The 54,369-nt window shown below is 71.0% G+C and carries 58 protein-coding genes (2 of these 58 only partly in view); 29 read left to right on the top strand and 29 right to left on the bottom strand.

Annotated features, from left to right (window positions below):
- The 4 genes in view from AB0K10_RS09965 to AB0K10_RS09950 are tightly spaced (each overlapping or abutting the next) and all read left to right on the top strand, a layout consistent with a single transcriptional unit that may run on beyond the window.
- Positions 1-799 carry the 3' portion of a Gfo/Idh/MocA family oxidoreductase gene (locus AB0K10_RS09965; protein ID WP_363681814.1) on the top strand. Its footprint begins 353 nt before the window's first position, so 799 of the gene's 1,152 nt are visible here — the last part of the coding sequence; its start codon lies off the left edge, out of view; the stop codon is at positions 797-799.
- Positions 796-1,950: a dihydrodipicolinate synthase family protein gene (locus AB0K10_RS09960; protein WP_363681812.1), complete on the top strand. Its 1,155-nt coding sequence runs from the start codon at positions 796-798 to the stop codon at positions 1,948-1,950. Before AB0K10_RS09965 ends, AB0K10_RS09960 begins: the two co-directional genes overlap by 4 nt.
- Positions 1,947-2,795 (top strand): sugar phosphate isomerase/epimerase family protein, encoded by an 849-nt coding sequence (locus AB0K10_RS09955; protein WP_363681810.1) that lies wholly within the window; start codon positions 1,947-1,949, stop codon positions 2,793-2,795. Before AB0K10_RS09960 ends, AB0K10_RS09955 begins: the two co-directional genes overlap by 4 nt.
- Positions 2,788-3,066 carry a hypothetical protein gene (locus AB0K10_RS09950; RefSeq protein WP_363681808.1) on the top strand — a complete coding sequence of 93 codons (279 nt, stop codon included), beginning with the start codon at positions 2,788-2,790 and terminating at the stop codon, positions 3,064-3,066. Before AB0K10_RS09955 ends, AB0K10_RS09950 begins: the two co-directional genes overlap by 8 nt.
- 2 nt (positions 3,067-3,068) lie before the next feature.
- Here AB0K10_RS09950 and AB0K10_RS09945 read toward each other — a convergent pair whose 3' ends face one another.
- Positions 3,069-3,812, bottom strand: coding sequence for a metallophosphoesterase (locus AB0K10_RS09945; protein WP_363681806.1), 744 nt, complete (start codon positions 3,810-3,812; stop codon positions 3,069-3,071).
- Between the two features lie 378 nt (positions 3,813-4,190).
- Here AB0K10_RS09945 and AB0K10_RS09940 point away from each other — a divergent pair, with 378 nt between their 5' ends.
- The 4 genes from AB0K10_RS09940 to AB0K10_RS09925 all read left to right on the top strand — a co-directional run bounded on the left by AB0K10_RS09940 (position 4,191) and on the right by AB0K10_RS09925 (position 10,615).
- The gene (locus AB0K10_RS09940) at positions 4,191-5,141 is read left to right on the top strand and encodes a hypothetical protein (protein ID WP_363681804.1); all 951 of its coding nucleotides are present in this window, start codon (positions 4,191-4,193) and stop codon (positions 5,139-5,141) included.
- Positions 5,142-5,159: 18 nt separating this feature from the next.
- Positions 5,160-6,362 carry an amidohydrolase family protein gene (locus AB0K10_RS09935; protein ID WP_363681802.1) on the top strand — a complete coding sequence of 401 codons (1,203 nt, stop codon included), beginning with the start codon at positions 5,160-5,162 and terminating at the stop codon, positions 6,360-6,362.
- Positions 6,363-6,406: 44 nt separating this feature from the next.
- Positions 6,407-7,351 (top strand): acyltransferase domain-containing protein, encoded by a 945-nt coding sequence (locus tag AB0K10_RS09930; RefSeq protein ID WP_363681800.1) that lies wholly within the window; start codon positions 6,407-6,409, stop codon positions 7,349-7,351.
- A gap of 261 nt (positions 7,352-7,612) precedes the next feature.
- Complete coding sequence (locus AB0K10_RS09925; protein WP_363681798.1) at positions 7,613-10,615, top strand: S8 family serine peptidase; 3,003 nt, start codon at positions 7,613-7,615, stop codon at positions 10,613-10,615.
- Between the two features lie 49 nt (positions 10,616-10,664).
- Here AB0K10_RS09925 and AB0K10_RS09920 read toward each other — a convergent pair whose 3' ends face one another.
- The gene (locus AB0K10_RS09920) at positions 10,665-11,432 is read right to left on the bottom strand and encodes a hypothetical protein (RefSeq protein WP_363681796.1); all 768 of its coding nucleotides are present in this window, start codon (positions 11,430-11,432) and stop codon (positions 10,665-10,667) included.
- Between the two features lie 81 nt (positions 11,433-11,513).
- Positions 11,514-11,660 (bottom strand): hypothetical protein, encoded by a 147-nt coding sequence (locus tag AB0K10_RS09915; protein ID WP_363681794.1) that lies wholly within the window; start codon positions 11,658-11,660, stop codon positions 11,514-11,516.
- Positions 11,661-11,763: 103 nt separating this feature from the next.
- Here AB0K10_RS09915 and AB0K10_RS09910 point away from each other — a divergent pair, with 103 nt between their 5' ends.
- Both AB0K10_RS09910 and AB0K10_RS09905 read left to right on the top strand, forming a co-directional pair.
- The gene (locus AB0K10_RS09910) at positions 11,764-12,291 is read left to right on the top strand and encodes a hypothetical protein (protein ID WP_363681793.1); all 528 of its coding nucleotides are present in this window, start codon (positions 11,764-11,766) and stop codon (positions 12,289-12,291) included.
- Between the two features lie 84 nt (positions 12,292-12,375).
- The gene (locus AB0K10_RS09905) at positions 12,376-13,581 is read left to right on the top strand and encodes a pyridoxal phosphate-dependent aminotransferase (protein WP_363681791.1); all 1,206 of its coding nucleotides are present in this window, start codon (positions 12,376-12,378) and stop codon (positions 13,579-13,581) included.
- Between the two features lie 22 nt (positions 13,582-13,603).
- Here the strand turns inward: AB0K10_RS09905 and AB0K10_RS09900 are convergent, their stop codons facing one another.
- Genes AB0K10_RS09900 through AB0K10_RS09875 form a run of 6 tightly spaced genes read right to left on the bottom strand, consistent with a single transcriptional unit; the run spans position 13,604 to position 17,033 of the window.
- Complete coding sequence (locus AB0K10_RS09900; RefSeq protein ID WP_363681790.1) at positions 13,604-14,110, bottom strand: GNAT family N-acetyltransferase; 507 nt, start codon at positions 14,108-14,110, stop codon at positions 13,604-13,606.
- A gap of 60 nt (positions 14,111-14,170) precedes the next feature.
- Positions 14,171-14,515, bottom strand: coding sequence for a cupin domain-containing protein (locus AB0K10_RS09895; RefSeq protein WP_363681789.1), 345 nt, complete (start codon positions 14,513-14,515; stop codon positions 14,171-14,173).
- Entirely contained in the window at positions 14,509-14,970 is a 462-nt protein-coding gene (gene coaD / locus AB0K10_RS09890) for a pantetheine-phosphate adenylyltransferase (RefSeq protein ID WP_363681787.1), read from the bottom strand. Before coaD ends, AB0K10_RS09895 begins: the two co-directional genes overlap by 7 nt.
- The gene (locus AB0K10_RS09885; RefSeq protein ID WP_363681785.1) at positions 14,942-15,478 is read right to left on the bottom strand and encodes a DUF6817 domain-containing protein; all 537 of its coding nucleotides are present in this window, start codon (positions 15,476-15,478) and stop codon (positions 14,942-14,944) included. Before AB0K10_RS09885 ends, coaD begins: the two co-directional genes overlap by 29 nt.
- A 32-nt stretch (positions 15,479-15,510) precedes the next feature.
- A complete protein-coding gene (locus AB0K10_RS09880) occupies positions 15,511-16,236 on the bottom strand; it encodes a protein phosphatase 2C domain-containing protein (protein ID WP_363681783.1) in 726 nt (241 codons plus the stop codon).
- Positions 16,233-17,033, bottom strand: a complete 801-nt coding sequence (locus tag AB0K10_RS09875; protein ID WP_363682202.1) for a GntR family transcriptional regulator — start codon at positions 17,031-17,033, stop codon at positions 16,233-16,235. The genes AB0K10_RS09880 and AB0K10_RS09875 overlap by 4 nt, the downstream gene beginning before the upstream one ends.
- A 202-nt stretch (positions 17,034-17,235) precedes the next feature.
- Here AB0K10_RS09875 and AB0K10_RS09870 point away from each other — a divergent pair, with 202 nt between their 5' ends.
- Positions 17,236-17,481, top strand: a complete 246-nt coding sequence (locus AB0K10_RS09870; RefSeq protein ID WP_363681781.1) for a hypothetical protein — start codon at positions 17,236-17,238, stop codon at positions 17,479-17,481.
- A 57-nt stretch (positions 17,482-17,538) separates the two neighbouring features.
- Here the strand turns inward: AB0K10_RS09870 and AB0K10_RS09865 are convergent, their stop codons facing one another.
- Positions 17,539-18,312, bottom strand: coding sequence for an SDR family NAD(P)-dependent oxidoreductase (locus AB0K10_RS09865; protein ID WP_363681779.1), 774 nt, complete (start codon positions 18,310-18,312; stop codon positions 17,539-17,541).
- Positions 18,313-18,610: 298 nt separating this feature from the next.
- Between AB0K10_RS09865 and AB0K10_RS09860 the strand changes: the two genes are divergently transcribed.
- Genes AB0K10_RS09860 through AB0K10_RS09845 form a run of 4 tightly spaced genes read left to right on the top strand, consistent with a single transcriptional unit; the run spans position 18,611 to position 21,671 of the window.
- Entirely contained in the window at positions 18,611-19,036 is a 426-nt protein-coding gene (locus AB0K10_RS09860; protein WP_363681777.1) for a nuclear transport factor 2 family protein, read from the top strand.
- 33 nt (positions 19,037-19,069) lie between these two features.
- Positions 19,070-19,897 (top strand): hypothetical protein, encoded by an 828-nt coding sequence (locus tag AB0K10_RS09855; protein ID WP_363681775.1) that lies wholly within the window; start codon positions 19,070-19,072, stop codon positions 19,895-19,897.
- Between the two features lie 59 nt (positions 19,898-19,956).
- A complete protein-coding gene (locus AB0K10_RS09850) occupies positions 19,957-21,207 on the top strand; it encodes a hypothetical protein (protein WP_363681773.1) in 1,251 nt (416 codons plus the stop codon).
- Positions 21,204-21,671, top strand: a complete 468-nt coding sequence (locus AB0K10_RS09845) for a nuclear transport factor 2 family protein (RefSeq protein ID WP_363681771.1) — start codon at positions 21,204-21,206, stop codon at positions 21,669-21,671. Before AB0K10_RS09850 ends, AB0K10_RS09845 begins: the two co-directional genes overlap by 4 nt.
- A 144-nt stretch (positions 21,672-21,815) precedes the next feature.
- On the opposite strand, the gene AB0K10_RS09840 is transcribed toward AB0K10_RS09845, so the two are convergent.
- Positions 21,816-22,457, bottom strand: a complete 642-nt coding sequence (locus AB0K10_RS09840; protein ID WP_363681769.1) for a hypothetical protein — start codon at positions 22,455-22,457, stop codon at positions 21,816-21,818.
- 129 nt (positions 22,458-22,586) lie between these two features.
- Between AB0K10_RS09840 and AB0K10_RS09835 the strand changes: the two genes are divergently transcribed.
- Positions 22,587-22,934, top strand: a complete 348-nt coding sequence (locus AB0K10_RS09835; protein WP_363681767.1) for a hypothetical protein — start codon at positions 22,587-22,589, stop codon at positions 22,932-22,934.
- Between the two features lie 22 nt (positions 22,935-22,956).
- Here AB0K10_RS09835 and AB0K10_RS09830 read toward each other — a convergent pair whose 3' ends face one another.
- Together AB0K10_RS09830 and AB0K10_RS09825 are read right to left on the bottom strand one after the other, a co-directional pair.
- Positions 22,957-23,841 (bottom strand): maleylpyruvate isomerase N-terminal domain-containing protein, encoded by an 885-nt coding sequence (locus tag AB0K10_RS09830; protein ID WP_363681765.1) that lies wholly within the window; start codon positions 23,839-23,841, stop codon positions 22,957-22,959.
- 85 nt (positions 23,842-23,926) lie between these two features.
- The gene (locus AB0K10_RS09825) at positions 23,927-24,265 is read right to left on the bottom strand and encodes a helix-turn-helix domain-containing protein (protein WP_363681763.1); all 339 of its coding nucleotides are present in this window, start codon (positions 24,263-24,265) and stop codon (positions 23,927-23,929) included.
- Between the two features lie 71 nt (positions 24,266-24,336).
- Between AB0K10_RS09825 and AB0K10_RS09820 the strand changes: the two genes are divergently transcribed.
- Positions 24,337-25,113 carry a group II truncated hemoglobin gene (locus AB0K10_RS09820; protein ID WP_363681761.1) on the top strand — a complete coding sequence of 259 codons (777 nt, stop codon included), beginning with the start codon at positions 24,337-24,339 and terminating at the stop codon, positions 25,111-25,113.
- A gap of 161 nt (positions 25,114-25,274) precedes the next feature.
- Here AB0K10_RS09820 and AB0K10_RS09815 read toward each other — a convergent pair whose 3' ends face one another.
- From AB0K10_RS09815 to AB0K10_RS09800, 4 genes are all read right to left on the bottom strand, one after another.
- Complete coding sequence (locus AB0K10_RS09815; RefSeq protein ID WP_363681759.1) at positions 25,275-26,510, bottom strand: cellulose binding domain-containing protein; 1,236 nt, start codon at positions 26,508-26,510, stop codon at positions 25,275-25,277.
- A gap of 202 nt (positions 26,511-26,712) precedes the next feature.
- A complete protein-coding gene (locus AB0K10_RS09810; protein WP_363681757.1) occupies positions 26,713-27,954 on the bottom strand; it encodes a sigma-70 family RNA polymerase sigma factor in 1,242 nt (413 codons plus the stop codon).
- Positions 27,954-28,328 (bottom strand): YciI family protein, encoded by a 375-nt coding sequence (locus tag AB0K10_RS09805; RefSeq protein WP_363681755.1) that lies wholly within the window; start codon positions 28,326-28,328, stop codon positions 27,954-27,956. The genes AB0K10_RS09810 and AB0K10_RS09805 overlap by 1 nt, the downstream gene beginning before the upstream one ends.
- Before the next feature lie 189 nt (positions 28,329-28,517).
- Complete coding sequence (locus AB0K10_RS09800) at positions 28,518-29,450, bottom strand: LysR family transcriptional regulator (protein WP_363681753.1); 933 nt, start codon at positions 29,448-29,450, stop codon at positions 28,518-28,520.
- 123 nt (positions 29,451-29,573) lie between these two features.
- On the opposite strand from AB0K10_RS09800, the gene AB0K10_RS09795 reads away from it, so the two are divergent.
- From AB0K10_RS09795 to AB0K10_RS09780, 4 genes are all read left to right on the top strand, one after another.
- Positions 29,574-30,821 (top strand): MFS transporter, encoded by a 1,248-nt coding sequence (locus AB0K10_RS09795; RefSeq protein ID WP_363681751.1) that lies wholly within the window; start codon positions 29,574-29,576, stop codon positions 30,819-30,821.
- A gap of 137 nt (positions 30,822-30,958) precedes the next feature.
- On the top strand, positions 30,959-31,990 hold the full coding sequence (locus tag AB0K10_RS09790; protein ID WP_363681749.1) for a pectinesterase family protein: 1,032 nt from the start codon (positions 30,959-30,961) through the stop codon (positions 31,988-31,990).
- Positions 31,987-33,543, top strand: a complete 1,557-nt coding sequence (locus tag AB0K10_RS09785) for a cellulose binding domain-containing protein (RefSeq protein WP_363681747.1) — start codon at positions 31,987-31,989, stop codon at positions 33,541-33,543. Before AB0K10_RS09790 ends, AB0K10_RS09785 begins: the two co-directional genes overlap by 4 nt.
- A gap of 35 nt (positions 33,544-33,578) precedes the next feature.
- Positions 33,579-34,826 (top strand): cellulose binding domain-containing protein, encoded by a 1,248-nt coding sequence (locus AB0K10_RS09780; RefSeq protein ID WP_363681745.1) that lies wholly within the window; start codon positions 33,579-33,581, stop codon positions 34,824-34,826.
- An 88-nt stretch (positions 34,827-34,914) separates the two neighbouring features.
- On the opposite strand, the gene AB0K10_RS09775 is transcribed toward AB0K10_RS09780, so the two are convergent.
- Positions 34,915-35,868 (bottom strand): hypothetical protein, encoded by a 954-nt coding sequence (locus AB0K10_RS09775; protein WP_363681743.1) that lies wholly within the window; start codon positions 35,866-35,868, stop codon positions 34,915-34,917.
- 136 nt (positions 35,869-36,004) lie between these two features.
- Between AB0K10_RS09775 and AB0K10_RS09770 the strand changes: the two genes are divergently transcribed.
- Positions 36,005-36,469, top strand: coding sequence for a hypothetical protein (locus AB0K10_RS09770; RefSeq protein ID WP_363681741.1), 465 nt, complete (start codon positions 36,005-36,007; stop codon positions 36,467-36,469).
- On the opposite strand, the gene AB0K10_RS09765 is transcribed toward AB0K10_RS09770, so the two are convergent.
- Both AB0K10_RS09765 and AB0K10_RS09760 read right to left on the bottom strand, forming a co-directional pair.
- Positions 36,448-37,023, bottom strand: coding sequence for a GNAT family N-acetyltransferase (locus AB0K10_RS09765; protein WP_363681740.1), 576 nt, complete (start codon positions 37,021-37,023; stop codon positions 36,448-36,450). The two genes, AB0K10_RS09770 and AB0K10_RS09765, sit on opposite strands and share 22 nt — an antisense overlap.
- Before the next feature lie 71 nt (positions 37,024-37,094).
- Positions 37,095-38,651 carry an NAD(P)/FAD-dependent oxidoreductase gene (locus AB0K10_RS09760; RefSeq protein ID WP_363681738.1) on the bottom strand — a complete coding sequence of 519 codons (1,557 nt, stop codon included), beginning with the start codon at positions 38,649-38,651 and terminating at the stop codon, positions 37,095-37,097.
- Between the two features lie 169 nt (positions 38,652-38,820).
- Between AB0K10_RS09760 and AB0K10_RS09755 the strand changes: the two genes are divergently transcribed.
- From AB0K10_RS09755 to AB0K10_RS09740, 4 genes are all read left to right on the top strand, one after another.
- Positions 38,821-40,086 carry a hypothetical protein gene (locus AB0K10_RS09755; protein ID WP_363681736.1) on the top strand — a complete coding sequence of 422 codons (1,266 nt, stop codon included), beginning with the start codon at positions 38,821-38,823 and terminating at the stop codon, positions 40,084-40,086.
- A 33-nt stretch (positions 40,087-40,119) separates the two neighbouring features.
- Positions 40,120-40,560 (top strand): hypothetical protein, encoded by a 441-nt coding sequence (locus AB0K10_RS09750; RefSeq protein WP_363681734.1) that lies wholly within the window; start codon positions 40,120-40,122, stop codon positions 40,558-40,560.
- 78 nt (positions 40,561-40,638) lie between these two features.
- Positions 40,639-41,211, top strand: a complete 573-nt coding sequence (locus tag AB0K10_RS09745; protein WP_363681732.1) for a GNAT family protein — start codon at positions 40,639-40,641, stop codon at positions 41,209-41,211.
- Positions 41,212-41,240: 29 nt separating this feature from the next.
- On the top strand, positions 41,241-41,654 hold the full coding sequence (locus tag AB0K10_RS09740; RefSeq protein WP_358148490.1) for a type II toxin-antitoxin system Phd/YefM family antitoxin: 414 nt from the start codon (positions 41,241-41,243) through the stop codon (positions 41,652-41,654).
- Between the two features lie 104 nt (positions 41,655-41,758).
- Here the strand turns inward: AB0K10_RS09740 and AB0K10_RS09735 are convergent, their stop codons facing one another.
- The 6 genes from AB0K10_RS09735 to AB0K10_RS09710 all read right to left on the bottom strand — a co-directional run bounded on the left by AB0K10_RS09735 (position 41,759) and on the right by AB0K10_RS09710 (position 47,709).
- Entirely contained in the window at positions 41,759-42,826 is a 1,068-nt protein-coding gene (locus AB0K10_RS09735; RefSeq protein WP_363681729.1) for an ABC transporter ATP-binding protein, read from the bottom strand.
- Positions 42,823-43,638, bottom strand: a complete 816-nt coding sequence (locus AB0K10_RS09730; RefSeq protein WP_363681727.1) for an ABC transporter permease — start codon at positions 43,636-43,638, stop codon at positions 42,823-42,825. The genes AB0K10_RS09735 and AB0K10_RS09730 overlap by 4 nt, the downstream gene beginning before the upstream one ends.
- Positions 43,635-44,423, bottom strand: a complete 789-nt coding sequence (gene modA, locus AB0K10_RS09725) for a molybdate ABC transporter substrate-binding protein (RefSeq protein ID WP_363681725.1) — start codon at positions 44,421-44,423, stop codon at positions 43,635-43,637. Before modA ends, AB0K10_RS09730 begins: the two co-directional genes overlap by 4 nt.
- Entirely contained in the window at positions 44,420-44,845 is a 426-nt protein-coding gene (locus AB0K10_RS09720) for a helix-turn-helix domain-containing protein (protein ID WP_363681724.1), read from the bottom strand. Before AB0K10_RS09720 ends, modA begins: the two co-directional genes overlap by 4 nt.
- Before the next feature lie 91 nt (positions 44,846-44,936).
- On the bottom strand, positions 44,937-45,428 hold the full coding sequence (gene smpB / locus AB0K10_RS09715) for an SsrA-binding protein SmpB (protein ID WP_363681722.1): 492 nt from the start codon (positions 45,426-45,428) through the stop codon (positions 44,937-44,939).
- A gap of 25 nt (positions 45,429-45,453) precedes the next feature.
- Positions 45,454-47,709, bottom strand: coding sequence for a hypothetical protein (locus AB0K10_RS09710; RefSeq protein WP_363681720.1), 2,256 nt, complete (start codon positions 47,707-47,709; stop codon positions 45,454-45,456).
- A gap of 150 nt (positions 47,710-47,859) precedes the next feature.
- Between AB0K10_RS09710 and AB0K10_RS09705 the strand changes: the two genes are divergently transcribed.
- From AB0K10_RS09705 to AB0K10_RS09695, 3 genes are all read left to right on the top strand, one after another.
- Positions 47,860-49,518 (top strand): FAD-dependent oxidoreductase, encoded by a 1,659-nt coding sequence (locus AB0K10_RS09705; RefSeq protein WP_363681718.1) that lies wholly within the window; start codon positions 47,860-47,862, stop codon positions 49,516-49,518.
- Positions 49,515-50,954 (top strand): ATP-binding protein, encoded by a 1,440-nt coding sequence (locus AB0K10_RS09700; RefSeq protein WP_363681716.1) that lies wholly within the window; start codon positions 49,515-49,517, stop codon positions 50,952-50,954. Before AB0K10_RS09705 ends, AB0K10_RS09700 begins: the two co-directional genes overlap by 4 nt.
- A 106-nt stretch (positions 50,955-51,060) precedes the next feature.
- The gene (locus AB0K10_RS09695; RefSeq protein ID WP_363682200.1) at positions 51,061-53,007 is read left to right on the top strand and encodes an ABC transporter ATP-binding protein; all 1,947 of its coding nucleotides are present in this window, start codon (positions 51,061-51,063) and stop codon (positions 53,005-53,007) included.
- Between the two features lie 23 nt (positions 53,008-53,030).
- Here AB0K10_RS09695 and AB0K10_RS09690 read toward each other — a convergent pair whose 3' ends face one another.
- The 3 genes in view from AB0K10_RS09690 to AB0K10_RS09680 are tightly spaced (at most 39 nt apart) and all read right to left on the bottom strand, a layout consistent with a single transcriptional unit that may run on beyond the window.
- A complete protein-coding gene (locus tag AB0K10_RS09690) occupies positions 53,031-53,534 on the bottom strand; it encodes an NUDIX domain-containing protein (protein WP_363681714.1) in 504 nt (167 codons plus the stop codon).
- Between the two features lie 39 nt (positions 53,535-53,573).
- On the bottom strand, positions 53,574-54,215 hold the full coding sequence (locus AB0K10_RS09685; RefSeq protein WP_363681712.1) for an SRPBCC family protein: 642 nt from the start codon (positions 54,213-54,215) through the stop codon (positions 53,574-53,576).
- Positions 54,215-54,369, bottom strand: the 3' end of a protein-coding gene (locus AB0K10_RS09680; RefSeq protein WP_363681710.1) for a metalloregulator ArsR/SmtB family transcription factor. The gene runs 211 nt beyond the window's last position; 155 of the gene's 366 nt are visible here — the last part of the coding sequence; its start codon lies beyond the right edge, outside the window; it ends in the stop codon at positions 54,215-54,217. The genes AB0K10_RS09685 and AB0K10_RS09680 overlap by 1 nt, the downstream gene beginning before the upstream one ends.

The raw sequence follows: 54,369 nt of genomic DNA, 5'->3' as shown, positions 1-54,369 counted from the left end.
CACCGCCGGCGCGCTCGACCTGGCGCGGGCGGCCGACGCCGCCGGCGTCCGCACCGGTGTCGTACAGGACAAGCTGTTCCTGCCCGGCCTGCGCAAGCTCAAGCGCCTGATCGACGGCGGATTCTTCGGCCGGATCCTCTCGGTGCGCGGCGAGTTCGGTTACTGGGTCTTCGAGGGCGACTGGCAGCCCGCCCAGCGCCCGTCGTGGAACTACCGCGCCGAGGACGGCGGCGGCATCACCTCCGACATGTTCCCGCACTGGCACTACGTGCTGGAGGAGCTGTTCGGCCGGGTCAACGCGGTCTCCTGCGTGACCGCCACCCACCTGCCCGAGCGTGTCGACGAGGACGGCCGCCCCTACGCGGCGACCGCCGACGACGCCGCGTACGCCATCTTCGAACTCGACGGCGGGGTCATCGCGCAGATCAACTCGTCCTGGGGCGTGCGGGTGTACCGCGACGAGCTGGTGGAGTTCCAGGTCGACGGCACCGAGGGCAGTGCCGTCGCCGGGTTGCGCACCTGCCGGGTGCAGCACCGGGCGGTCACCCCGAAACCGGTGTGGAACCCGGACCTGCCGGCCACCGAGGACTTTCGTGCCCAGTGGACCGAGGTGCCCGACAACGAGGAGTTCGACAACGGGTTCAAGGTGCAGTGGGAGGCGTTCCTGCGGCACGTCGTGGCCGGCGAACCGTTCCAATGGGACTTCCTGGCCGGCGCGCGCGGTGTGCAGCTCGCGGAGCTGGGGCTGCGCGCGGCCCGCGAGGGCGTCCGGGTCCAGGTTCCGGAGCTGCGGGCATGAGCGCCGCCGAGGTGGTGCTGCCGGGTGGGCGACGACACCGGTTGGCCGGGGGGAGCGGGTTCGCCCGACCGGCCGCCCCGCCGACCGGTCGGATCGCGTACGCCGCCGCGCACGTGGTCGCCGACCCGGGCGCGGAGAACGTGCCGGGTGCCCCGGCGGCGGTGGACTGGGACACCACCCTCGCGTTCCGGCGGCACCTGTGGTCGTACGGGCTGGGGGTCGCCGAGGCGATGGACACCGCCCAGCGGGGGATGGGCCTGGACTATCCGGCGACCCGGGAGCTGATCCGGCGCAGCGCCGCCGAGGCCCGCGCGGTGGGCGGCCGGATCGTCGCCGGTGTCGGCACCGACCAGTTGCCGGCCGGCCCGGCCACCCTGGCGGCGGTCACCGCCGCGTACCGCCAGCAGCTCGACGACGTCCGCGCGGCCGGCGCCCGGCCGGTGCTGATGTGCAGCCGGCACCTGGCCGCCGCCGCCCGCGGCCCCGAGGACTACCTCCGGGTGTACGACGAACTGCTGACCGCCGCCGGGGAACCGGTGGTGCTGCACTGGCTCGGCCCGATGTTCGACCCGGCGCTTACCGGTTACTGGGGATCGCCGGACCTGGATCTGGCCGCCGACACGGTCGTCGAGCTGATCAAGGCACATCAGTCCACGGTGGACGGCATCAAGGTGTCGCTGCTCGACGCCGGCCGGGAGGTGGCGCTGCGCCGTCGACTTCCGGCGGGGGTACGCCTCTACACCGGCGACGACTTCCACTACCCGGAGCTGATCCGGGGTGACGAGGTGGGCCATTCGGACGCCCTGCTCGGGGTGTTCGCGGCCATCGCGCCGGCCGCCGCCGCCGCGTTGGCCGCCCTCGACCGCGGTGACCTGGCGACGTACGACGAGATCTTCGCGCCGACCGTGCCGCTGGCCCGACACCTGTTCGCGGCGCCGACCTGGCACTACAAGACGGGGATCGTGTTCCTGGCCTGGCTGGCCGGTCACCAGGACCACTTCACCATGGTCGGCGGCGCGCAGTCCGGGCGGTCTCCCGCGCACCTGGCGACCCTGCTCACCCTGGCCGACGCGGCCGGTCTGCTGCCCGACGCCGACCTGGCCGCAGCCCGCGCCCGGGCGTTCTTCACCGTCGCGGGCGTGGCGCAGTGAGCGTCGAACTCACGGACGCGACACCGGTGGGCGGCAGCGCGGATGAGCTCGCGCGCTTCTCGTTCAACCAGGCCACCGCCCAGCACTGGGCGCTGCCCGACGTGGTCGCCGGCTGTGTGGCGGCCGGTGTGCCGGGCATCGGGCTGTGGCGGGAGCCGGTGGCCGGGTACGGGCTGGCCCGCTCGGCGAAACTGGTCCGCGAGGCGGGGCTCGCCGTGACCTCCCTGTGCCGGGGCGGCTTCTTCTCCGCCGACGACTGGCTTGCGGAGAACCTGCGGGCCATCGAGGAGGCCGCCACGCTTGGCGCGCCCGAGCTGGTGCTGGTCTCCGGCGGTCTGCCGCCCGGCAGCCGGGACGTCGACGGCGCCCGTGCGCGTGTCGCCGACGCGATTGGCGAGCTGGCCCCGCACGCGGCGGCGGCCGGCGTCCGGCTGGCAATCGAGCCGCTGCACCCGATGTTCGCCGCCGACCGCTGCGTGATCGCCACCCTCGGCCAGGCGCTGGACATCGCCGAGCGGTTCGACCCGGCGGTGGTCGGTGTGGTCGTCGACGCGTACCACGTGTGGTGGGACGACGCGGTGTACGCGCACATCGCGCGGGCCGGCGCGCGGATCGCCGCGTTCCAGGTCTGCGACTGGGTGACCCCGCTGCCGCAGGGGGTGCTGCTCGGCCGGGCGCTGCCCGGTGACGGGTGCATCGAGCTGCGCCGGCTGCGCGAGGCGGTCGACGCCGCCGGTTACGGCGGCCCGATCGAGGTGGAGGTCTTCTCCGCCGAGCTGTGGGCGCGTCCCGGCGCGCAGGTGCTGGACGCGGCGATCGCCGGCTACCTGCGCCACGTTGTCTGACCTTCCCGAGCGGCGTTGGCCGGCCGCGGTCGGCGCCTGGCTGGGCATCGGCACCGCACCGGCCACGCTGGTGCTCGGCGCGGCGATGGCCGCCCGGCACGGCGGCGCGGTGCCGGTGGCCGGGCTGCTGGTCGGTGGGGCGATGATGGCGGCCCTGCTTTGGGGACAGGGCCGGATCGGGCTGCGCCGGCCACTCGGCGACGGCGGGACGTTGACCGCGGGGCGCGATCGATGGGGCAGTGGCGCAGTGTCAGGTGATCGCCGGCAATGACGTTACGCGGCGACGCTGCGGAAGTGGCTTGTCAATTGGCCGTCCTCAACAACGTGGAACACCAAGCCAGGCACGTCATCGCGGTCGAAGGTGTTCGACCAGGCGAGTTCGTCGGTCGTGGTCCACGGTAGGCGGGTAGTAGAGAAGATGCCGGGCGCTGCGATCAATGGCAGGCCAGCGAAAGTCCCCGCGGCGGCGGCGTGCGCATGTCCGCAGAGGACCGCTGACGCCATTGACGACGCCCTCACCACTGCGGCGAGCTCGTCGGGGTTGCGAAGCCGGATGCTGTCGAGGAGGGGGTGGTTCAACCGGATCGGATGGTGGTGGAGGCAGACAAAGACTGGCTCATCGGCTTCGGCGAGAACCCCTTTCAGCCAATCGAGGGTTTCGGGCGCGAGTAGGCCCTCGTGCTCTCCGGGAATGGTGGAGTCGCATAGGGCGAATTGCACACCACCGACTCGGTGCAGCTGATTGATTGGTGCAGTGCCATCGCCACCTAGCAATACCTTGCGATAGGCCGCTCGGTCGTCATGGTTGCCGGGTAGCAGCAGGACCGGGACGTCAGCCACGAGCTCGGCTTTGACCTGCTCATACTCCTTGACATCGCCGTGGTCGGTGAGATCGCCTGTGACCAGGATCACGTCAACGTTGCAGCCGCGCAGGTAAGCCATAGCCCGCCGAGAGCGGGCCAACGCGCGTTCGCTGCCGTCGAAATGGGTGTCACTTATATGCGCGATGATCGTCATGCAGCACATCATTGCCGCTGCAGCCCGTGAGCGCAAAGAGTGTTTCGGCTATTCCCGTGGCTGGTAGGCGAGGTTGCGTCCAGGGAAATGCCGCTTGGCCTGGTGGGAGCGATCTGAGATTGATCTGATCTGATCTGTTGATGTCGGTTGTGGAGGTTCGCCCCGTCACTGAAGCACACGTCGGCGTGCCTGGTAGCCAATTCCCTCTAGCGAGGGACGGGGCTCGCTTCCTGAGGGGAGGTGACAGGGTTCGACGGCGCGGATGGTGGGCGTTATGAGGACGACGCCGTGACCGCCACCTCGACCGGTCCGAGCCTGACGCCAGCCGTGGCCGCAGGAGGCGCCGGGAAACCCGTGAGCAGGTTCGGGATCGTCGCGGTGGCATGGCAGGCTACCTACGCGCTGGTGCACCTGTGGTGGGCCGTCGGCGGTGCGCCGCGTTTCCTGATGGGTAGAGAATCGTACTTCCCCGGCGGATGGGTGCCCGTCGTCATCGCGGCGGTCGCCCTGCTCGGCGGCGGGGCCGTCGCAGCGGGCGCCCGTCGAGGAGTGAGTGACACCTGCCACGTCCTGCTCGCCGGTATCAACGCCGTCGCGGGTGTCGCCCTCTGCGTGTACTCGTTTCTCTTCCCGGTCATCCTCGTATCGATGCTGTTCGAAGGCGGTGGCGCCGACATGGTGGTCAGCCTCCTGGCCACCGGCGGGGGTGCCGCTGGCGGTGTCTTCTGCCTGGTCATCGCCGCGAGCGAGCGGCGCTTGGCCGTGCGTCCCTGCGAGGCCTGCGGGCGGGTGCACGGCAGGTCGCCGGAGCGTCGGGACGAGAAGTCTCCCGGCTGGGCCTACGCCGGTGCGTACCTTGCCGTCGGCGGTTTCGCAGCACGGATGAGCGTCTGGTTGAACGACACGCTCGCGGGCCGGTGGCCGTCGGCCGCGACCAAGGCCAACGGTATGTCCTTGACCGGAATGGTGGTCTTCCTCGCGCTGATGTGCCTGGCCGGCACGCTGCTGCCGTTGGCGCTGGCGCACCGCTGGGGCCGGCTCTGGCCGGCGTGGCTGGGCCCGCTGCGCGGGCGGGCGGTACCCCGGTGGCTGGTACTCGGCGTCGGGCTGTTCGTCGGAGCGAGCCTGACTGCGTACTTCGGCATCGCCGGCACGACCGCCTGGATTCGCGGTGACTTCGGTGGTCCGTTCGTGCCGTTGCTGCTGGAAATGGGGGGCTACACCCTCTGGGGCGTCGGGCTGCTGGTGGCTTCGGCGTCGTACTTCACGCTGACCAGAGCCCCTTGTTCGCGGGGCGCCGTCAGTGCAGAGCCGGTGGCAACTGTTTAGCTCGACGGGGGAGGACCGATGACGGGACATGCCATCCGGGCGGCACGGATGTTCGACGGCGAGCGGCTCGTGGACGGCGGCGTGCTGCTGCTGGTGGACGACTGTCGCATCACCGACGTGCGCGCGGGTTGGGCGCAGGCGCCCCAGGGGTGGCCGGTGCGCGAGCATCCGGACGGCACCCTGCTTCCGGGCTTGATCGACGCGCACGTGCACCTGTGCGCCGATGGGGGGCCGGACGCGCTCGGCCGGCTCGCCGAACGCCCGGAGACGGACCTCGACACGGTCGTCGAGGCGTCACTGCGCGCGCACCTGGCGGCAGGCGTCACGACCGTCCGTGACCTGGGTGATCGTCGTGGCGCCGTGCTCCGCTGGCGGGCCCGGGAGGTGCGCGACGACCTGCCAACCGTGGTCGGGTCGGGCGCGCCGATCACCAGCGTCGGCGGGCACTGCTGGTGGATGGGGGGCGAGGCGAGTGGCGTCGACGGGATCCGCGAGGCCGTGCGTCTCCAGGCGGCGGCCGGTGCCGACCTGCTGAAGGTCATGGCCAGCGGCGGAGTGTTCACCCCCGGCACCGACACCACCCGGCCGCAGTTCACCGACCAGGACCTGACCGCCGCCGTGACCCAGGCACACGATCTCGGCCTGCCGGTGACCGCGCACGCGCACGCGCTCAGCGCCGTCGAGCAGGCGCTGCGCGTCGGCGTCGACGGCATCGAGCACTGCACGTGCGTGACCGCGACCGGCGCCCACGTCCCGGAGGAACTCGCGGATCGACTGGCCGCGTCCGGGGTGGCGGTCTGCGCCACGCTCGGCACCGACCCCGCCGTGACCACGCCCCCGGAGCTTGTGGAGATGGCGGCGCGGGCCGGGCTCAGCGAGGCCGCGCTGCGTGCCGCCGCCGCCGCCCTGCACCGGGCCGGGGTCCGCCTGGTCGCCGGTTCGGACGCGGGCCTCGGCCCCGCGAAGCCGCACGGAGTCCTGCCCGAGACACTGGTCGAGTACGTCGCGAGTGGCATCCCCGCCACAGCAGCCCTCGCCGCCGCGACCTCGGTCGGCGCCGGGGTGTGTGGCCTGGGGCGGAGCAAGGGCCGCGTCCGGCCCGGGTTCGACGCCGACCTGCTGGTCGTGCGCGGCGACCCGACCAGCGACATGACGGTGTTGCGCCGACCGCTCGCCGTCTACCTCGCCGGCGTGCACCCTCCGGGGACGCCGACGATCTAGTCGCGGGCTTCGGGAAGGCACCAGCCGGCGGTAGGTTCATCCGTGTGGATCCGCACGACATCGCCGCCCGGCTCAAGGTGCCCGTCGAGGACGTCGAGCGTGTGCAACGGCTCGCGGGTGACCTGCCGTCGGCGCCGCTGCCCGCCAGGGCCGATGCCCCCGCGCTCCTCGACCGGCTCGCGGTCCGCCCGGACGACGCCGCCGAGATCATGGCCGGCTGGCCCGACGCGGGGTCGCCACTGTGGACGCCCGAGCTGCGGTGGCTCCTCGATCGTTCCATCGCGCTGGTCCGCGCCGATCTCGGTGGCTACGTCTGGCTGCCGCCCGGCCCGGAGCTGCCGCGCGATCGGGGGCCCGCCTGGCGGCACCTCTACGTGTACGCGTACCTCGCCCTGGTCGACGTCGTCCGCGGGTACCACCGCGACCACGGCGTCCCCGATGCCGTGTCCTGGCTGACCCTCGCTGACCTGGGTCGCAATCTCGCCATCGACAGGCGGATGCGCCGCGAGGGGTGGCCCGTCATGCAGAGCTGGTTGACCCTGCACGTGCGGGGCGCCGTCTACGAGCTGGGCCGGTTGCAGCACCACAGGGGCGACGGCGTCATCGGCCTGCACGTCCCCGACTCGGGGCCGCTGACCCCGGAGGCGGTCTCGGCGTCGCTGGACGAGGCACGGGCCTTTTTCCCGCGGCACTTTCCCGACGAGCCCTACTCGGCGTTCTCCTGCGGCTCGTGGCTGCTCGATCCGCAGCTGCGAGAGTACCTGCCCGAGGATTCCAACATCATCCGCTTCCAGCGACGGTTCGAGCTGGAGCCCTACGAGGAGGCGGAAGGGCCGGACGCCGACGTCGAGGTGCGGCGGTTCGTGTTCCGCACCCTGAGCACTCCGCTCGACCAGCTACCGCGCCACACCGTCCTGCAACGGGCGATCGTCGACCACCTGGCTGCCGGCCGTCACTGGCAGTGGCGCCAGGGCCGCTTCCCGATCTGACCACCCATCGGCGTGCCGGCCGCGACGGAAAAACTTGATCTAGGCACGGCCGACCCATCGTGATCTTATGTGCACCAGCGATCCGTAACACCGCGCAAACCCTCGATTAACCGTCGCGGGCTTAGGTGGGGGAGCGCTCCCATGAGCGGATCGCGAACGATGAGGCAGCTCCACAAGGGAGCGATGGAGAGGAGTCTCGTGTCTTCACGCACGAGCGGGAACAGGCTGCGAAGATTGGCGCTACCGACGCTGGTCCTCGCGATGATCACCGGCACAACCGGTGCTGCGGGATCGGCGTCGGCGGCACCGGGGGACCGGCCCGCCACCAGCGGTCCGGGTTATTTCTCCACCGGGTCCGACCGGCGCACCACCTTGACCGACGGGGCCGATCGTCGCCCCGGCGACAGCGAGACCGGCCCGAAGGCCGCCGTGGACGTGACCGGCTCGGGCGTCTACATCGTCGAGCTGGCCGAGGCCCCGCTGACCACGTACGTCGGCGGGACGTCGGGGCTGGCGCGGACGCGCCCGGCGCCCGGCGCCCGGCTGGACGCGACGTCGGCACCGGCAAAGGCGTACCGCCGGCACCTCGACACGCAGCGGGCCGCCGTCGCCTCCGCGGCCGGGGTCCAGGTCAAGGCGGCCTACACCGCCGCCTTCAACGGCTTCTCGGCGAAGCTGACCTCCCAGCAGGCGACCGCGTTGCGGGCGGACAAGCGCGTTCGCGCCGTCACCGCCGCACGCGCGCTCGGCAGCCGGTCGGCGTCGCCGCTCGCGACCACCTCGACGGCCGCCGCCGCCCCGACCGCCACCACCTCGGGTGACGCGGTCGCGTCCGCGGCCGGCCAGACCGCCAAGCCGGTCAAGCCCGGTCCCGCCACCGGCAAGGGCACGGTGATCGGGGTCCTGGACACCGGCATCTGGCCGGAGAGCGCGTCGTTCGCCAAGAAGATGCCCGCACCGGCGAACTGGCACGGCACCTGCCAGACCGGCGTGGCCTTCGTGGCCGAGCACTGCAACGGCAAGATCGTCGGTGCCCGCTACTTCGCCGACACCTGGCTCGCCGACGGCGGCTCGGTGCCCGAGGGCGAGTTCCTGTCCCCCCGCGACGCGAACGGGCACGGCACGCACACCGCCTCCACGGCAGCCGGTCTGCCGGTCTCGGACGTCACGATCGACGGTCGGCGCTTCGACCCGATCTCCGGGGTGGCGCCGGACGCCCAGATCGCCGTCTACAAGGTGCTCTGGGCCGGCATGGGCTACGACGCCGACATCATCGCCGGCATCGACGCGGCCGTCGCCGACGGCGTGCAGGTCCTGAACTTCTCGATCGGCTCGGACCTCGGCGACTGGGAGGCCAACACCCCCATCGGGATCGCGTTCCTCAACGCCACCCTGTCCGGGGTCTTCGTGGCGGCGTCGGCGGGGAACACCGGCATCGTGAGCGGTGCCATCAGTAACGCGGCGCCCTGGGTGACAACTGTCGGCGCGGCGGTGACGAACCTCGACGAGGCGACGCTCAAGCTGGGCGACGGCACGAAGCTGGTCGGCGGCTCGCTGGACGCGCTGCCCGGCGGCAACTCGCGGGCGATGGTCTTCGGTGACCAGGCCGGCTCACCGGAGCTGGGGGCGGCGTACTGCGAGCCGGGCAGCCTGGACGCGGCCAAGATCAAGGGCAAGGTGGTCGCCTGCGCCCTGTCCAACACGTTCGCCTCCGCGGCCGAGGTCAAGGACAAGGGCGGGGCGGCGATGGTGCTGTTCGATCCGGTCGGCAACTACCGGGTCAACTCGATCTACAACTTCCCGGTGGTCTACCTGCCGACGGAGAAGCAGGCCGGCATTCTCTTCAACTACCTCATGCGCCACCCCACCGACGCGAAGGTGTCCCTGCGCTCCGGCGGTGACGGCTCCAGCGTTCCGGGCGTCCCCAGCGTCGCGGACTTCTCCTCCACCGGCCCGGACAAGGTGACCTACGGCGTCTTCAAGCCGGACCTGGTCGCCCCGGGGTCGGACATCATCGCCGCGGTGTCACCGGCGGGCAACTTCGGGCGGCAGTACGACGCGTACTCGGGCACCTCGATGGCGTCGCCGTACGTGGCCGGCGCGGCGGCGGTCCTGCGTGCCACGCACCCGGACTGGACGCCGGGCACTGTCGCCTCGGCGTTGCGGACCACCGCTACCGACACCGTCGGCACCACCAACCCCCTGGACCAGGGCAGCGGCTTCATCAACCTGGCCCGGGCCGCCGATCCGGGACTGGTCATCGAACCGACCGCCGCGGAACTTGTCGCCTTCAGCGAGACGGCCCAGCCCGACGGCAAGGAACTCAACCTGCCGGCCGTCTCGCTGCGCGAGTACGACGGCACCCGCCCGGTGACACTCACCCGCACGCTCACCAACGTGGGCAAGGCGCGGGAGACCTACCGGTCGTCGGTGTCCGGCCTGCCCGGCATGAAGGTCACCGTCACGCCGGCGTCGGTGACGCTGGCGCCGGGGAAGTCCGCGACGGTCACCATCACGCTGCGTCGGGGCAGCGCTCCCTGGGACCGGTACGTGACCGGTTCGATCACCTGGAAGGCCAAGGCGCACAGCGTCCGGATCCCGGTCGCGGCCCGCCCGTGGGGGATCAGCCCCCGGCCGTACGGTGACGACGGCGAGGAGTTCGGCCGGATGACCAGCGGCTCCTTCGGCATGATCCAGCCGGGCTTCACCGGGCCGCTCTCGGGTCGCAGCACCGGTTACACGCCGGTGCAGCGAAAGACGTACTCGATGCCTGCCGGCGTCTACGGCGGCGTGTTCGACCCGAGCGCCTCCGGCGTGAAAAAGGTCGACTTCACCGTGCCGGCGAACACCGCGGGCATCGTGGTCGAGGCCAACACCGAGGACCCGAACACCAACCTCGACCTCTACCTGTACAAGGGCGACAAGCTGGTCTACAGCAGTGACAGGTACTGGACCAGCGCGGAGCAGGTGTACAAGTTCCTGCCCGAGCCGGGGCGCTACACCGCGTACGTGTTCGCGCAGGTGCCCGGTGGCCCGGTCGTCGACTTCGAACTGCGGCACGCCATCATCGCTCGCAACGCCAGGTATTCGCCCGCCACGCTGACGCTACCGAAGACGACGGAGCGCGGTGGGAGCGTCAACTTCACGTTGAAGCCGAACCAGCCGTTGGCCGAGGGCGACTTCTGGGCGTACACCGAGTGGAGCACCAACGGCACGGTCATTCCCGGCAACCTCGTCTCCACCCAGCAGAGCGCCTGGGAGTAGGTCCTGACAGGAGGGTGGGGCGGTGCCGTCGGGCACCGCCCCACCCTCGTCAGCGCTGCCAGGCGTCGATGGTCTTCACTCCGTCGCGTACCGTCCGGTCGAGGGTCTCGGGGTTGCCGCTGCTGCCCTCCCACCCCTGATCGTTGAACACGGTCACCACACCGTCGACACGTGCCACGGCGATCTGGGTGGACGTGGTGCCGCCGGTGCGCTCGCCGTTCAGGCTCGTCGCCGCCCAGGTGAGCGACACCAGCACCGCCTCGTCCCCGGCGCCGGACAACGGCTTGCTCGCGACCTTGACCGGGTTGCCGCCCTGGTCGTACGAGGGGCACGCCTCGACGGCACTGCGCAGACGTCGCATGTAGGCGGTAGCACCGTCACCCTCGAAGGTGAAGATCGTCTGATGGATCATGCCCTGCGGCGTGTAGTCGTCCGGTTCACCAGGCTTCTTGTAGGTGACGGTCATCGCCGCGCTCGCGGTGACCTGTCGGCCTCCGGTGCCGAACTCGTTGGCACACAGTTTCGGCAGGGCCTCCTCGACGGGCGTCGTCCGTCGGGGCAACTTCCGCAGCTCGGCCGGCAACTCGACGAAGGCCGACGTCGGGATGGTCGTCGGGGTGCTGGTGCTCGCGGACGGCTGGTTGGTCGGGCTCGCACCGGCCGACGCGGTCGTCGGCGACGCGGCCGACGACACCGGATCGACCTCGTCCCCGCCCGTGGTGCAGGCCGTGCTCGACGCGATGGTGCCGAGCAGCGGCAGGATCAGCGCGAGCGTCCGCGGTGCTCGGGCGGTCGCTGGCAGTGCGTATCGGCTCATGTTCGTCCCCCTCACCCTCCCCCGAGCAGTTCCCCGCGACACGCCAGCGGAAACGATCAATACTGCCGGGCGGACCGACGCCTACGCGGCGGCCGGGATGACGGCGTCGATGAGGTGCGGGCCGGGCTGGGCCAGCGCCTGGGAAAGTTGTTCGGCGAACTGCTCGGCGATGGTGGCGCGGCTGGCCGGCATGCCGAACGCGTCGTGCCGGGGAGCGCCGACGGTCACCTCACCGCCAGCGGGATCGTCCTCGGTGCTGCGATACTAAACTCGCATTCAGGACAAATGCTGCTAGCTTGCAGGAAGTAGCCCGGTAGGTGGGGGGAGCCCGATGGAACGCGGATGGGCCGAACGTGGCTACCACGCGCGCTGCCTGGACATCGGCATCGATCGCTCCTTCGAGGATTTCCGGCGGCAGTACGAGCAGGCCGTTCCGCCGTACGACGCCGAGGCGTTCAACGCTTTGGTCGCTCGGAACGCGCCCTGGGACGACGTGCTCGCCCTCATGGGTGAGCGGGCACCGCACGGCTTCCTCGTCTACTGGAGCAGCGGCGACCTGCACCCGATGATGAACCTCGCGGGCGACTCCCGGCACTGCGTCGAATACCTGATGGGCAACCACACCACGGCCAAGCGAATGTTCCGACACGACCCGGCGGCCATGTTGTACGCGCCGCTACGCACGATGATCAGCGACGGATCCGACGGCGGAGCGCGGTTCATCATCGAGCAGCCCAGTCGCGCGTTCAGCTCGTTGGGAGTGGACGCGATCCACGAGGTGGGCGTGGACCTCGAACGTGAGGTCGCCGCCCTCCTGGCGCACCTCCAGGTGCCCGTGCCGGCGGGCCTGTCCGACTAGGGCAAGTCTCCTCAGCGGTGAACATTTCCGGACGACGCCCTAGCATCGATCCTCGGAGACACGACATTTCGCGGAGGGGGTCCGATGCGCCAGGCGCAGCGGCTGAAGAGCGTCCGGTACGACATCCGCGGCCCGGTGTTGCGCCGGGCGCAGGAGCTGGAGGCTGCCGGGCACCGGATCCTCAAGCTGAACCTGGGCAACCCGGCGCCGTGGGGGCTGGCCACGCCGGAGCCGATCGTCGCCGACGTCGTGCAGAACATCGTGGCCGCTCAGGGGTACAGCGACGCGCGAGGCATCTACTCCGCCCGCGTCGCGGTGGCCCAGCACTACCAGACCCTTGGCGTACCCAGCGTGCAGCCGGACGACGTGCTGCTCGGCAACGGGGTTTCCGAACTGATCGTGATGGTGCTCCAGGCACTGCTGGACACGGGCGACGAGGTGCTGGTGCCAAGCCCGGACTACCCGCTCTGGACCGGCGCGGTGAACCTGTGCAGCGGTCGCGCGGTGCACTACCGCTGCGACGAGAGCGCGGGCTGGGCACCGGACCTGGAGCACATGGCGTCCAGGATCACCGACCGCACCCGCGCGCTCGTGGTGATCAACCCGAACAACCCGACCGGCGCGGTCTACTCCCGAGAGGTGCTGCTCGGCATGATCGAGCTTGCCCGCAAGCACGATCTGCTGATCTTCGCCGACGAGATCTACGACAAGATCGTGTACGACGGAGCGACGCACCACACCCTCGCCGCCCTCGCGCCGGACGTGCCGGTGGTCAGCATGGGCGGCCTGTCCAAGACGTACCGGGCTGCGGGCTTCCGCTCCGGCTGGCTCGCCACCAGCGGTTTCAGCGGCAGCGACTCGGACTACCTGGATGGGCTGCAACTGCTCGCCAACATGCGCGTCTGCCCGAACGTGCCGGCCCAGCACGCCATCCAGACCGCGCTCGGCGGCTACCAGAGCATCGAGGAGCTGACCCGCCCCGGAGGCCGCCTGCTGGAGCAGCGCGACCACGCCTGGCAGTCCCTCGTCGACATCCCCGGCGTCGACTGCGTCAAGCCGGCCGGCGCCCTCTACCTCTTCGCCCGTCTCGACCCCAAGGTTCACAAGATCCACGACGACGAGCGCCTGGTGATCGACCTCTTGGAGCAGCAGCACCTCCTGATTTCCCACGGCACCGGCTTCAACCTCGACACACCAGACCACCTCCGCCTGGTCTTCCTGGCCTCCACGGACGTCCTCGACGACGCCGTCTCCCGGATCCGTACCTTCCTCTCCGCCTACCGTCAGTAGCGCGGCGACGCGGCACCCGACATCACTCGGCTTCGACCTCGGTGCGATAGACGTTGAAGCCACGTCGCTGATAGTTGCGTAGGGCATTCGGATGGTCGAACGAGCAGGTATGCAGCCACACCCTGCGGACAGCCGGGGCCTCCACTGCCGCACTGTCCCAGGCTTGCCGGATGGTCAGCGTCAGCGCATGGCCACCGAGACCCCTCCCGACATGTTCCGGCAACAGCCCAAAGGCGGTGATCTCCACATCTCCGCCAGGCTGAGGTTCCACATTGGCAATGCCCACGGTCTCGTCCCTCAGCGTGATGAACCAGTACTGGCGCAGCGGACGACACCGCACCAGCTCCTGCCACTCGTCGTTCGTGCGGTTCGCACTGCGCCACCCGTAGGGGGATCCGACCTCAGCGTTGGTGGCACGCACGAGCGGCAGGCCACCGTCAACGCGCCGTAGGAGAAGTTCCGGCACGACCTTCCCAGGTCGCAGATCCTTGGCGTCGTTCATCTCCAGGTAGGTGACAACCTTTGCCATCCCGCCAGGCTACCCATCGTTTCGAGCCGACCAACACGAGCAATTCCGAGGTACGGCTGCCTACTCGGCTCGCCGAGCCGGAGCGCGCGAGCCGTAGGCCGGGCCGAACACCACCAGCAGCGCCAGGTCCTCGGTCACGTCGACGAACCGGTGCTCCTCCCCGGCCGGCACGAAGATCACCGAGCCCGGCCCCACCTCGGCCGCGCCGCCCGGGGTCACGATCCGGGCCCGTCCCGCGGTGACCACGTAGATCTCATCCTCGGTGTGCGGGCTCTGGTCGTCGAGACCGCCCGCCGGGATGCAGTACGTTCCGACCGACAGGTCCGGCGTTCTCAGCTGCTCGACCCAGTCGTTGGCGGCTCCGGCGGGTGCGGTCCACCGCCCCGCGCCTTCGATGATCAGCATGGCGGAAGCATTCCCTTCATGGTGCGGGCCACTGTCGACGACACCGCGGCCAGTTCGGGCTGCGCGGGCAGGAAAACGGTGGGGACCCCCAGTGCCTGGTTCATCGCGGCGAGCTGATACTCGGCCTGAAGGTCGGTCGTGTTCCGTAGACCACGGACTATTACTCCGATGTCATGGCGTCGGTAGTAGGTGGAGGTCAGCCCACTCCATGCCGCGACGGTGACGGAGGTCCAGTCGGCCGGCAGAATTGCGCGGACCGCAGCCGCTCGTTTCTCTTCGCCGAGTCCCGGATGTTTGGAGCTGTTGACGGCGACGAGCACGATCACCTCGTCGAAGATTTGGCGCGCTCGGTTCACCACGTTCGCATGCCCGGGAGTGAAGGGGTCGAAGCTGCCGGGGTAGACGGCTCGTATGGGTGCGCGACCGTCAGTCACTGTGCAGTACCCGCTGCGCATCGAGGATGACCTGCTCGCTGGCCAGTGCGGCCCAGGAGGCGAACAGTTCCCGGAAGTAGGCGCCGTGCCGGTCTGCCACGGCCGGATCCTGCTCGATGACGTCCAGCTCGTTGACGATGCTCAGGTCCACGAGAGACCGCAGTTGAGCCGGATCCGGCGTTCGCACCTGACCTGTGAAGCGGTCGAACACCTGGCCGGTCCTGGCCAGCGCCCGCCAGCTACGCCCGCGGTCGCAGGCGCCGTACAGATAGACAAGCTGCTCGGCGTCTGCGCCAACGAGATCCCGCAACACCGCACGGTCGGCCGGATCAAGCAGAGCGCGATCGAAGCCGTCGGTGCCGTAGGTGGCGTGGGTGAGGCCCGCCGCCTGTACGTCGCTGCCGCAGCCGAGCAGGGTCAGCCGTTCGTTGACCCGACACAGGTGGGCGTACAGGTTGCCGCCGGGATGCGCGATCTGCTCGGCTCCCTGCCGGCGGAGCCAGACCCGTACGCCGTCGTCGGTGCTCATGGCCCGACTGTAGGGATTGGCGGCCGGATCCGTCAGCCCTGGGTCACGTCAATGACGATGACGGTGACGTTGTCGTGCCCACCCTGGTCGATCGCCAGGGCCATGAGTTGGTCGGCGATCTCCGCTGGGCGGCCACCGGAGTCGAGTGCAGCTCGTATGTGCTCGTGCGGCACGTACGAACTCAGTCCGTCAGAACACAGAAGGACTCGGTCGCCGGGTTGAAGCTGGAGAGGTGTCAGGTCGGCCGACCGGCCGTCGTCCCGTCCGTCGAGGAAGCGGGCCAGTCTCTCGGGGAGGTTGGGCACCTCGTCAGCGCCGGCGATGAGATGTCTGTAGGTGTGATCCTCGCTGATCTGGACCAGGGCGTTGTCATGGGAGCCGTGGCGTCGGATCAGGTAGGCGCGGGAGTCGCCAACGTTCGCCACGACCGCATGACTGCCAGAGCGCAGCAGAGCGACAAATGTCGTTCCCATCCCCGCCAGCTTCGGGTCCTCGCGGACTTTCCGGCGTAACGCCTCACTCGCCTCGCGGACGGCCTGTCCCAGGAAGTCCGCAAGATGCTCCGGATCCACCAGGCGGTCGTACGCCTGCACGGCGGCGATGGCTGTGCTGCTCGCGACATCACCGGCGACATGGCCGCCGAGTCCGTCCGCGACGACGTAGAGCCATTGTCCTTGGCTGTGGGAGTCTTCGTTCCGTTTGCGAACGAGGCCCTGGTGCGTCCGGCTGGCGGCTTCGATGCTGAGGGCCACGGTCATGACCCTTCTCTCGGCCCGGCGTCGGGCCACGGCTCCTTGGCGTTCGTGTCGCGGTGCAGGACGTGGACCGTTTCGACTCGGTCGCTCGCCACGACGTATTCGGTCACCTCGACAGGCTTCTTGTCGCCTCCCGAGGTGCCGACCCGCACGATCTCCAGGACGGGCAGGTTGGTGGGGATCTCCAGGAGGGTTGCTTCGTCTCTGCTGGGCATCCGGGCGCGATGAATCTCCATCCAACTGATGGGCCAGTGGCCGGCGTTCTCGATGTGGTGCAGCCACTCGCCCGCCGCCGGGTTCGCGTCCAGGTCCGCGACGATGTCGGCGACGCGTGGGTGAATCCACGAGATGTTGATCTGGAATGGGGCCTCGGACGCTGGCCCGGTGACCCGAAACCGGCGAAGCACTTCGGTCCCGGGCTCCACGCCGAGCAGTTTGGCGATGCGGGGATCATCCAGTGTGGCCGGCGCGTTGACGGCCGTTCCGTGGCGAACCCATACCTCCTGGCTGCTCGCCGAAGGAAACGAGTAGCCGGTTGCCTGCTCGTTGCGCTTGACGAGATCGCCGCGTGGCCGGCGCGGTCGCATCGTGCCGTATCGAACGGCAATGCCCCGACCCTGGACGGCCCACACGTAGCCCTCGGTCTCGAGGAGGGCGATGGCCCGGCCGACGGTGTCGCGGTTGGCGTCGTACTCCGCCGCGAGATCGTTGAGGGTCGGAAGCCGCGCACCCGGCTCCCACTCTCCGGCTTCGATCCGCTCTCGGATCATGGACGCGATGTTCAGGTAGCGCGAGTGCACCGGCACGTCCACGCCCTTCCCGGTTGTCCCAAGACAATCCTTGACTCTGGCTCAGATTGTCCCCACACTAACTCGTGGAGATTGTCCCCACACAATGTGGTGCAGGTGGGGTCTGAGGGCCGGGTCGCCCGACGAGGCCAATGCGTCGGGGTTCCTTCGGAGGAGGGTGTCCGTGACTGGAAAATGTGGCGAGCCAGAAGAGATGCGTCCCGCGATCAAGCCGTCGATGCCGGAGATCCCGCCGGTCGTCGTGGCGGACGTGCCGCAAGTCTTCGTTCTCATCAGGGACGAGGAGGTTGTCGGATACCTGTTCGACCTTCCTTCGGGCGCGATGGCCGTCCTGGACGGTACGGGGGAGATCTTCCGATCGGACTCCCTGGAAGAATTCACCAGGTTCTTCGGCCCCTTGTTGGATCTGGACATCGCGAAGGTCAGGCAAGACCTCTGACCTGCGCCGCCCCGCCGTCGTCGACGACGCGTCGGTGGTGAGTGGCGTCCTCCGCGGCTACCGGTCGTATCTGCCACCGTCCATCCGGAGGGTGGCGCCGGTCAGGTAGCCGGAGATCGGGCTGGCGAGGTAGGCGACGAGGTCGGCGTACTCGCGGGGCTCTCCGATGCGGCCGACGTCGGTGCCGGCGCGAATCGGCGTGGCGTTGCGCTCCACCTCCTCCCACGTCTCACCCCACCCGTTCTCGCGGCCGAGTTCCAGGAGGTACTCGCGGGTGGTGGGAACCAGGATGGCGCCGGCCGCGATGGCGTTGGAGGTCACTCCCGTGTGCTTGAGGTCGCGGGACAGCGACCGGGCGAGGTTGAGCCGGGCGGCGTTGCTGGCTGCGTAGTGCGGCTGCCCCGCCGACGGCGTCTCACCGGTCACGCTGCCGATCTGGATGACACGCCCCCACCCCTTGGCCCGCATCGCGGGGACCAGGTGTCGGATCAGGCGGACCGAGCTGAGCACGTTGAGGTTGTACATGTCGGCCCACGCGTCCGCGTCCAGGTCGGACCACCCTGCTTCGGGGTCGTAGCTGCCGGCGTTGTTGACCAGAATGTCCACCTCGCCGGCCTGGCGGGCCACGGCCTCGGCGCCGGCGTCGGTCGTGAGGTCTCCGATCACGGCCTGCCCGCCCACCTTCTGGGCGGTCTGCTCCGTACGGGCCTGGTCCCGGCCGTGGACGACCACGGCAACGCCTTCGCCGGCCAGGACCGCCGCGATCTCGGCGCCGAGACCGCTGCTCGCGCCGGTAACCAGAGCGCGCTTGCCGGCAAGCTGCAAATCCATGGTCTTCCCCCGTCGTTCTGGAAACGGCCGGGCCAGTGCTCGGCACTGCACCAGACTGTGACTCGTAGATAATGGACCGACAAGTCCAGAAATGGTGGGTCGCCGAGCCGCGTGTGGCCGGAGTTCGCCTGTCAGCACCCCTCGCGAGTCTGATCGAACGATGGGACCGTGCGTGGTGATATTGACGGGACACCGCGGCCGCTTGGCGGCGCTTACGATGGTCCCTGGATACGCTCCGTGACCTCACAGATGCAGCGCTGGGTCGTCTCGTCGACGGTCCGTCCCGAAGGGTGCACCGATGACAGCCACGCCACGCGACATCGTCGAACGGGTGTTGCGGGCGGGCCGCGACCTGGATGTCGAAAGCTTCGTGGGGCTGATGGCCCCCGACGCGTACATCGAGTGGCCCTACCGGCCGCCCGGCGTGCCGGCCCGGGTGCGGGGCCGCGCGGAGATCCGGCGGCATCTGACCGCGACGGCCGAGGGATTCATCAGAATCACCGGCCACCGCAACGTGGTCGTGCACGAGACGGCCGATCCGGAGACGATCATCGTGGAGTACGAAGCGCACGGCACCGTTGTCGCGACAGGCGGGGCGTTCGAGCAGATGGTCATCGCCGTGTTCCGTGTGCGGGGCGGTCAGATCCTGTCGTACCGCGACTACATCAACCCGCTGCCGCTGCTCGACGCGTTGGCCAGCAGCACCGGCGGCACTGACACGTAGTCACCCGTCGACCTTGAGACCGAGGGCCCACGAGTGCACGTCAGCCTGGCGACGAGCGCCGGTAGGGCCGGCCGGCCGAACGAGGACTTCGTCGGTGCTGTCCCGGGCGCCGTCGTGCTGCTGGACGGCGCCGGCATTCCGGGAGCCGAGAGGCTCTGCGCGCACGGAGTCGCCTGGTACACCGAACGCCTCGGCGGCGTGCTGCTCGGCGGCCTGTCGCGGAACGACGGACGCGACCTCGCGGGCATCCTCGCCGCCGCCATCGGCGAGATTGCCGCCGCGCACAGCGCCACCTGCGACATCGCGGACCCCAGCAGCCCGCAGGCCACCGTCCTGATGGTCCGTGCCCACCGGGGACGCCTGGAGCATCTCCTGCTCGCGGACTCGTTCCTGGTCCTCGACCAGGTCGGCGGTGGCCCGCAGGTGGTCACCGACGAGCGCGAGGTGATCGCCAGGCGGGAGTGCTCAGCGCCGTTGAACGGCGTCACACCCGGAACCGCGGAGTACGACCGCATCCGCGCCTCCTGCGCCACCGCGCTCCGCGCTCGCCGCAACCAGCCGGGCGGCTACTGGATCGCCAAGGACGACCCGCGCGCGGCACGGGAGGCGGTGACCGGCAGCCATTCCCTTGACGACCTGAACGGCGTCGCGTTGCTCAGCAACGGTGCCAGCCGGATCGTCAGCCCGTACGGCCTGACCGACTGGCCCAGCGTGCTGGAGCTGCTCGCCGCAGACGGTCCGTCCGGTGTCATCGACCGCGTCCGGCAGGCCGAAGCCCAGATGGACGGTGGCCCCGACACTCGCGATCCCGACGATGCCACGGTGGTCCACTGGACGGATCTGGCACGCCACCGAGTGTGAACCAGCTCAGAGCGCCGAGGGGGCAGCGGGCGCCCGCCGGTCGATGACAGGATCGGCCGATGCGCGTTCTCTTCGACGGCACGGCTCCGGTGGCCTACGGGCAGATCTACGTGACAAGTCGTGAACTGCCGAACATGGAGATGGCGTTCGCCGGACAGGTGAACGGCCTCTGCGGAGCCGGGTACGCCGGCGCGCTGTTCCTGATGACGGGCACGCACACCGGGCAGGTCCACCTCCGGATCGAGGCGCACGACGGTGAGCCGTCGGCCGCGACGGAGGAGTGGGAAGAGGTGGTGGAGGCGTCGTTTCGGCCGAGGGACGCGGCGGTTGAACTGGTCCCCTGGGGCGAAGGTTCACTCGCCCTGCTGCCGCTGATCCCCGAAGATCAGGACACCCGCCGGCTACCGGCCTACCGTGTGCGGTACTGCGCCACGGGCATGGATGCCGGGAGCGACCCGTTCGGCGGGCACGACCCCGATGAGCTGGACGACGGCGACTACACCTACATGGAACGGCGGCCGGACCGCTACCTGCTGTGCTTGTGGCCGGAGGACTCGGAGTTCGACGATCCGAGCGACGCCGTGACGCGTACCGACGCGATCCTGCGCCAGACCAGCAGGGCCGCCGCCTACTGGCACGGCTGGGCAGCAGGGTTGCCGCCCGCGCCGACCCTGTGGGAGCAGGTCGAAGCCGAACAGCTCAGGCGGTTGGAGCGAGAGCGTCGCGACGAGGAGTACCGCAGGCGCGATGAGCTGCGGCGCTGGGGCGGCCGTCTGCCGACTGAGCGGCTCCGACAGGTGCGCGGCAATATTCAGGGCCTCGTCCTGCTGGACCGGGACCTGGTCGACGGGGTGGCCGCTGCCGACGCCGCCACGCAGCGGCAGATCGCGATCTGGGCGGCACGGCGGGCGCTCACCCTCGCCGGCATCGCGGACGTCGACTGGATGACGCCGGCGTGGACGGCCCTGGATCGGGGAGTGCCGCTACCCGCCGAGTTCGCCGACCCCGGAGCGCTGTGGAGGCGGGTCCTGGGCGAGCCGCCCGTCACGTTCTCCATCGTCTCGCTGCGTCCGGCGGGTCACGGCCCGGCTGATCCGCTCGTCGCGGCTCTCGACGCCCCGGTGAACCCGGTCGCGATGGCGCTGCCGGCACTCGTGGCCGCCGGAGAGTCGGACCCTCTACAGGCCGCGTTGGAGGCGCTGTGGGCTGCGGTCAGCACCTACGCCGCGCGGCGCAACGAGTTCCTGGCGGACGTGCGCCGTGCCTTTCCCGTCATCGAGATCGACCGAGCAGAGGGACACCTGGCATGAGCAGCCCACGCGAAACTTTCCTCCGACTGGTGAACGGCGTCTGCGACGGCCCGTACGAGGACCTGGCCGACCTGTACGCCGAAGAAACCCATGTCACGCATCCGTTCCACCCGCTCAACCCGCCGCCGCTGCGTAGCCGCAGCGAACTGCACGCGCACTTCAGCGCGTCGCCTCCGGTCGACCGGACGCTGAACCGTAAGCCGGTCGGTGTGACGATTCATGAAACGGCGGATCCGGAGGTGATCGTCGCCGAGTTCGCCTATCAGGGGCGGGTCGCCGAGACGGGTGAGGCGTTCACGGTGCCATGCGTCTTCGTGATGCGTATCCGCGATGGGCTCATCATCGAGTCCCGCGACTACATCGACCACGTCGCCAGCGCACGGGCCTGGGGTCAACTCGACAGTCTGTTGGCCGCGCTCCGTCCGCAAGAGAGCACCACCAACGAGGGCGCGGCCCGCCCCTGAGGTCACGCCCGACGCCCTGCACACTCCTGAGGCCGGTGACAGCGTCCGCCAGCGCGGAGGCAAGCTCGTCGGCCGTGTCGTCCGGACCTGCGACATCCCGACGGGATGAGACGAGGTCCGACACTCTGTTGGTCGTCCCGAGCGCTACAGGCTCCCGGATTCGGGCCAGTGGGACCAGTGCGTGTTGGGTGGCAGGTCTGGTGCGTACCGACTCGCGTCCCCCGTCGTCAGCACGTCGGCGAGCTGGCGGAAGGTCACTGACTGACTGGGAAGGGTGTCCTCGGCGGGGTCCGGGTGGTGCCACTGATCCAACCGCAGGATCTCCGGGAGGTCGGCCGGGATCCGCCGCCGCAGCTCGACCTCGTCGGCCAGGAGCAACTCCCGGTGCTCCGGAACGAGCCGGCGCAGCACGTCGACCAGTTCCTCGCCCGGCTCGGCTGCCACCGGGATCCGCCGACCGCGTACGACAATCGGGTTCCCGCAGTAGATTTCGGGCTCGTTCATGTCCTCGATCTCGTCGGGGTTGTCGATCCGGTCGAGGAAGTCCTCGTTGCCGGGGCCCGGTTCGCCCATGGTCAGGCAGTTGCCGAAGACATACAGGACGTCAACGAGGTTGCCGGCCCTGGGCGAGTAACCAACCGCCTCGACGATGAGCGCCCACCGCTGCGCGTCGCGGTAGGCGTGCAGCCGTGCATCCACCGCGTAGTAGTAGCCGTGGCCCAGGTCCGGGAACCTGAAGTCTTCGGCCGCGGTGTCGAGCTGGTCGAGGATCTCGCCGGAGCGCATGGCCGTGCAGTGTACGGCTCGTCTGATCCGTAAGGTCTCCCGGATGACTTGCGGCATCGATCTATGTCACTCTAAATCTGGGGGTCAGGTTTCGGTCCACTCCCTGAACGCCGTCTCGGAAGGACGCCCATGCGCACATCCGCCCACCGGATCGCCGCGGGTCTCACCGCCGTCCTGCTCACCACGCTGGCCGTGACGCTACCGGGGTCGCCCGCGGCGGCTGGCGAACCGTTCCAGTACCCCGACCAGGGCCTGGTCTTCTACTCGAGCTACCCGACCGAGGTGGCCGGCAGGCTCGCCGCGCCTGACGGCATCTGCCACCAGGTCCCGGCCGATGCCGCCTGGATGCTCACCTGGAGCGGCGGCTTCGGCTCGGTGCCCGGCTACCGGACCCCCGACTGCAGTGGTCCGGCAAGCGAGCTCAACAACGTCCACAGCTGGCCGGAGGGCCGCTACCTGACCTACCGGGCGAGCTGACCGCTGGTCGGCCGCGCAGCGATCATGTCCTCGGTTGTCCTGACTTCGGTGCGAGCCGGCCGTTGGGCATGTGCACGACCCGGAGGAAAGCCGGCAGCCGCCACGGCCTCGGCCCGCCGATGACGACGTCGCGCCGCAGCACCGCCTGAGCGATGCTGATCCGGCCGAACATCATCAGGTTGAACCGGGCGGGCTGGAACCGCACGCGCACGTCGAACGGATCGTCGGGCGGTGCGATCCACACTCTGCGGTCGCCAAGCGTCAGCGTCGTGGTCGGCGTGAACCGCGAGCGGAACTGCACCGACACGTGGTGGCGAGGCATCGGCAGCGCGGTGTTGAGCAGCACCCCGTACGAGTCCCGCAGCATGTCGAACATGAACAGGTCCCAGTAGAGTCCGGCGTGCGCGTCCGGCATCGGCCACGGTCGGCGCAGCGCCCGCGCGATGTCCCACCCGTGTACGAGTAGCTCGTTTGTCAGATGGGCGAACAGGCCGCCGACCGTCACCCGTGCGTTGCCCAGCCAACTCACCGTCGACCGCGGATCAGCGGTCGTGCCCAGGAGGCGGGCGACAGCGGTGGTGAGCTGCGACAGCAGGACCTCCGGATCGCGCTCGCTGAAGTGGGCGAGCACGTGCCGGTTGACGTCGGCGACGGTGTCGACGTTCGTGACGGCGAGCATGTCCTCCAGACCCGGCACCCGGATGGCGAACCCGGTGCCCTCCAGCTTGGACACGTACAGCACCGCGATCGACACCACGTGCGCGACGGTGTCGGCCAGGGTCCAGTCGGCGGTGACCCTGACCGTGGGGGAGGACGCGGTGGCCGCCATGGCGGTGAACCGGTCGGCAGCCGCCAGCAGTGCGGCGTTGGCCAGAGTCCAGCGGTCCGGGCCTGCCGTCTCACTCACGTCGAGCAGTATCGAGCATTCGCTGCGCCGGAGACTTCTTCGAACGTGCGCTCATCCGGCACGGCGGCAGGGCCGGTAGGACCGCTCAACCGGTCTCCTCGATGGTGGTGCCGGTACGTGCCGCCCGCGCGGCGCCCCAGTCGTAGAGGGCCTGCAACACCGGGGCCAGGCTGAGGCCCTCCTCGGTCAAGCGGTACTCCACATGCGGTGGCGTGGTTTCGTGGTCGTGCCGCAGGATCAGCCCGTCGGCCTCCAGCTCGCGCAGCCGCTGGGTCAGCATCTTCTCGCTGACGTCGGGCATCCGGCGGCGTAGCTCGCCATAGCGGTGCACGCCCTCCTTGAGGTGGGCCAGGATCACGGGTCGCCACTTTCCACCGATGACGTCGACGGCGAACTCCACGGGGCAGTGGTAACGCTTGGCCATCGTGGTCTCCTTCGGTACGCACCAGATGGTGCGTACTTGATCATCGTCGTCGCGGGTGTTGGGCTGTACCCATGGTCATCGAGTACATCAGGTACCGCGTGCCGCCGGCGCGGCTGGAGGGGTTCGAGGCGGCGTACGAGCGGGCCGCAGCCGCGCTGCGGGCGGCGCCGGAATGCGTGGACTACGAGTTGAGCCGCTGTCTGGACGACACCGCCTGTCACCTGCTGCGCATCACCTGGACTTCCGTCGACGGGCACCTGAACGGGTTCCGGGGCGGCCCGGTGTTCGGGCAGTTCTTCGCCGCGATCAGGCCGTACGTCGAGGACATCGAGGAGATGCGGCACTACGTCCGAACCTCGGTCGCCGGCCCCGGTGGCGCCGCTCCGCCGAGCCTGTACGAGTGGGCCGGCGGCGCCGACGCGTTCACGAAGCTGTGCGACGCCTTCTATCGCCTGGTCCGCTCCGACGACCTCCTCGCGCCGATGTTCGCCCGCATGGATCCCGACCACGCCCGGTACGTGGCGGTCTGGCTCGCCGAGGTCTTCGGGGGGCCGGCTGCCTACACCACCGAGCGCGGTGGCTACCGCCACATGGTCGGCAAGCACCTGGGCAGGGCGATCAGCGAGCCGCAGCGTCGACGGTGGGTCAACCTCATGATGGACGCCGCCGACGAGGTCGAACTGCCCGACGATCCGGAGTTCCGGGCCGCCTTCACGAGCTACCTCGAGTGGGGCACCCGGCTGGCCGTACACAATTCGCAGCCGGACGCGGACCCGGTCCGGCAGGCGCCCGTACCACGTTGGGGGTGGGGTGTGGCCCCGCCTTACCAGGCCCCGCAACCCTCCTGAAAGCGTGCCCGCGCCGGCAGTCCTGACCTGTCCCGCCGCGTGATCCACTCGGCTTCCGTGAAACCGGCCCATCCCCGGCTCGCGGATGCCCCGACTTCTTGGAAGCCGAGTGGATCTCGGCGGGCCGGTGCGGAGGCGCCCCCGCGCCGAGCCAACCAGCGTCAGCTACCGGCGCAGGTGGCGGTGGTGCCGCTGCCGTTGCCGGTGCCCTGGAACCCGAAGCTCGTGGTCTGCCCCGCCGCCAGTCGTCCGTTGTAGCTCTGGTTGGCGACGGCGATGGTGCCGCTGTTGCCGCTGGCAACGCCGTTCCACAGCGAGCTGACCGACGCCCCGCTCGGCAGGGTGAGGGTGACGCGCCAGCCGGTGAGCGCGGAGGTCCCCGCGGTGACGGTCACGGTGGCGACGAATCCGCCGTTCCACTGGTCCTGGAGGGCATAGACCGCGGTGCAGGCCGGGGTGCCGGTCGGCGGGGGAGTGGTGGGTGGCGGCGTGGTGGGCGGGGGCGTGGTCGGTGGTGGCGTGGTGGGCGGGGGCGTGGTCGGGGGAGTGCCGCCGTCGAGCGTCAGGTTCTTCTGCTGGACGGTCCACTGGCTGTGGCACAGGCCGCAGTCGGAGCCGACGAAGTTGGCGCCGGACGTGGTGTCCCCCTTGAGGCGCCACTTGAGGTAGAGCACCGCGACGCGGCCGAACTCGCCGCCGTTGGCCTGGTCGTAGGTGCCGCCGTGGCCGACGTTGAGGTTGCCCATGAAGGCGGGCAGCGCGGCCGGCAGCTTTCCCCAGTCGTCGATGGCGTTCGGGTAGGCGATGTCGCTGGGCCCGCCGATGAAGTAGGCGATCGGCTTGGTCAGTCTCCGGAGCTGGTAGTCGTCGGCGTCGTTCAGCAGGCCGCTGCTGAAGATGCCGGTCGTGGTGACGCGCGGGTCGGCGGAGACCGCGTACGCCTCCAGCCCTCCGCAGGAGAAGCCCGCGACGGCTACCTTTGTCGTGTCGATCTTGTTGTAGTACTTGCTGCCCTGCCGGGAGTTCTCCGCGATGGCCCAGTCGATCGACTGGGTGAGCATCTGGGAGGTGGTGGAGCCGGAGCCGTTCGGGGCGCCGTTGGCGATGGCGAGAAAGCCGTGCGAGGCGATCTCGCGCAGGAAATTCCCCTGGGACAGGCCGTTGGCCGAGCACCCGCCGTTACCCCAGACGACGATGGGCAGACGTTCGGACGGGAGCGTCTGCGGCCGGAAGATGGTGTGGTTGGCCAGGCTGGCCGAGGTCTCGTAGTCGGCGGGATAGGGTCCGGAACCGCCGACGGCGGCACCGGCCGGTGTCGCGCCGAGCGCCATGATCACCGAGGCGACCGGGACGACGACGGCCACCAACCCCGCGTAGATCTTCGATCTCCTTCTCATGCACCCCTCCAACGAACGTCACGGTGGCTCCCCGCGGCGGCGGTGGTGGCTGCTCGTTCGCGCTGCGACCGCAAGGGTCAGCGCAGGCCACGGGCCAGGTCGAGGCGAACGCGTCGACCACCCGGCGGGGTCCCCACAGGCGATCCGATGGGAGCGGTACGCAGTTACTATCACCGTCGTAACGAAAAGTGTCAATATAACGTCAACCCAGCGTGGCCGCCTTGCGCAGCAGCACCGAGCGTTCGGGCTGGTTGGCGCACAGCCGGGCGGCCAGCTCCAGCTCGGCGCGCGCCTCCGGTCGTCGTCCGAGTCGGGCCAGCAGTTCGCCGCGTACGGTCGGGACCAGGTGGGACCCGGGGAGTCGGTTCGCGGCGATCAGCTCGTCCACGATGGCCAGAGCCGGCGCCGGGCCCGAGGCCATGGCCACGGCGACGGCCCGGTTGAGGTCGACAACCGGCGAGGGCGCGACCCGGCCGAGCGCCTCGTAGAGGACCACGATCCGGTCCCAGTCGGTCGCTTCGACCGACGGCGCCGACGCGTGGGTGGCGGCGATCGCGGCCTGCAGACCGTAGGGGCCGAGTCCGCGCGTCGACGCCGCCCTGCCCAGCGCGGCCAGCCCGCGACGGATCGCGGAGATGTCCCACCGCCGCCGGTCCTGGTCCTCCAGCAGGACCGGCGAGCCGTCCGGGCCGGTCCGGGCCGGGAAGCGCGCGGCCGTCAGCTCGCACAACGCGAGCAGACCGTGCGCCTCCGGCTCGTCCGGCGCGAGCGCGGCCAGCGTACGGGCCAGCCGGATCGCCTCGTACGCGACGTCGGGGCGCAGCAACCGGTCGCCCGACGTGGCCGTCGACCCCTCGGTGAAGATCACGTACAGGACGCTGAGTACGCCTCCGAGCCGTTCCCGACGCTCGGCGGCCGGCGGCAGCTCGAACGGCACCCGGGCCGCCGCGATGGTCTTCTTGGCGCGGGTGATGCGGGCCTGCACGGTCGGCACGGGCACGAGGAACGCGCGGGCGATCTCCTCGCTGGACAGGCCGGCGACCACGCGCAGGGTCAGCGCCACCCGGGCCTCGGGGGAGAGCACCGGATGGCAGCTCACGAACATCAGCGCCAGCACGTCGTCGTCGATCCGGTCGGGGTCGACGTCCTCGTCGAGCACCGAGCTCGCCGCCCAGCCGACTGCCGAGTCGACCGCCAGCAGGGCGTACCGCTCCCGGAGCGCGCTTCGGCGCCGGATCGCGTCGATGGCCCGCCGTCGGGCCGTGGCCATCAGCCAACCGGCCGGATTGGCCGGCAGGGCACGCCGCCACGACACCAGCGCCTCGGCCACCGCCTCCTGGGCGGCATCCTCGGCCAGGCCGAAGTCGCCTGTGAACCGGGTCAGCGCGGCCACGATCCGCGCCGACTCGATCCGCCAGACGGCCTCGACGTCGGCCGTGCCCATCAGGGCCGGCCGTCGCCGGGGACCTCGTCCGCCCCGGCCACCCGCCGGACCTCGATCTTGGATCCACGCACCGCCGGGAACCTCCGGGCCCACTCGATTGCCTCCTCCTTCGAGGCGACATCGAGCAGGAAGTAGCCCCCGAACAGTTCCTTGGTCTCGCCGTACGGCCCGTCCGTGACCACCGGAACCTCGCCGCCGAAGTCGACCACGACACCCCGGGCCGGATCGTCCAGCCCTTCGGCCGCGAGGAGGACGCCGGCCTTGACCATCTCCTCGATGAACGTGCGGGTCGTGGCCATCGCCTCGTCGATCGAGGCCATCATGGCGGCGTTCGACTCGTCGGTGCCTCGCATGATCAGCATGTACGTCGACATCGCGTTCTCCTCATTCGGCGGGCCGCCTCTCGACCCGCGCACCCACCCGTCGAACGGGCGGCCGACGCATCGACACGGCCCCGCAAGATCTTTTGTCGCGCCGCCACGGAGACGAGCCCGCAGCGGTGGCCCGAACGCGCATTGTCGCAGCTCCGCAGCGGGCGGAATCCACGCCGCCGAGGGGCGGTATCACCGTGTCGGTGCCCAGGAGGGCCGCCAGGTCGTGGCGGGCAGCGGCGCCAGGCTCGCGCAGTGGTCGATGACCGCCCGCAACCCCGGGTGCGGGTTCGCTCGCGGCAGGATGAGCGAGAGCGGGTACGCGAGCGTCGGCTCCACGATCGGGATGCGACGCAGGTCGTGGTTCGTCGGCCAGACGTACCTGTCGCGTGAGCCGACCAGGGTTGCCACGTCGGCGGAGTCCGCCAGGATGTCGAGGAGCACCTCGTCGCCGAAGTGCGGGCCCGCGGCGTCGACGCGCAGGTCGAAGTCGGTGACGAGTTGGTCGTAGAAGTCCGCCCACTCGCTGCCTGGTGCGATGCCCGGCACCCAGATCCGGTGCCCGCGCAGCTGCGACGGTGTCAGGGTGCGCGCGGAGGCGAGAGGGTGTCGCGGGCCGACGAGGAGTTCCGACGGGGAGTCGAACGCATGGATCATCCGCACGTCGCGCGGCAGCGTGGCCGGGTCGGTGACCGAGCGGAACGAGGCGTCGACGTCGCCGGCCTGGACGGCGGCGACCGCCGCGCGCGGGTCGTTGACCCGCAGGGTCACCACGTCGAGCGTGGTCTCCGGATGTGACCGCCAGTAGTCGTGCAGGACGACTGCCTGCGCGGACCGCAGGCCGAGAACGTCGATCCGCAGGGCCCGCGAGCCCGGTCTGATCGCGGCGAGGGCGCGGTCCACCCCGACCACGACGCTCCGGGCGTGCGGGAGGAACGCCTGGCCGTCGAGCGTCAGCTCGACCCCTCGGGGAGTACGCGTGAACAACCGCACGTCGAGCGCGCGCTCAAGAGCCGCGATCCGCTTCGACACGGCCTGCTGCGTCACGCCCAGCTCCTCGGCAGCGAGCTGCAACTGGCCGAACTCGGCCGCCCGGACGAACGATCGCACCGCCTCGGTATCCACCGCATCATTATCCACCCGTACAACCGATGGTTGTGACACGACCAAGCGTCGGTTGTTTGCGCCCAGGTCGCCGGCGCTGGTGTGCTGCCCGGGCACGAACGTCGGTTGCCACGAGGGGGGCGGATGCGCGCGCGGTTGGGGTCCAGCTTCGGTTGGCTGTGGTCGGCCTACGCCGTCAGCACGTACGGCACGTGGTTCGCCTTCGGTGCGTTCCCGCTGATCGCGGTCCGCGTGCTGCACGCGCCGGCGTTCGCCGTGTCGATCCTGGCGGCGGCCGGGCCCGCCGTCGCGGCGGTCGTGGCGTTCTCGCTCGGGCCGTGGGTCGAGCACCGGGCGAAGCGGCCGGTGCTGGTCGCCACGGACCTGATCCGGTTCGTGGCCATGGCGAGCGTCCCGCTCGCGTACGCCCTCGGCCTGCTGTCCTACGGCCAGTTGCTTGTGGTCTCGGTCATCTCCGGGACCGCGAGCATCGCCTTCACCGCCGCGACCGGCGCGTACCTCAAGTATCTCGTCCGCGGCGATGACCTGCTGGTGGCGAACGGGCGGTTCGAGGCCACGACCTGGACGGCGACCGCGGTGGGCCCACCCCTCGGCGGCGCGCTCGTCGGGCTGCTCGGCCCGGTCGTCACCGTCGCCGCCGACGCCCTCAGCTACCTGCTGTCGGCGCTCGCGGTCCTGCGCATCCGCGGCGGCGACGTCGCGTCACCCCGGGACCGGGGCGGCCGGCTGCGTGCCGCCGACCTTCTCATCGGCTGGCGGTTCATCCTCCACGACAGTGTCCTGCGAGGGCTGTTCCTCAACTCGATCCTGGTCGGCGGCCTCATCATGGCCACCGCGCCGCTGCTGGCCGTCCTCCTGCTGGACCAGTACCACTTCCCGGCCTGGCAGTACGGTCTCGCCTTCGGCGTCCCGGCGCTCGGCGGCCTGGTGGGCGCCCGCGTGTCCGCGCGCCTCGTGGCCCGTCACGGCCGGCACCGGGTCATGACGGTCTCCGGGTGGCTGCGCTCGCTCTTCCCCCTCGGTCTCGCGTTCGTCCAGCCCGGCATCCCGGGCCTCGTCACCGTGATCGTCGTCGAGGGCCTGCTGATCACCTGCATGGGTGTCTTCAACCCGATCTACGCGACCGAACGACTGCACCGCACCCCGCTGGGCCACACCGCCCGCGTCCTGAGCACCTGGAGTGCCGTCGGCAGGCTCGTCCAGGCGGCCCTGGTGGTGATCTGGGGCGTCCTCGCGAGCCTCACCAGCCCTCTCGCGGCGATCACCATCTCCGGCGTGCTCCTGCTCGCCACCCCGCTCCTGCTGCCCGGGCGGACGCCGTCGCCGGCCACCGAGCCCGCCGCAACCGGCGAAGACGTCCAGGTCGGATGACTCACCAGCCATCTTTATATTTCAGATCGTCGATGTTAACGTTAACTTAACGGCGTCGTCTTCCGGTCGGCATGATCTTCGGCGGGCGCCCGGTGGATCGGAGAACGCTTATGACCACATCCGGCAGGATCCTTGGCGTGCGCTCGGTGGCGGTGGTGACGGTGTGCGCTCTCGCCGCCGCGGTCCCGATGGCCTCCGCCGCGTCCGCGTCCACGACCATCACCGTGGCCGCCGACGGCAGCGGCACCTACACGACCGTGCAGGCGGCGATCGACAGCGTCGCGGCGAACAACAGCCTTCCGGTCACCATCACCATCAAACCCGGCACCTACCGGGGCGTGGTCACCATTCCCGCCAACAAGCCCCACCTCACGTTGGCCGGCGCCGGCGGCTCCGCCGCACAGGTGGTGATCGTCGAAGGGCACGCGTCCGGCCAGACCAAGCCCGGTGGTGGCACGTACGGCACGTCCGGCAGCGCCTCGGTCTTCGTCAACGCCAACGACACCACGATCAGCAATCTGACCATGTCGAACGACTTCAACGAGGCCGCCAACACCCTCGACGCCGAGCAGGCCGTCGCCGTCAACACCTCCGGCGACCGGGTGCAGTTCGACAACGTCCGCATCCTCGGCAACCAGGACACGCTGCTGGTCAACGCGCCAAGTGTGAGCTCGGTCCGGCGTCTCTACGTCCGTAACTCCTACGTGGAGGGCGACGTCGACTTCATCTTCGGGCGGGGCACCATGGTCTTCCAGAACGGCACAGTGCACTCGCTCACCCGGGGCTCGTCGTCGAACAACGGCTACATCACCGCCGCGGCCACCGACATCAACAACAAGTTCGGCTTCCTGTTCTGGGGAACCACACTGACCAGTAACGCCCCCGCCAGGACCGTCTATCTGGGCCGGCCCTGGCACCCCAGCGGCGACGTCAACGCCCGCGGTCAGGTCCTCTACCGGGGCGTCGCGATGGGGGCACACATCCGCACCGACCCCTGGACCGACATGTCCGGCTTCTCGTGGAGGACCGCCCGGTTCGCCGAGTACGGCAGCACCGGGGCCGGCGCCGTCATCAACGCCAACCGGCCCCAGATGAGCGCCTCCACCGCCACCCAGTACACACCCACCGCCTATCTGGCGGGTAACGACGGCTGGAACCCCATCCGATGACGAAGATCCGTTCCCACGACCATGATCAGCGTCCCGTGCGCCCGCGCACCCGCCTCGGGGCACTCAGGAACGCCTGGACAACGACGCGTACCGCGGCCCTGATCGCCGTCACCGCCGGGGTGCTCGCCGCAGGTCTGCCGGTCCTCAGCGCTGAGGCCGCGGTCGGTGACGGCACGCCGGCCGACTCGAACATCAGCTTCGTCGGCCGGTGGAACAGGGCGAACGCCTCGGCGTACGTGCCGTACTGGGCCGGCGCGTACCTGCGGGTCGGCTTCACCGGCAAGACGGTGAAGCTCCGGCAGCGCAACACCATCCAACTGTGGGCCAGCATCGACGGCAGGGCGTTCACGTCCTTCACGGGCTCCGGCACGATCAACCTGACACCGACCGCGTTGGCGGCCGGCAACCACACGTTGATCGTCAGTTACCGGCAGGTGGCCGGCTCCTACACCGGCGACGCGGTCTTCCAGGGGCTGATCCTGGATTCGGGCGCGGGCACGTTCAAGCCGCCGGCCCGCCCCAAGCTTGTCGAGTTCGTCGGCGACTCGATCACCGCAGGCGCCACGAGCAGTCAGCTCGCCCTGACCGACTACGCCTTCAAGGTCGGTGAGAGGCTCGGCTACGACCACACCCAGATCGCGATCGGTGGCATGTGTCTTGCCGAGACGACCGATGGATGCTGGGCGCAGGCGACGCGCTACTGGATGTCCTCCGGTGGCCAGGCCGGCACCGACCAGTGGGACTTCTCCCGCTACACGGCCGACGGCGTGGTGATCAACCTGGGGACCAACGACAAGAGTCACGGCGTGAGCGCGGCAGCCTTCCAGGCGACGTACACCACCTTCCTCACGAAGATCCGGGCGAGGTTTCCGAACGCGAAGCTCTTCGCCATGCGGACGTTCATCGGTCGCTACGGGACCGAGACGGAGGCGGCGGTGCGGGCACGCAACGCCGCGGGTGACGCCAACGTGTTCTACGTGGACACCACCGGCTGGCTGCCGTCCGGCGGCCTGAGCGACTCGGTGCACCCGAACGACGCGGGCCACCAGGCCATCACCGACAGGCTGGCCCCGATCCTCAGCGCAGCACTGACCACGACCCCGACCCCGACCCCCACCACTCCCGCGCCGACGACTCCCGCGCCGACGACTCCCGCGCCGACGACTCCGGCGCCGACGACTCCCGCGCCGACGACTCCGGCACCGACCACCCCCGCGCCCACCACGCCGGCGGGCGGGGCCTGTGCGGTCACCTACCGCAAGACCGGTGACTGGGGTACGGGTGCCCAGTTCGACGTGACCCTCAGCAACACCTCCACCGTTCCGGTCAACGGTTGGACACTGACCTGGACGCTGCCCGGCAGTCAGCGGATCACGCAGTCCTGGAATGCCACAGTCACCCAGTCCGGCGCGGCGGCCACGGCGCTGAACGCCTCCTGGAACGCGGTGATCCCCGCCGCCGGTTCGGCCAGCTTCGGATTTGTCACCGACAGCCCGCTCGGCGGAGCGACAGGTTTCTCCCTCAACGGCTCCCCGTGCGCCGCCGCCACGTGATGGTCAGCGTCTCCGATCAAGGCAGGAGTAACCCGATGATGGTTCGCCGATCGCGTCTCGTGGTCCTGGCGGCAACGGCCCTGACCGTCGTGGCCGGCGGGCTCGGCATCGCCACCGCGCAGGCCGCCACCCCGGCGTGCGGTGTCGCCTACCGGATCACCAGCCAGTGGACCGGCGGGTTCGGAGCCGATGTCGTCGTCACCAACCTCGGTGACCCGGTGACCAGTTGGGCCGTGGGTTGGAGTCTCGCCCCCGGGCAGGGCGTGACGCAGGCGTGGAACGCCACCGTCACGGTCACCGGCACGGCGGTGACCGCCACCAACGTGAGCTACAACGGTGCCGTCGGCTCTGGCGCATCGGTAAGCTTCGGCTTCACCGGCTCGTGGAGCGGCAGCAACCCGGTGCCGTCGTCGTTCACGTTCAACGGCACCACCTGTGCCGGCCCACCGGCAGTGACCCCCACCGCGCCGACGCCGACGCCGACCCCGTCGCCGACGTCAACGCAAACGCCGAACCCGACGCCCTGCACTGGACCGAGCACACCGCCGGTGACGCCCTCGCCGACGCCCCCGCCGATCAAGGTGTGGATGGCAGGTGATTCCACGATGATGAACGCCAGCACCTGTCCCATCGGCTGGGGCAGCCAGTTCGCGTCCTACCTCACGTCGAACGTCACCGTGCAGAACAGCGCCGTCGGCGGTCGCAGCATCCAGACGTGGCTGTACGAGGGCAATGTGACAGCCACCAAGAACTCGGCCGGCGAGTGCACGCTCAGCTCGACCGCCTACAGCGCGCGGTGGTCGGCGATGCTGGACACCAGCAGTGGCTTCAAGTCCGGTGACTATCTGATCATCCAGTTCGGCATCAACGACGGTGACTCGGCCTGCCCGCGACACGTCGGCACCAACCGCTTCAAGGAACTGCTCGGCGTCATGGCGACTGCCGCCAAGGCCAGAGGCGTGAAGCCCATCTTCGTCACGCCGGTCGCGGCAATCACGTGCAGCGGCAGCACCGCCGTCGGCAACCGCGGTTTCGTCGCCGAGACGACGGCTGCGGCAGCCGCCAACGGCGTACCGGTCATCGACCTGCACGCGAAGAGCGTGGCGCTCTACAACGCGCTCAGGCTGTGCCCGAACAACGGTGACTACTCGACGGGCGCGGTCGGCGCGTTCTTCTGCAACGACCACACCCACTTCGAGGCCGCCGGCGCCAGACAGATCGCCGGCCTGATCGCCACCGCCCTCAGGGCGCAGAACATCCCGCTCGCCGCCTACCTGAGGTGACAGCCACCCTCCGGCCGCGCTGCCCGACGACAGGAGCCAGGTTGCTCGGCCAAACCCCGGATCGCCTGGGTGGAACACGTCCGGCGGGTCAGCTCTGCTGGTAGTTCACCGCCGCGAACCCGCACGGCTGGTGCAGGTGCAGGTAGTAGGCGCCCTCGCCGTAGTCGTCCAGGTCCGCGCCGCCGATCAGGCCCACGTAGTCCATCGGATCGCCGCAACCGGGGCAGTCGGCGTGCTCGGCGTCCTGGATCCACTCGGGCCGGCCACCCAGCGTCGATCCACCCCGGTCCCAGGCGCTGACCTGATACGGGCTCGACAACGCCTGCCCGAGCACCGGCGCCAGCGCCGGCGGGTCCTCCGGTTCGTCATCGTCCGGGAGGTAGCCCGGGCGGGTGTTGCCGGCCCACCAGGTGGTGCCACCGGCCGGAGTGACGTGGCTGTACAGCGTCGTGAAACAGGCGCAGAAGTGGCAGGTCTCGATCACCAACCGCCCAGACCAGCCGGTGTGGGCCAGCGCGGCGGCGATGGCGGCATCCGTGGTGTCGAGGTCCGCGGCGACCCACAGCGGCGAGGCGCACCACGGACACGTGGGCCGGTCCGCGCCGGGCGCCGTTTCGCGCATGACCCACCGGTACGCGGTGTCGCCGCACAGGTCGCGTCGGCGGCCGTCCGCGCCGACCGCCCAGCCGCCCTCGTGGGCGTAGCCGAGCGCGTTGACGTGCAGCTCGTCCGAGCCGGCCGGGGGCTGCGTCGACCAGCGGCGCATGGCGCTCTCGGCGGACGGGTGGGCACTGTGCGCCAGGATCATGAGCAGGTCGTTCAGCTGATCGGGTGTCCGACCGCTGTCGATCTGCTCGATGACCCGGCGGACCAGGTCCGCGTCCGCCGCGCGGTACAGCTTCGCCGGACACAGCACCTCGAGGTCGAGCAGGAGACCGAGATGCGGGGCCAGCCTGCGGGGGTCGGTGTCCGCGATCGCGGACAACTCCTCGATCGCGTCGTCGTCCTCGGTGGCGGCACGTTCGATCACATCCTCGATCACGAGGGGATGGTATCCGCGTACTGCTTGGCGTCGCAGCGCTGCGGCGCTGAGGCTCGCTGGGTAGCAGACCCGTGATGAGCCACCATCCACATCGGCCTCGTTCCGGAGCAGCCCGGCTGCTACCGTCCTGCAGCGGATGACGATCATGATGAATGCCGGGGAGTTGACGCGGATGCGAATGAAGACGAAGACGATGCGCCGGGCCGCTGCGCTGATCATGGTGCCGACGACTGTGGCCCTCGTACTGGTCGGAACCGCCTCGGCGGCGTCGGCGACCACGGGCACGCCGAGCGGATCGCCGCCGGCCGCGAACGGTGTCGACGTGTGGTGCGTGTCGACGACGGGCGCGAAGGCGTGCTTCGCCGCGTACGGGGACCGGGTGTGGGTGAAGGACACCAAGGCGAACGGCGCGCCCGCCGCCGGCACGATCCAGGGACCGGACTGGAGTCGTCAGTGCATCAACAACAGCGGAGCGGACGCCGGCTGGGTCCTGTGCAACTTCGACGTGCCGGAGTACGACGAGGGCCTGCTGTGGGCCGTCAACAACCCGTTCATCGGCAACGAGAGCAGCACGGAGATCTACACCAGCGGCCCGATCTGATGCCGCAGCTCGGAGGTGTTGGCGGCCGTTCCCGGGGACTCAGCGTGATCGGGCACCTCGACGTCCTCCAGCAGTAGCCAGGTGTCCGCGGGGATGTGCGGCTTGCCGGGAATGGCGCGTCGTTCCTCGCGGTGGCCCTTCGGGCAGACCTCGGCGGCGAGCCGGCGCCAGAAGCGGGCCGCGCCGGGGTTTTCCTCCTGGAAGGGAATCTCCCAGGCGCCCGGGTGTGCGGTGAAGAGTTGCCGGGCGGCGAGTCGACCCACGCCCGAGCGACGGACGGCTCGCACGACGAAGAACTCGGCGACACGCAACGGTGGGATCTCCACGCCGGAGACGAAGGCGAAGCCCACGGGCCGCCTGCCCTGGCAGATGAGGTAGCCAGAGCTGGTCGGGTCGTTGAGGTAGGTCGGAAGGCGGCCGAGGGTGAACAGACCCGTGTCGTCCGGCAGACTGTCGCGGAACTCGGAAAGGTCGTGCCGGTACAGCTGCCACAGCCGCTCCACGAGCGACTGGTCAGCGGGCTGGATCGACCGGAGGGTGACGGGGTTCAGCACGCCGTCATCCTGCCCGATCCGCAGGGCTGGGAGGCGCGCAGGCTGACTGACGCAGGGTAGACGCCATCGCCTCACACCAGCGGCGCCCTCGTGGATCGGCCGCCGTCGCCGGCTGCGCGGACGCCCTCCCGAACGGTGATCGGTGCGCTGATGATCCGGCTGGGCAGCACCGGCGCGTCGCGGCCCGTGCCTCGTCGACCGTCCCCGGTCGACTGCTCGTGGTAGTCCTGCTCGACGTTCACCGACCAGACGTCGTGCGTACTGCCGGTGGCGATGTTCTCGACCGTCAGCATCGCGGTCAGCATCGAGTGGTCCTGGTTGTTGTAGCGGTGCATCCCGTTGCGCCCCACCGGGTGCACGTTCGGCACGGCCTCTGCCAGCCAGGCCCGGATCACGGCCACGTTGTGCTGGTAGCGCTCGTCGTACACCGGATAGGCTTTGGGCATCCGCACCACGTGGCCGGCCTCCACCACGCCGGGCCGGACCAACCCCAACCGCTCCAGCTCCGCGGTGGCCAGGGCCACGAGGCCGGCATCCGGGGTACGCCACATCTCGTCGTCCTCGAACACGAAGTACTCCAGGCCCAGGCAGGTGCGGCCGTCCTTGACGAGGTAGGGCGACCAGGAGCCGAAGTTCTGGATCCGACCCACCCGCACCGCCGGGTCGTGCACGTAGATCCAGTTGTCCGGGAACGAGAACTCGGCCGGCACCACCAGGGCGACGGTCAGGAAGTCGCGGTAGCGCAGGTCCGCGGCGCAGGCCAGCACCTCCGGGGGCGCCGGCGGGCGCAGTGCGGCGACCAGCTCCGAGATCGGCATCGAGGAGATCACGTCGTCGGCCGGCTCGGTGCGCTGCCCGCCCGCGCCGTTGAGCGTCACGCTTGTCGCCCGTCGTCGTTTCGGGTCGCGGTGCACCGCGGTCACCCAGGTGCCGGTGGACACCTCCCCGCCGCGCTGGCGCACCTGCTCGGCGCAGCGTTCCCACATCATCCCCGGCCCGTACTTGGGGTACTGAAACTCCTCGATCAGACTTGTCACGTCGGTGCGACGGCGTCGGGGCAGCACCGCGTTGCGGATGGCAGTGGCCAGCGACAGGTTCTTGATCCGCTGCGCCGCCCAGTCGGCCTGCAACCGGTCCGCCGGCATACCCCAGACCTTCTCGGTGTACGTCTTGAAGAAGATCGAGTACAGCCGCCAGCCGAACCGGGCCGACACCCAGCCCTCGAAGTGCGACTGGTCCTTCGGCGGACGCAGGCGGGCGCGGGCGTACGAGCCCAGGCAGCGCACCGCCTCGGGCAGGCCCAGGTTGCGCAGCGCGTTCGTCGCGCTCAGCGGGTAGTTGAACAGGGCTCCCCGGTAGAAGATCCGGCTCATCCGGGGCCGGGTCAGGAAGTCCTCGTCCGGCAGGATCTCGTGCCAGAACGCCTCCACCCGGGGCACCTTCGTGAAGAACCGGTGCCCGCCGATGTCGAAGCGCCACCCGTCGCGCTCCACGGTCCGGCTGATCCCGCCGACCACCTCGTCGGCCTCGAAGACCCGGACCGGCAGGCCGTGCCGGAGCAACTCGTACGCCGCCGTGAGGCCCGCCGGCCCCGCGCCGATGACCACCGTGCCGTGCTGCTCGCTCATGCCGCCGTACCTTCTCCCGATGGTTGAGGCGCGGCGCATACCCGTTATGCCCGGGATATCGCCTGTTGGGCGTGTCATTTCGCTCCAACTGGGCCCTTCTGGGCGTACAACGAGAGGGGCGGCACCCCCGACGCGGCGGGTGCGTCGACGGACCGGGGGAGCGGGGCGGATGCACCGGTGGCGAAGCGGCCGGCGGCACGCGGCGATGACGGCTGCCCGGCCCGCCGGGGTGGCGGTGGCGGCCTGGCTGGCCGGGGCGGCCGAAGCGGCCGCGCGGCTGGCTCGCCGCGTGCCGGCGCCGTGGCCGTACCTCATCGGGCTCTTTCTCGGCGCGAAGCTGCTGCTGACCCTGCTCGGCCTGCTGGTCCTGCACGCCTGGGACGGCATCCCGGGTGCGCCGCCGGCGGACGAGGCGATGATGTGGGCGCAGCAGCGCGAGATCTCCGGCCACCGGTGGATCTCCTTCTGGTTCGCCTGGGACGCGCTGCTCTACCTGCGGCTGAGTGAGCTGCCACTGACCGGGCAGCCGTGGGGCGACTTCGGGTTTCCCCTGCTCTATCCCTTCCTCGCCCGGCCGGTCGGCGCGCTGCTCGGCGGCGACAACGCGCTGGCGCTGCTGCTGATCAGCAACGTCGCGTTCCTGGGGGCCCTCGCGTACGCCTACCGGCTGGCCGAACTGCTGCTCGGCGACGCGGACGCGGCCCGCCGGTTCACCCGCTACCTGGTGCTGCTGCCGACGGCGTTCCTGTTCCAGGCCGCGCTGACCGAGTCGCTGTTCGTCTGCCTCGCGCTGGCCGCGTTCTACTACGCCGAACGGCGGCGCTGGCTGCTGGTCGGCGTGCTCGGCTACTTCCTGGCGATGAGCCGGTCGGTCGGGCTGCTCGTCGCGGTGCCGCTGGCCCTGGTGCTGCTGCGCCAGCACGACTGGCGGCTCGGCCCACGCGCCCTGCTCGGGTACCTGCGGATCGGCTGGCCGTTGCTGCTGCTGCCCGCCGGATGGTTCACGTTCATGGCGTTCTGCCGGTGGCGGGGCGGGGACTGGTTCGCCTACCAGCATGCGCAGGAGATGGGCTGGGGGATCAGGGTGCAGAACCCGGTGCCGGTGGTGCTCGACGGTCTGGCCGGAGAGCCGCGCGACGCCGCACGGGTCCTCTTCGCGCTGATCGTGCTGGCCGTGCTGGTCGCCGGGTACCGTCGCCGGGAACTGCCGTATCTGGTCTACGGCGTGCTCATGGTGGCGGTGCCGCTGTCGATGGGCCCGGCGGTCTACAGGAGCCTGCTGCGCTACCTGCTCGCCGTGTTCCCGGTGGCGCTGGTGCTGGCCCGCTGGGCCCGTCACGCCGGTGTCGACGTGTGGCTGACGGCGACGCTCGCCGTGGTGCAGGGAGCGCTGTTCGTGCTCTGGCTCACCTACTGGACCCACATGATCATCTGATTGGGTGCCCGCCGGGCGGGGCAGGATGAGGCGATGACCGAGCCACGGGTGCGCCTCGACGATCTCGGCGCCTGGCTGATCAAGGGCAACGCGGACACTGTCGACCTCACCGCCCGGTTCGCCCGCGAGCCGCTGGTGACGAGCTGGTGCGTACGCCCCGGCTACCGGGCCCGGCTGATGCGCGCCGGGCAGCAGGTGGTGTTCTGGGCCAGCGGAAGCCGTGCTCGCCTGCCGTACGGGGTGTGGGGCATCGGGCGGGTCACCGGGGTGGCCGAGCCGGGGCCACCGGGCCAGCCCTGGTCGGTGCCCCTGGAGCTGCCCATCCTTCCCGAACGGGACCGGGTGCCCCGGCCGGCGTTGCGCGCCGACGACCGGCTCGCAGCCCTGGAGGTGTTCCGTCAGCCGCAGGCGGCGAACCCCTCGTACCTGACCGTGGCCCAGTTCGCCGCCCTGCGGACGTACCTGCCGACCTGAGACCCGGCCGGTGCGAGCGGCCGGGTCTGTGCGAGCCTGCTACCCGTCGTCGTGCACCCAACCGTCGGGGGAGGCCTGGTGTTCGCCCTGCCGCTGAGCGAGGATGTCGAGCTGCGTCCGCTGGACCCCTGGCGGGCCGAGGAGTTCCTCGCCCACCTGGACCGCGCTCGCGAGCACATCCGCCCCTGGGTGTCGCCGTCCTTCGTCGCCACCGACCTGCCGTCGGCCCGCGCGGTGTTGCAGCGCTACGCCGACCGTTGGGCCACCGACTCCGGCGGCATCTGGGGGCTGTGGTGGCGCGGCACCCTGGTCGGCGGGGTCATGTTCGTCTCGTTCGACGTCACGCTCGGTGTCTGCGAGGTCGGCTGCTGGCTGGAACCGGCGGCGCAGGGCCGGGGCGTGATCGCCCCCGCGGTCCGCCGGATCGTCGACTGGGCGGTCCGCGAGCGCGGCATCCAGCGCGTCGAGTGGCGCACCAACGCGGCCAACAGCCGCAGCATCGCCCTGGCCCGCCGGCTCGGCCTGCGCCACGACGGCACGCTGCGTCAGGTCTACCCGAGCCCGCGCGGGCGCATCGACCTGGAAATCTGGTCGGTGCTGGCGGACGAGTGGCGGGAGGCGCACCCACCGTCCACAGACGATTCTGAATAGTTGTCGTACCCCGGCGGCACCATGCATTCATGGCCGTCCCCGCGCTCACCCCGCATTCCGACCCGCCGCGTTCCGTGCCGCTGCGTGAGGCGCGCACCCGGTTCAGCCAGCTCGTCGCGCTGGCCGAGCTGACCGACGCCGTCACCGTCGTCACCCGCGACGGCGACCCGCGCCCGGTCGCCGCGATCGTCCCCGCCGCCGCGGCCCGCAGTGGCGCGCAGGCCCGCGCCGACGCCGACCGGCTCGCAGCGGTCACCGCCGGTTGGGCCCGCCGCCTCGAGGAGCAGCATCGGCGCAGCGGCCAGCGGCACGCCGCCGAGCTGGGGGCGGTCCGCGCGGCGCTGGCCGAGGTGTGGGCCGAGTTGGACCGCCGCGTCGTTCCGGGCAGCGATCCGGCCCTGTCCCGGCTGCGCGCCGCGCACGCCGACCTCCTCACCGACTGACCGCCACCCGTCGCCGGCCCGAGCCGCCTTCGCCTCGCCCTTCGCCGCCGCCTCGGCACGAGCCGTGGAGGCGGCGGACCCCGAGCGCTCGCGCCGCGCAGGTGTCAGGTCGCGGCCGGGTAGGCGTGGGTCTCGGTCGCCTTGACCGCCACCCAGACCCGCTGGCCGGGGATCAGCCGCAGGTGCGCCGCGGCGGCCGGCGTGACGTCGGCGGCCACGCCGATCGGCCCGTCCACCTGCACGCGCACGTTGTCGCCGTGGCGCTGCACGCCGGCCACTGTGCCCGCCCAGGTGTTGCGAGGGCTCCCGTCCGGCCGGGCCGGGTGCAGGGCCACCGCCGCCGGGCGGAACGCGACGAACGCGTCCCCGTCGAGCCGGTCGGCCACGGTGAGGGTCAGCTCCGGCGCGACGCGTACCCCGTGGCCTTCGGCCCGGCCCCGATAGAGGTTCAACCCGACCAGGCGGGCCACGTAGTCGGTGCGCGGACGGGCGGTGACGCTCGGCCCGTCGCCCTCCTGCACCACCCGCCCACCCTCGACGATGATCAGACGGTCGGCCAGCGCCAGGGCGTCCAGCGGATCGTGGGTGACAAGCACCGTGGCACCCGGGTGGGCGGCCAGGTGGCGGTGCAGCTCCGCGCGGGTGTCCAGGCGGGTGCGGGCGTCCAGGGCGGCGAGTGGCTCGTCGAGCAGCAGCAGCGACGGCTCGACGGCAAGCGCGCGTGCCAGCGCCACGCGCTGCGCCTGCCCGCCGGAGAGCTGCCGGGGCCGACGATGGGCCTTGCCGGCCAGGCCCACCCGGTCCAGCCAGGCGCGGGCCGTGGCCCGCGCCGCCCGCCTGTCGACGCCGTGGCGGCGCGGCCCGAAGGCAACGTTGTCCAACGCGTCGAGGTGCGGAAAGAGCAGGTAGTCCTGGAAGACCACGCCGATCGGCCGGCGCTCGGTGGGCACCCAGCCCCGGCCTGCCGGCCGATCCAGGTCGACGCCGTCGAGAGTGACGTGCCCGGCGGTGAGCGGATGCAGCCCGGCCAGCGCGCGCAACGCGGTGGTCTTGCCGGCGCCGTTCGGCCCGAGCAGCGCGACGACCTCGCCGGACGCGACCCGCAGCGGAACGTCCAACCGGAAGGCGCCCCGGTCGACGACGAGCCGGGCGTCGAGCAGCGGCGCGGTCACGGGCCGGCCATCCAGCGGTCCCGCAGCGCGGCCAGGATGCCCACCGAGACGATCAGCAGCAGCAGGCTGAGCACGATCGCGGACTCCAGGTCGGTCTCCAACGCCAGGTAGACGGCCAACGGCATCGTCTGCGTACGCCCGGGGTAGTTGCCGGCGAAGGTGATGGTGGCGCCGAACTCGCCCAGCGCGCGCGCCCAGCACAGCACCGCGCCGGCGGCCAGCCCCGGTGCCACCAGGGGCAGCGTGACGTGGGTGAAGGTGGTCCAGCGACCGGCGCCGAGCGTCGCGGCGGCCTCCTCGTAGCGGTGGTCGGCGGCACGCAGGGCGCCCTCCACGGCGATGACGAGGAACGGCATGGCGACGAACGCCTCGGCCAGCACCACGCCCGCGGTCGTGAACGGCAGGGTGACGCCGAACGTGGCGTCGAGCCAGCCGCCGAGCAGCCCGCGCCGGCCGAAGACCAGCAGCAGCGCCACACCACCGACCACCGGAGGCAGCACCAGCGGCACGGTGACCAGGGCGCGGACCAGCCGGCGGCCGGGAAACTCGACCCGGGCCAGCAGCCAGGCCAGCGGCACCCCGAGCAGCAGACAGAACAGCGTGGCCAGGGTCGCGGTCTGCACCGACAGCCGCAGCGCGGTCAGCGCCCCCGGCGCGGTGAGCCGTTGCGGCAGCGTCGTCCACGGCGCCCGGACCACCAGCCCGGCCAACGGCAGGACGAGGAAGAGCAGGCCCAGCCCGGCCGGGATCAGCAGCGCCGCCGGCACCCGCCCCCGTCGGCGCGGCACGGCGGCGGTAGGGACCCCGCTCACGGCGACTGGAAACCGGCCCCGGCGAGGACCGTCTGTGCCGGCGCCGAGCTGACGTACGCGACGAAGGCCCGCGCGCCGGCCGGATTCGGCGCGTCCCTCAGCGCGACGATCGGGTAGTCGTTGATCGCCCGCGCCGACTCGGGAAACTCGATGCCGGCCACGTCGGCGCTCGCCGCGCGGGCGTCGGTGCGGTAGACGAGGGCCGCGTCGACCTCGCCGAGCTTCACCTTGGCGAGCGCGCCCCGGACGTCCTGCTCCAAGGTGACCGGTGTCAACGCGACGCCGGCCGCGGTCAGGGCGGTACGCGCCGCCGCTCCGCAGGGCACCTGCTCGGCGCAGAGCGCCACCTGTACCCCCGGACGGGCCAGGTCGGCCAGCCCTCTCACGCCGGCCGGATTGCCGCGCGGCACGGCGATCACCAGTTGGTTGCGGGTGAAGACGCTCGGCGTGCCCTCGGCGTTGCCGGCCTCGGTCACCGTGGCCATGTTCTTCGGTGCCGCCGAGGCGAAGACGTCCGCCGGGGCGCCCTGGTTGATCTGGTTGGCCAGGGCGGAGCTGCCGGCGAGGTTGAGGGTGACGGTGACGCCCGGGTTGGCGGCCTCGAAGTCCCTGGCGATCCGGGTGAACGACTCGGTGAGTGAGGCGGCGGCGAACACCGTCACCGTGCCGGTGACCCGGCCGTCGGCGCCTGTCGCCGGGGCGTCGCCCCCACCGCAGCCGGCCAGCGCCAGCACGGCGGTCGCGACCCCGGCGCTCAGCGTCGCGCGCCTGCGCCGGCCGCTCATCCGCCGGTCCTTGCCCGGGTAGGCGTGGCGGGCGCGGCCCGCTCCACCACGACAGTCGTCGACTTGATCACGGCGACGGCCATCGACCCGACCCGCAGGTCGAGGTCGTCCACCGCCTCGCGGCTCATCAGCGACACCACCCGGAACGGCCCGGCCTGGATGTCGACCTGGGCCATCACCGTGTCCTTGCGGACGTCGACGACGATGCCGCGCAGCCGGTTGCGGGCGGAGGAGAACTCCGCGCCCGCGTCCGGGTCGGCGGCCTGCGCGCGGGCGAACGCGGCCAGGTCGACGCCGTCGATGACGCGGTGGCCGTGCTCGTCGCGCCCGGCGGGCAGCCGCCCGGCGTCCACCCAGCGGCGGATCGTGTCGGCGCTGACGCCGAGCAGGTCGGCGGCCTCGCCGATGCGAAACATCGTCACCGGGCCACCTTAGCCCTCGCATCTGCGAACGGGGAATGGTGCAACGTCTAGCTTCTGCGCCGCAATGGCGGTCTATTGGCCGCAGATGCGGTCAGGGTCGGCGGGGGTGGCCCTTGAGGTGCCGGCCCAACTCCCGGGCGATCTCGCGGTTGGCGTCGCGCTCGGCGAGGGTCTGCCGCTTGTCGTACGCGCGCTTGCCCTTGGCCAGGGCCAGCTCGACCTTGGCCCAGCCGTTGTCGAAGTACATCGACAGGGGCACCAGCGTCACCCCGCCCTCGCGCACCTTCTCCAGGATCCGGCCGATCTCGGAGCGGTGCAGCAGAAGCTTGCGGTTGCGGCGCGGCGCGTGGTTGGTCCACGTGCCGTAGCTGTACTCGGCGATGTGCAGTCCGTACAGCACGATCTCGCCGTCGCGTTCATGCGCGAACGCGTCCACCAGCGACGCCCGCCCCTCGCGCAGCGACTTCACCTCGGTGCCGACCAGCACGATCCCCGCCTCGTACGTGCGCAGCACGGTGTACTCGTGCCGGGCCTTCTTGTTCGAGGCGATCAGTCGACGCTCAGGGGTTTTGGACGGGCTCACCCGACGACGATATCCGGCCGCCGCCTCAGTCGGTCGTCCGGCGCTCGGCACGCAGTCCCGCAGTGAGGTCCCGCACCGCCTGCGTGAACTCGTCCTGCGCCTCGCACGGCCAGTGGCCCAGGATCGGCGGCGGCACGCTGTCACTGGGCGGCGGCAGCACGCCCTGCGGGTCGGTCAACCGGCGGTCCACCGCCGCCTCCGGCCCGGTCGACGTCCCGGTGTCCCCGGGTCGGCGACCGGCGAACATCCACCCACCGATCGGGTCGGTGTCGCGCCACAGGTTCACCCAGCGCCAGCCGACCCGCTCGCCGATCTCGCGCAGCGACGACTCGTCGACGTAGGCGGGGAACAGCCGCGCGTACAACCGGCTCAGCGGCGACCCGTAGGTGAGCAGGGCGACCCGGTCGGTGACCCGGGGCGGCAGTTGCAGCAGCGTGGCAGCGAGCAGCACCGAGCCGTGGCTGTGCCCCGCCAGCAGCACTCCGGCGCCCTGGTCGACGAGGTAGGTGATCCGCTTGGTCAGCTCCGGCACGGCCCGTTCGGCGTAGCAGGGCGGAGCGAAGGGATGCGCCCCCCGGGGCCAGAAGGTGCCCAGATCCCACAGCACGCCCACGTACCGGCGGAACCCGGCCGTCCGGTAGGCGAAGATGCCGCCGATCACGAGCCCGACCAGGATCGCGGCGATCGCGTAGCTGCCCGCTCCGATGAGAAAGTCGACGAGGCTCTCGGGCACGCCGACGTACCGCTGGAACACGTCCCCGGGATAGAGCTGGAGCAGGCCGAGCAGGCTGGTGGCCAGTCCGAGCGCGGCGGACGCGGCGTAGACCACGGTGAGGGGTTCCAGCCGTTCGGTGAACCGGGCCCGGGCGACCGCCTGCTCGACCCGGCGTAGCCGCCCCGCAGCCTCGGGCGGCGCGTGCGGGAAGTCGGCGGCCACGATCGCCCGCGCGGCCCGCCACCGGCTGCGGCGGGTGGCCACGGTGACCAGCGCGCCCACCAGCAGCGCGGCCAGCACCGCCAGAAAAAACCCGAAGATCGCCCACTTGTACGCCAGCGGCGGGCCGAACGCCTCCTGCGCGCTGTGCCCACCGTCGCGGTCCAACACGTCGGCCATCCGGTAGACCAACTCGGCGGAGAACGCCACCGCGAGCCCGGCGCCGATCGTGACGAAGACCGGAGCGCCCAGGGCGCGCAGCCGCGGGAGCCGCTGCCCGTCGGGGCGTCGCCTGCGGCCGCGCCCCCAGATCACCACCGCCGCGAGGATCACCAGCAGCACGGTCTGGCTGACGAACAGCCAGGCCACCGTGGCGCTGTAGCCGGGCAGCATCCTGCTTCGCGGCCACGGCTCGTGGCTGGTCAGGGTGTACGCGATCACCAGGATCGTCAGGCCGCAGGCGATCGTGCGGAGCCCACGCGTGACCGCCTCCAGCCGGGGCACCGGGGTGGGGCGGTCCATGTCCCGCACCTTCGTCAGCAGGACGACGCAGGCGAGCAGCACGGCCCCGGTCGCGACCGCCAGCGCGGCCCGCACCACCGACTCGTTCTGGCTGTCCCAGGCGGCCAGCAGGCTCCCGTCCAGCGTGGCGAACGCGGCGGCGACGTGCACCGAGCGCAGCCGCCCCACCACCGGGCTGCCGTCCCACTGACCGACCGCGCTCAGGTGCTGGGCGGAGGTCTCCTGGGTCACCCCGGTGCGAAAGGCGTCGAACGAGTGGCTCGGTCGCGCGCCGAGCCACCACACGATCCCGATGGCGACGACCGGCACCAGGGCCGACACACCCAGCCGTATCCCGGGCGGACGACCGCCGAGCCAGGAGAGCCAGCTCCGTCCGGCCGTGCAGGTCGGGGTGCCCATGCAGCGCCAGGCGATGAGGTCCACCGCGCTCCCGACGATGGAGAGCACGTAGAGCATCGTGAGGGTGAGCGCGAGAACCCGGCACAGCGCGACGATGACGTACTTCCCCGAGAGGCTCGCCGGGCGCATCCACAGCGCCACGTTGCAGAGCATGAACGGCAACAGGAACACCAGCGACAGCGTCCGCACGGCCGTTCCGGACGGCAGGTCGCTCCAGCGGTACGCCTCCAGCGTGATCCCGTCCGTGCCTGTCGAGTCCGGGTAGCCCGGACGCGGACGGAAGAACCCTCCGCTGCGGTCCCCGGCGACCTGGTGCACGTGCGGTCGGTTGAGCACCTGCTCGGCGCTCGCACCGGACACGCCGTGTACCCGCAGCTCCACGACCCGACCCGACATCGTGGGTTCGGTCGGCGACGCGTCCGCCATGGGCCCCCCGAGGTGTGCGACCGCCGGCCGGTCGGCGATCCTGGCCGCCCGCGCGGCGGTGCGGCTTACCCGTCCCGGGCCGGGTCAACCATGCGTCGCCGCCCACACCGGTGGTGCGACCGGGCCCCGGAGGGTGGTTCTATTGGCGCCATGGCAAACCCGGTGATCCTGACCGTCGACGACGATCCCGCGGTGTCCCGGGCGGTGGCTCGGGACATCCGGCGCCGCTACGGCGACCGCTACCGGGTGCTGCGCGCCGCCTCGGGGCCGGAGGCCCTGGACGCGCTGCGGGAGGTCAAGCTGCGCGGTGAGCAGGTGGCGCTGCTGCTGGCCGACCATCGGATGCCGGAGATGACAGGCGTCGAGTTCCTCGAGGCCGCCATGGACATCTTCCCGGCCGCCCGTCGGGTGCTGCTCACCGCGTACGCCGACACCGACGCGGCGATCGAGGCGATCAACGTGGTCGACCTGGACCACTACCTGCTCAAGCCCTGGCACCCACCGGAGGAGAAGCTGTATCCGGTGGTCGACGGCCTGCTGGAGGCGTGGTCGGTCACCCCGGACGCGGCGAGCACCGAGATCCGGGTCGTGGGGCACCGCTGGTCGGCGCCGTCGTTCAAGGTCCGTGACTTCCTGGCCCGCAACCTCGTGCCGTACCGCTGGTTGTTGTCCGACGACCCGGAGGGCGCCCGCCTGCTCGACGCGGCCGGTGCCACCGAGGCGGACGTGCCCCTGGTGGTGACCGCCGAGGGCAAGGCCCTGGTGGCCCCCAACGAGACCGAGCTGGCGGCGCTGGCCGGGTTGACGGTGGTGCCGGCGTCCGACTTCTACGACCTCGTGGTGATCGGCGGCGGTCCGGCGGGCCTGGGCTCGGCCGTGTACGGCGCGTCGGAGGGGCTGCGCACCGTCCTCGTCGAGCGGCGGGCGACAGGCGGCCAGGCCGGGCAGAGCAGCCGGATCGAGAACTACCTGGGCTTTCCCGACGGCGTCTCCGGCGCCCAGCTGACCGACCGGGCCCGACGGCAGGCGGTGAAGTTCGGCGCCGAGCTGCTCAGCGCCCGGGAGGTGGTCGGCCTGAGCGAGGCCGGCGGTGCCCGGCTGCTGCGCTTCGGCGACGGCAGCGAGATCGCCGCGCACACAGTGGTGCTGGCCACCGGGGTCTCCTACCGTGTGCTCGACGCGCCGGGGCTTGCCGACTTCACCGGCCGGGGGGTGTTCTACGGCGCCGCCGCGACCGAGGCGCCCAGCTGTGTCGACCAGGACGTCTACATCGTGGGCGGGGCCAACTCGGCCGGCCAGGCCGCCGTGCACTTCTCCCGGTACGCCGCCCGCGTCCACCTGCTGATCCGCGGCGCGGACCTCACGGCGTCGATGTCGCGTTACCTGATCGACCAGCTCGAACGCATCGATGCGATCACCGTGCACCCGTACACGGCGGTGGTCGGCGCCAGCGGGCAGGACCACCTGCAACAGCTCACCCTCTGCGACACCCGCACCGGGCAGGCCCACTCGGTCGACACGTCCTGGCTGTTCATCTTCATCGGCGCCGAGCCCCGCACGGACTGGCTGGACGGGGTGCTCGTCCGCGACGGGCGCGGCTTCATCGTCACCGGCCCGGACCTGTTGGCCGGTGGTAAGCGTCCGGCCGGTTGGTCGCTGTCGCGCGACCCGTACCACCTGGAGACCAGCGTGCCGGGGGTCTTCGCCGCCGGGGACGTCCGCGCCGAGTCGGTCAAGCGGGTTGCCTCGGCCGTCGGCGAGGGCGCGATGGCCGTCTCGCTCGTGCACCGCTACCTGGAGGCCTCATGACCACCCCGTCGGAGCGGTTGACGCCCGCGCAGCTGCGTGACCTGTTCCTGTTCGAGTCCCTCGACGACTCCCAGCGCGCCTGGCTGGCGGAGCGCGGGCGCGTCGAGCAGCGTGCCGGCGGCACCTTGGTGTACGCCGAGGGTGAGCCCGGCACCTGCTTCTTCGTGTTGCTGCGTGGCGCGGTGGCGCTGAGCCGGCAGGTGCGCGGCGACGACATCGAGGTCAGTCGGACCGACCAGCGTGGGGTGTACGGCGGGGCGGTCCAGGCGTACCTGGGGGACCAGGTCGACCAGATCTACCGCAACAGCATGCGGGCGCTCGTCGACTCGGACTTCTTCGTGCTGCCGGCGGAGGACTTCGCGTACGCCCTGCGGTCCTGGTTCCCGATGCCCATGCACCTGCTGGAGGGGCTGTTCCTCGGCCTGCGGAACAGCCAGACCATCGTCGGCGAACGGGAGCGGCTGTTGGCGCTCGGTTCGCTGTCGGCGGGACTGACCCACGAGCTCAACAACCCGGCCGCGGCGGCGGTGCGGGCCACGTCGGTGCTGCGTGATCGCGTCGCGGGCATGCGGCACAAGCTCGCCATGATCGCCGACGGCCGGCTCGACGGTCGGGCGCTGCACGGCCTGGTCTCGTTGCAGGAGGAGGCGGTGGCGCGGGTGGCCACCGCGCCGAAGCTGACCCCGATGGCCACCGCCGACGCCGAGGACACCCTCACCGACTGGCTGGAGGAGCACGGCGTGGGCGGCGCCTGGGACCTGGCGCCCATCCTGGTCGCCGGGGGTCTGGACACGGCCTGGCTCGGGCAGGTGAAGGCGGCCGTCGGCCCAGCGGACCTGGAGGCCGCGGTGCGGTGGCTCTCCTACACCGTCGACACCGAGCTGCTGATGCGCGAGATCGGCGACGCGGTCACCCGGATCTCCGGGCTGGTGGGTGCCGCCAAGCAATACTCCCAGCTGGACCGCGCGCCGCACCTGGTGGTGGACGTGCACGACCTGCTCGACGCCACGCTTGTCATGTTCAAGGGCAAGATCCCCGCCGAGGTCAAGCTCGTCCGCGAGTACGACAGGTCGCTCCCGCCGATCCCGGCGTACGCGGCCGAGCTGAACCAGGTGTGGACGAACCTGATCGACAACGCGCTCGGCGCGATGGGGGAGAAGGGCGTGCTGACCGTCCGCACCGGCCAGGTCGGAGACCTGCTGGCGGTGGAGATCACCGACACCGGTCCCGGTATCCCGCCCGAGGTGCGCCCGCGCATCTTCGAGCCGTTCTTCACCACGAAGCCGGTCGGCGCGGGCACGGGTCTGGGGCTGGACATCTCGTACCGGATCGTGGTCAACAAGCACCACGGCGACATCCGGGTGGAGACCGAGCCCGGGAACACCACGTTCCGGGTGCTGCTGCCGATCACCGAGGACGTCGCGCCGAGTTTGTGAAACACCCGTACGACGCGCCGACTACCTAGAGACATCGGCAAGTCGCGCGCAGTAGTCTCGGGCGGCGTTCGTGCTTCCCTCCCCCCGAGGAGCGTCCGTGGACTCGATGGCCCGCCCGCGCACCGCGCACCACGACGACGACCAGCCGCTCGACCCGCCCGACGACGCCTCCATGCTGCCGGAGTTGGAGGACGCCGCGTGGATGCACCATGCGACCACGTTCGCGCACACCAGCTTCTGGGCCGTGGCCCGACGACTGCCCCGACTCGTCCGTGAGGCGGTGGCGCTGGCCTGGACCACCAACCGCGTGGACACCGTCGCCTCCATCGGCCTGAACGTCGCCGCCGGGGTGATGACCACTTTCGGCCTGCTCGCCACGACCACCGTGCTGCGGGAACTCTTCGCCGCCGGGCCCACCCCGGACCGGGTGCGCTCCGCCCTGCCGGCGCTTGTCGTGGCCGCGGCGGCGGTCTCGGCGCGCGGCGGTCTGACGATCGCGGCCGGTTGGGCCCAGGCGCGGCTCACCCCGCAGATCAACTACCAGGTGGAGCTGCGGCTGTTCGAGGCCACCACCGCCGTGGACCTGGCCGCGTTCGACGACGCCGGGTTCGCCGAGGAGATGGACCGGGTCCGCGACCGGGGGATGGGCGAGGCGGCGTGGATCGTCGACCACACCGTCAATCTGGTCACCGGCGTGGTCGGAATGCTCGCCACCGCCGTGGCGGTGACCGTCATCCAGCCGCTGCTGCTGCCCTGCCTGCTGCTCGCGGCCGTGCCCCAGGCGATCACCGCGGTGCGGATGGCCCGCCGGGAGTACCTGGCGATGCTGGCGCGCATCACCCGCCGGCGGCGGATGTGGATGCTCGCCCACCTGATGGCCAACCGGCACACCGCCGCCGAGGTGCGCGCCTACCAGATGCGCGACTTCCTGCTCGCCGAGTACCGCGCGGTGATGGCCGTCGAGACCCGCGCCCAGCTACGGCTGGTCCGCTCGCAGACCGGCACCCGCGTGGCCGGCGCCACAGTGGCGGGCCTGGCGACCTTCGGGGTGTACGCCGTGCTCGGCGGGCTGCTGCTCGCCGGCATGGTCGCCCTCGCCGCCGCGGCCACCGCCCTGCTCGCCCTGCAGTCCGCGCGGACCAGCCTGGGCGTCGCCGTCGTCGCCACCAACTCGCTGTACGAGGACGCCCTCTACTACCAGGACTACCGGGACTTCCTGACCCGGGCGCAGGGCCGGGTGCCCGTCGGCGGTGACCGGACTGTCGACGGCGTCGAGACGATCGACCTCGACGAGGTGAGCCTGCGCTACCCCGACACCGACGCGCCTGCGGTGGACCGGGTCAGCCTGACGATCCGGCGCGGTGAGGTGATCGCGCTGGTCGGCGAGAACGGCTCCGGCAAGACCACCCTGGCCAAGTTGATCGCCGGTCTCTACCGGCCGACCGGTGGGACGATCCGCTGGGACGACGTCGACGCCGCCGAGCTGGATCCGCGCACGCTCGGCGCGCAGGTGGCAGTGATGACGCAGGAGTACTGGAAGTTCCCGTTCACGGCCGGGCAGAACATCCGGGTGGGCCGGCACGACCGTACGCCCGAGCATCCCGGCCCCGATGTGCAGGAGGCCGCCGACGCGGCCGCGGCCCACGACATGATCGTCGGTCTGCCGCACGGCTACGACACCCTGCTCGACCGCGAGTTCAAGAACGGTCACGAGCTGTCCGGCGGGCAGTGGCAGCGGCTGGTCGCCGCCCGCGGCCTCTATCGCGATGCCGCCCTGCTGATCTGCGACGAGCCCTCGGCCGCCCTGGACGCCCGCGCCGAGCACGCCCTGTTCCAGCACCTGCGCCGTCGACCCGACCGGGCGGTCGTCCTGATCACCCACCGGCTGGCCAACGTCCGGCACGCCGACCGGATCTTCGTCATGGACCGGGGTCGCCTCATCCAGGAGGGCAACCACGACGAGCTGATGGCGGCCGGAGGCCTCTACCGCGAGCTGTTCGAGTTGCAGGCCAGCGGCTACCGGGCCGGCGCCACCGACGCCGCGAGCCACTGACCCCACCCCACGCGGGCCCTGCTTCAGCCGTCGAGGACGTCGGCCAGGACCCGGGTGTGGGTGGAGAACGCCAGCTCGACCGGGTCGGTGAGCACCAGCCACTCGGTCGCCTCCTCGGTGGGCGCCGACGGCGGCAGGTCCTCCACAGCCCGCTCGGGAAGCACCCCGAACACCATCATGGTGCCGCCCGCAGGTGCGCCGTGCACGGCGAGGAGCCGGGCATCCTCGGCCGCCGCGACCAGCCCGGTCTCCTCCCGCAGCTCACGCACGAGCGCGTCGGACCACTCCTCGCCGTACTCGATGAATCCGCCGGGCAGCGCGAGCTGCCCGCGGGCCGGTTCGATGTCCCGGCGGACGACCACCACCCCGAGGCCCTCGGCGGTGCGGACCGGGAGCACCGCCACCGCGACGGGTAGTGGGTTGCGCCAGACGGTCTCGCCGCAGACCGCGCAGACCCGCGGCCACCCGGCCGCCGCCGGGTAGGCGGCGCCGCAGTAGGAGCAGTGCGAGTACGGCGTACCGGTCATGGCGCAGCACGTTACCCGGACCGCCGTCGTCGGAGCTGCTCAGGCCTGCGGGACGCCCGTGTAGAAGGCGGTGGTGCGCTCCGCGGCGGCCTTGGCCTCGTCGGCGTCGGTGCCGGCGGCGATGCTCGCCTCGCACCAGAGCTGGCTGCTCAGCTCCATGGCGCGTCGGCCCTCGGCGGAGGCGACCCACTCGGCGCTGTCCTCCGGTCGGACACCGCTGCCGTCGCCGGAGAGGTACGTGGCGAGACCGAGCAGGCCCAGGTCCCAGCCGACGCCGACGGCGCCCGGCCCGAACTGCGCCCACCGGTCCTGGTCGACGTGCGCGATGTGGTCCAGGTCGAGGCGGGCCCGCTCGTCGCCGACAGGCGTGACCCGTACTTCGATCCAGCTCACGTCGCCGCCCATCTCCCAGGTGGCGGTGAAGCGGTGTGGAGGCTCGCAGCTCTCGATGGTGCCGCCGGCGTTGCCCTGGAGCTGGTACGTCCCACCCAACCGCAGGTCGCCGCTGATCGGCAGGAACCAGCGCGGGATGCGCTCGACGTTCGTGCAGGCGTCCCACAGATCGTCGGCCGTCGCCTGGTAGGTCTGGCTGATCGTGGTCACCCGGGCCTCGCCGGCCTCCAGGGTGCGGCTGCCGACCTGCCGCTGGACGGCGTTGATCTGCTCGGTCGCGTCGAACATCAGGTGTTCCTCTCGTCGGGTGGATCGGCGGACCCGCGCAGGCGACGCTCGCGTCGGCCCCGGGCCAGCTCGGTGGCGAGTGCCGCCAGGGATGGCGCCCAGAACCGGCGGAAGTGCTCCAACCATCCGTCGACCTCGCGCAACGGGCGCGGGT

This window comes from Micromonospora sp. NPDC049274 (genome assembly GCF_040678875.1).
In the GTDB taxonomy this organism is placed as follows: Bacteria; Actinomycetota; Actinomycetes; order Mycobacteriales; family Micromonosporaceae; genus Micromonospora.
The sequence above is the reverse complement of the archived record's forward strand: the minus strand, read 5'-3'. Positions and strand labels throughout refer to the sequence as shown.

Bases quoted from the DNA above. Each gene is read 5' to 3' on its own strand.
- AB0K10_RS09960 (WP_363681812.1), top strand. From the start codon at position 796: ATGAGCGCCGCCGAGGTGGTGCTGCCGGGTGGGCGACGACACCGGTTG.
- AB0K10_RS09945 (WP_363681806.1), bottom strand. From the start codon at position 3,812: ATGACGATCATCGCGCATATAAGTGACACCCATTTCGACGGCAGCGAA.
- AB0K10_RS09935 (WP_363681802.1), top strand. From the start codon at position 5,160: ATGACGGGACATGCCATCCGGGCGGCACGGATGTTCGACGGCGAGCGG.
- AB0K10_RS09925 (WP_363681798.1), top strand. From the start codon at position 7,613: ATGATCACCGGCACAACCGGTGCTGCGGGATCGGCGTCGGCGGCACCG.
- AB0K10_RS09920 (WP_363681796.1), bottom strand. From the start codon at position 11,432: ATGAGCCGATACGCACTGCCAGCGACCGCCCGAGCACCGCGGACGCTC.
- AB0K10_RS09910 (WP_363681793.1), top strand. From the start codon at position 11,764: ATGGAACGCGGATGGGCCGAACGTGGCTACCACGCGCGCTGCCTGGAC.
- AB0K10_RS09905 (WP_363681791.1), top strand. From the start codon at position 12,376: ATGCGCCAGGCGCAGCGGCTGAAGAGCGTCCGGTACGACATCCGCGGC.
- AB0K10_RS09900 (WP_363681790.1), bottom strand. From the start codon at position 14,110: ATGGCAAAGGTTGTCACCTACCTGGAGATGAACGACGCCAAGGATCTG.
- AB0K10_RS09895 (WP_363681789.1), bottom strand. From the start codon at position 14,515: ATGCTGATCATCGAAGGCGCGGGGCGGTGGACCGCACCCGCCGGAGCC.
- coaD (WP_363681787.1), bottom strand. From the start codon at position 14,970: ATGCGCAGCGGGTACTGCACAGTGACTGACGGTCGCGCACCCATACGA.
- AB0K10_RS09885 (WP_363681785.1), bottom strand. From the start codon at position 15,478: ATGAGCACCGACGACGGCGTACGGGTCTGGCTCCGCCGGCAGGGAGCC.
- AB0K10_RS09880 (WP_363681783.1), bottom strand. From the start codon at position 16,236: ATGACCGTGGCCCTCAGCATCGAAGCCGCCAGCCGGACGCACCAGGGC.
- AB0K10_RS09870 (WP_363681781.1), top strand. From the start codon at position 17,236: ATGCGTCCCGCGATCAAGCCGTCGATGCCGGAGATCCCGCCGGTCGTC.
- AB0K10_RS09865 (WP_363681779.1), bottom strand. From the start codon at position 18,312: ATGGATTTGCAGCTTGCCGGCAAGCGCGCTCTGGTTACCGGCGCGAGC.
- AB0K10_RS09860 (WP_363681777.1), top strand. From the start codon at position 18,611: ATGACAGCCACGCCACGCGACATCGTCGAACGGGTGTTGCGGGCGGGC.
- AB0K10_RS09850 (WP_363681773.1), top strand. From the start codon at position 19,957: ATGCGCGTTCTCTTCGACGGCACGGCTCCGGTGGCCTACGGGCAGATC.
- AB0K10_RS09845 (WP_363681771.1), top strand. From the start codon at position 21,204: ATGAGCAGCCCACGCGAAACTTTCCTCCGACTGGTGAACGGCGTCTGC.
- AB0K10_RS09840 (WP_363681769.1), bottom strand. From the start codon at position 22,457: ATGCGCTCCGGCGAGATCCTCGACCAGCTCGACACCGCGGCCGAAGAC.
- AB0K10_RS09835 (WP_363681767.1), top strand. From the start codon at position 22,587: ATGCGCACATCCGCCCACCGGATCGCCGCGGGTCTCACCGCCGTCCTG.
- AB0K10_RS09825 (WP_363681763.1), bottom strand. From the start codon at position 24,265: ATGGCCAAGCGTTACCACTGCCCCGTGGAGTTCGCCGTCGACGTCATC.
- AB0K10_RS09820 (WP_363681761.1), top strand. From the start codon at position 24,337: ATGGTCATCGAGTACATCAGGTACCGCGTGCCGCCGGCGCGGCTGGAG.
- AB0K10_RS09815 (WP_363681759.1), bottom strand. From the start codon at position 26,510: ATGAGAAGGAGATCGAAGATCTACGCGGGGTTGGTGGCCGTCGTCGTC.
- AB0K10_RS09810 (WP_363681757.1), bottom strand. From the start codon at position 27,954: ATGGGCACGGCCGACGTCGAGGCCGTCTGGCGGATCGAGTCGGCGCGG.
- AB0K10_RS09805 (WP_363681755.1), bottom strand. From the start codon at position 28,328: ATGTCGACGTACATGCTGATCATGCGAGGCACCGACGAGTCGAACGCC.
- AB0K10_RS09795 (WP_363681751.1), top strand. From the start codon at position 29,574: ATGCGCGCGCGGTTGGGGTCCAGCTTCGGTTGGCTGTGGTCGGCCTAC.
- AB0K10_RS09785 (WP_363681747.1), top strand. From the start codon at position 31,987: ATGACGAAGATCCGTTCCCACGACCATGATCAGCGTCCCGTGCGCCCG.
- AB0K10_RS09780 (WP_363681745.1), top strand. From the start codon at position 33,579: ATGATGGTTCGCCGATCGCGTCTCGTGGTCCTGGCGGCAACGGCCCTG.
- AB0K10_RS09770 (WP_363681741.1), top strand. From the start codon at position 36,005: ATGACGATCATGATGAATGCCGGGGAGTTGACGCGGATGCGAATGAAG.
- AB0K10_RS09760 (WP_363681738.1), bottom strand. From the start codon at position 38,651: ATGAGCGAGCAGCACGGCACGGTGGTCATCGGCGCGGGGCCGGCGGGC.
- AB0K10_RS09755 (WP_363681736.1), top strand. From the start codon at position 38,821: ATGCACCGGTGGCGAAGCGGCCGGCGGCACGCGGCGATGACGGCTGCC.
- AB0K10_RS09750 (WP_363681734.1), top strand. From the start codon at position 40,120: ATGACCGAGCCACGGGTGCGCCTCGACGATCTCGGCGCCTGGCTGATC.
- AB0K10_RS09740 (WP_358148490.1), top strand. From the start codon at position 41,241: ATGGCCGTCCCCGCGCTCACCCCGCATTCCGACCCGCCGCGTTCCGTG.
- modA (WP_363681725.1), bottom strand. From the start codon at position 44,423: ATGAGCGGCCGGCGCAGGCGCGCGACGCTGAGCGCCGGGGTCGCGACC.
- AB0K10_RS09710 (WP_363681720.1), bottom strand. From the start codon at position 47,709: ATGGCGGACGCGTCGCCGACCGAACCCACGATGTCGGGTCGGGTCGTG.
- AB0K10_RS09705 (WP_363681718.1), top strand. From the start codon at position 47,860: ATGGCAAACCCGGTGATCCTGACCGTCGACGACGATCCCGCGGTGTCC.
- AB0K10_RS09700 (WP_363681716.1), top strand. From the start codon at position 49,515: ATGACCACCCCGTCGGAGCGGTTGACGCCCGCGCAGCTGCGTGACCTG.
- AB0K10_RS09695 (WP_363682200.1), top strand. From the start codon at position 51,061: ATGGCCCGCCCGCGCACCGCGCACCACGACGACGACCAGCCGCTCGAC.
- AB0K10_RS09690 (WP_363681714.1), bottom strand. From the start codon at position 53,534: ATGACCGGTACGCCGTACTCGCACTGCTCCTACTGCGGCGCCGCCTAC.
- AB0K10_RS09685 (WP_363681712.1), bottom strand. From the start codon at position 54,215: ATGTTCGACGCGACCGAGCAGATCAACGCCGTCCAGCGGCAGGTCGGC.